Source organism: Desulfobacter vibrioformis DSM 8776 (genome assembly GCF_000745975.1).
Classification (GTDB): Bacteria; Desulfobacterota; Desulfobacteria; order Desulfobacterales; family Desulfobacteraceae; genus Desulfobacter; species Desulfobacter vibrioformis.
In genome coordinates this window covers 1-57,671 of the sequence record NZ_JQKJ01000011.1, presented here as the reverse complement: position 1 = coordinate 57,671, position 57,671 = coordinate 1, and the positions used below count along the sequence as shown (strand labels likewise).

42 protein-coding genes (1 of these 42 running past the window's edge) are annotated in these 57,671 nt (G+C 49.1%); 13 read left to right on the top strand and 29 right to left on the bottom strand.

The window, feature by feature from the left end; all coding sequences use genetic code 11:
- The 3 genes from Q366_RS08395 to gltA all read left to right on the top strand — a co-directional run.
- Positions 1-123: the end of a phosphoenolpyruvate carboxykinase (GTP) gene (locus Q366_RS08395; RefSeq protein WP_035238014.1), read on the top strand. The gene continues 1,821 nt to the left of window position 1, outside the view; only the last 123 of its 1,944 coding nucleotides appear in the window; the start codon falls outside the window, past its left edge; the stop codon is at positions 121-123.
- 212 nt (positions 124-335) lie between these two features.
- Positions 336-1,175 carry a sulfide/dihydroorotate dehydrogenase-like FAD/NAD-binding protein gene (locus Q366_RS08390; protein ID WP_035238013.1) on the top strand — a complete coding sequence of 280 codons (840 nt, stop codon included), beginning with the start codon at positions 336-338 and terminating at the stop codon, positions 1,173-1,175.
- A 35-nt stretch (positions 1,176-1,210) separates the two neighbouring features.
- Positions 1,211-2,614, top strand: coding sequence for an NADPH-dependent glutamate synthase (gene gltA / locus Q366_RS08385; RefSeq protein ID WP_035238011.1), 1,404 nt, complete (start codon positions 1,211-1,213; stop codon positions 2,612-2,614).
- A gap of 101 nt (positions 2,615-2,715) precedes the next feature.
- Here gltA and Q366_RS08380 read toward each other — a convergent pair whose 3' ends face one another.
- The 5 genes from Q366_RS08380 to Q366_RS08360 all read right to left on the bottom strand — a co-directional run bounded on the left by Q366_RS08380 (position 2,716) and on the right by Q366_RS08360 (position 5,725).
- Positions 2,716-2,907, bottom strand: coding sequence for a CooT family nickel-binding protein (locus tag Q366_RS08380; protein ID WP_035238009.1), 192 nt, complete (start codon positions 2,905-2,907; stop codon positions 2,716-2,718).
- 127 nt (positions 2,908-3,034) lie between these two features.
- Complete coding sequence (locus Q366_RS08375; RefSeq protein WP_035238007.1) at positions 3,035-3,445, bottom strand: DUF3842 family protein; 411 nt, start codon at positions 3,443-3,445, stop codon at positions 3,035-3,037.
- An 11-nt stretch (positions 3,446-3,456) separates the two neighbouring features.
- Positions 3,457-4,086, bottom strand: coding sequence for a dTMP kinase (gene tmk, locus Q366_RS08370; RefSeq protein WP_035238005.1), 630 nt, complete (start codon positions 4,084-4,086; stop codon positions 3,457-3,459).
- A gap of 93 nt (positions 4,087-4,179) precedes the next feature.
- Positions 4,180-5,022, bottom strand: a complete 843-nt coding sequence (locus tag Q366_RS08365; RefSeq protein ID WP_035238003.1) for a cytochrome c3 family protein — start codon at positions 5,020-5,022, stop codon at positions 4,180-4,182.
- 151 nt (positions 5,023-5,173) lie between these two features.
- Positions 5,174-5,725 carry a DUF309 domain-containing protein gene (locus Q366_RS08360; protein WP_051957918.1) on the bottom strand — a complete coding sequence of 184 codons (552 nt, stop codon included), beginning with the start codon at positions 5,723-5,725 and terminating at the stop codon, positions 5,174-5,176.
- 419 nt (positions 5,726-6,144) lie between these two features.
- Between Q366_RS08360 and Q366_RS08355 the strand changes: the two genes are divergently transcribed.
- Complete coding sequence (locus Q366_RS08355) at positions 6,145-7,866, top strand: FAD-dependent oxidoreductase (RefSeq protein WP_035238184.1); 1,722 nt, start codon at positions 6,145-6,147, stop codon at positions 7,864-7,866.
- 460 nt (positions 7,867-8,326) lie between these two features.
- Positions 8,327-9,874 carry a succinyl-CoA:acetate CoA-transferase ScpC gene (scpC, locus tag Q366_RS08350; protein WP_035238001.1) on the top strand — a complete coding sequence of 516 codons (1,548 nt, stop codon included), beginning with the start codon at positions 8,327-8,329 and terminating at the stop codon, positions 9,872-9,874.
- Between the two features lie 124 nt (positions 9,875-9,998).
- Here the strand turns inward: scpC and Q366_RS08345 are convergent, their stop codons facing one another.
- Complete coding sequence (locus Q366_RS08345) at positions 9,999-10,898, bottom strand: NAD-dependent epimerase/dehydratase family protein (RefSeq protein WP_035237999.1); 900 nt, start codon at positions 10,896-10,898, stop codon at positions 9,999-10,001.
- Positions 10,899-11,473: 575 nt separating this feature from the next.
- On the opposite strand from Q366_RS08345, the gene Q366_RS08340 reads away from it, so the two are divergent.
- From Q366_RS08340 to Q366_RS08315, 6 genes are all read left to right on the top strand, one after another.
- Positions 11,474-12,271: an ABC transporter ATP-binding protein gene (locus Q366_RS08340; protein WP_035237997.1), complete on the top strand. Its 798-nt coding sequence runs from the start codon at positions 11,474-11,476 to the stop codon at positions 12,269-12,271.
- A gap of 17 nt (positions 12,272-12,288) precedes the next feature.
- Positions 12,289-13,308, top strand: coding sequence for a FecCD family ABC transporter permease (locus tag Q366_RS08335; protein ID WP_051957917.1), 1,020 nt, complete (start codon positions 12,289-12,291; stop codon positions 13,306-13,308).
- Between the two features lie 16 nt (positions 13,309-13,324).
- Positions 13,325-14,428 (top strand): ABC transporter substrate-binding protein, encoded by a 1,104-nt coding sequence (locus Q366_RS08330; protein WP_035237996.1) that lies wholly within the window; start codon positions 13,325-13,327, stop codon positions 14,426-14,428.
- Between the two features lie 75 nt (positions 14,429-14,503).
- The gene (locus Q366_RS08325) at positions 14,504-16,540 is read left to right on the top strand and encodes a TonB-dependent receptor plug domain-containing protein (protein WP_169742944.1); all 2,037 of its coding nucleotides are present in this window, start codon (positions 14,504-14,506) and stop codon (positions 16,538-16,540) included.
- Positions 16,541-16,549: 9 nt separating this feature from the next.
- The gene (locus Q366_RS08320; RefSeq protein ID WP_035237993.1) at positions 16,550-18,295 is read left to right on the top strand and encodes a radical SAM protein; all 1,746 of its coding nucleotides are present in this window, start codon (positions 16,550-16,552) and stop codon (positions 18,293-18,295) included.
- Complete coding sequence (locus Q366_RS08315; protein ID WP_035237992.1) at positions 18,296-18,964, top strand: class I SAM-dependent methyltransferase; 669 nt, start codon at positions 18,296-18,298, stop codon at positions 18,962-18,964. It begins immediately after the preceding gene.
- 127 nt (positions 18,965-19,091) lie between these two features.
- On the opposite strand, the gene Q366_RS20205 is transcribed toward Q366_RS08315, so the two are convergent.
- The 22 genes from Q366_RS20205 to rsmG all read right to left on the bottom strand — a co-directional run bounded on the left by Q366_RS20205 (position 19,092) and on the right by rsmG (position 53,393).
- Complete coding sequence (locus Q366_RS20205; protein ID WP_051957916.1) at positions 19,092-21,044, bottom strand: methyl-accepting chemotaxis protein; 1,953 nt, start codon at positions 21,042-21,044, stop codon at positions 19,092-19,094.
- 31 nt (positions 21,045-21,075) lie between these two features.
- Positions 21,076-23,670, bottom strand: coding sequence for a hybrid sensor histidine kinase/response regulator (locus Q366_RS08305; protein WP_035237991.1), 2,595 nt, complete (start codon positions 23,668-23,670; stop codon positions 21,076-21,078).
- 550 nt (positions 23,671-24,220) lie between these two features.
- Positions 24,221-25,801: a hybrid sensor histidine kinase/response regulator gene (locus tag Q366_RS21935; RefSeq protein ID WP_245619911.1), complete on the bottom strand. Its 1,581-nt coding sequence runs from the start codon at positions 25,799-25,801 to the stop codon at positions 24,221-24,223.
- A 76-nt stretch (positions 25,802-25,877) separates the two neighbouring features.
- The gene (locus Q366_RS21930; protein ID WP_035237989.1) at positions 25,878-26,759 is read right to left on the bottom strand and encodes a PDC sensor domain-containing protein; all 882 of its coding nucleotides are present in this window, start codon (positions 26,757-26,759) and stop codon (positions 25,878-25,880) included.
- A 410-nt stretch (positions 26,760-27,169) separates the two neighbouring features.
- Positions 27,170-29,158 carry a methyl-accepting chemotaxis protein gene (locus Q366_RS08280; RefSeq protein ID WP_035237987.1) on the bottom strand — a complete coding sequence of 663 codons (1,989 nt, stop codon included), beginning with the start codon at positions 29,156-29,158 and terminating at the stop codon, positions 27,170-27,172.
- A gap of 25 nt (positions 29,159-29,183) precedes the next feature.
- Complete coding sequence (locus tag Q366_RS08275) at positions 29,184-30,827, bottom strand: methyl-accepting chemotaxis protein (protein ID WP_051957915.1); 1,644 nt, start codon at positions 30,825-30,827, stop codon at positions 29,184-29,186.
- Positions 30,828-30,870: 43 nt separating this feature from the next.
- Complete coding sequence (locus tag Q366_RS08270) at positions 30,871-33,663, bottom strand: cache domain-containing protein (RefSeq protein WP_035237986.1); 2,793 nt, start codon at positions 33,661-33,663, stop codon at positions 30,871-30,873.
- The gene (locus tag Q366_RS08265) at positions 33,660-34,067 is read right to left on the bottom strand and encodes a response regulator (RefSeq protein WP_156968141.1); all 408 of its coding nucleotides are present in this window, start codon (positions 34,065-34,067) and stop codon (positions 33,660-33,662) included. The genes Q366_RS08270 and Q366_RS08265 overlap by 4 nt, the downstream gene beginning before the upstream one ends.
- 380 nt (positions 34,068-34,447) lie before the next feature.
- A complete protein-coding gene (locus tag Q366_RS08260) occupies positions 34,448-35,860 on the bottom strand; it encodes a sigma-54-dependent transcriptional regulator (RefSeq protein WP_035238174.1) in 1,413 nt (470 codons plus the stop codon).
- Between the two features lie 28 nt (positions 35,861-35,888).
- Positions 35,889-38,375, bottom strand: a complete 2,487-nt coding sequence (locus Q366_RS20195; RefSeq protein WP_051957914.1) for a PAS domain-containing sensor histidine kinase — start codon at positions 38,373-38,375, stop codon at positions 35,889-35,891.
- Positions 38,376-38,634: 259 nt separating this feature from the next.
- Positions 38,635-40,065 carry a pyruvate kinase gene (gene pyk, locus Q366_RS08250; RefSeq protein WP_035237984.1) on the bottom strand — a complete coding sequence of 477 codons (1,431 nt, stop codon included), beginning with the start codon at positions 40,063-40,065 and terminating at the stop codon, positions 38,635-38,637.
- A 269-nt stretch (positions 40,066-40,334) separates the two neighbouring features.
- Entirely contained in the window at positions 40,335-40,922 is a 588-nt protein-coding gene (locus Q366_RS08245) for a Uma2 family endonuclease (RefSeq protein WP_035237983.1), read from the bottom strand.
- Between the two features lie 80 nt (positions 40,923-41,002).
- Positions 41,003-42,274, bottom strand: coding sequence for a DNA polymerase III subunit delta (holA, locus tag Q366_RS08240; RefSeq protein ID WP_035237982.1), 1,272 nt, complete (start codon positions 42,272-42,274; stop codon positions 41,003-41,005).
- A complete protein-coding gene (lgt, locus tag Q366_RS08235) occupies positions 42,261-43,031 on the bottom strand; it encodes a prolipoprotein diacylglyceryl transferase (RefSeq protein ID WP_035237981.1) in 771 nt (256 codons plus the stop codon). The genes holA and lgt overlap by 14 nt, the downstream gene beginning before the upstream one ends.
- 12 nt (positions 43,032-43,043) lie before the next feature.
- Positions 43,044-43,538, bottom strand: a complete 495-nt coding sequence (gene lspA, locus Q366_RS08230; RefSeq protein WP_051957913.1) for a signal peptidase II — start codon at positions 43,536-43,538, stop codon at positions 43,044-43,046.
- On the bottom strand, positions 43,538-46,333 hold the full coding sequence (gene ileS, locus Q366_RS08225; RefSeq protein WP_035237980.1) for an isoleucine--tRNA ligase: 2,796 nt from the start codon (positions 46,331-46,333) through the stop codon (positions 43,538-43,540). The genes lspA and ileS overlap by 1 nt, the downstream gene beginning before the upstream one ends.
- A gap of 204 nt (positions 46,334-46,537) precedes the next feature.
- Positions 46,538-47,578 (bottom strand): ABC transporter substrate-binding protein, encoded by a 1,041-nt coding sequence (locus Q366_RS08220; RefSeq protein ID WP_051957912.1) that lies wholly within the window; start codon positions 47,576-47,578, stop codon positions 46,538-46,540.
- Entirely contained in the window at positions 47,578-49,014 is a 1,437-nt protein-coding gene (locus Q366_RS08215; protein ID WP_035237979.1) for an SLC13 family permease, read from the bottom strand. Before Q366_RS08215 ends, Q366_RS08220 begins: the two co-directional genes overlap by 1 nt.
- Positions 49,011-49,550, bottom strand: coding sequence for a histidine phosphatase family protein (locus Q366_RS08210; protein WP_035237978.1), 540 nt, complete (start codon positions 49,548-49,550; stop codon positions 49,011-49,013). The genes Q366_RS08215 and Q366_RS08210 overlap by 4 nt, the downstream gene beginning before the upstream one ends.
- A 3-nt stretch (positions 49,551-49,553) precedes the next feature.
- Positions 49,554-50,303 carry a phosphosulfolactate synthase gene (locus tag Q366_RS08205; protein WP_035238167.1) on the bottom strand — a complete coding sequence of 250 codons (750 nt, stop codon included), beginning with the start codon at positions 50,301-50,303 and terminating at the stop codon, positions 49,554-49,556.
- Between the two features lie 5 nt (positions 50,304-50,308).
- Complete coding sequence (locus Q366_RS20190; RefSeq protein WP_051957911.1) at positions 50,309-52,606, bottom strand: ABC transporter substrate binding protein; 2,298 nt, start codon at positions 52,604-52,606, stop codon at positions 50,309-50,311.
- A gap of 145 nt (positions 52,607-52,751) precedes the next feature.
- Entirely contained in the window at positions 52,752-53,393 is a 642-nt protein-coding gene (gene rsmG / locus Q366_RS08195) for a 16S rRNA (guanine(527)-N(7))-methyltransferase RsmG (RefSeq protein ID WP_035238162.1), read from the bottom strand.
- A gap of 343 nt (positions 53,394-53,736) precedes the next feature.
- On the opposite strand from rsmG, the gene fusA reads away from it, so the two are divergent.
- Both fusA and Q366_RS08185 read left to right on the top strand, forming a co-directional pair.
- Positions 53,737-55,824 (top strand): elongation factor G, encoded by a 2,088-nt coding sequence (gene fusA, locus Q366_RS08190; RefSeq protein ID WP_035237977.1) that lies wholly within the window; start codon positions 53,737-53,739, stop codon positions 55,822-55,824.
- 26 nt (positions 55,825-55,850) lie between these two features.
- Positions 55,851-56,546 (top strand): hypothetical protein, encoded by a 696-nt coding sequence (locus Q366_RS08185; RefSeq protein WP_035237976.1) that lies wholly within the window; start codon positions 55,851-55,853, stop codon positions 56,544-56,546.
- A 152-nt stretch (positions 56,547-56,698) separates the two neighbouring features.
- Here Q366_RS08185 and Q366_RS08180 read toward each other — a convergent pair whose 3' ends face one another.
- Positions 56,699-57,592, bottom strand: a complete 894-nt coding sequence (locus Q366_RS08180) for an IS982 family transposase (RefSeq protein ID WP_084691755.1) — start codon at positions 57,590-57,592, stop codon at positions 56,699-56,701.
- Between the last annotated feature and the right edge of the window lie 79 nt (positions 57,593-57,671).

The window sequence follows — 57,671 nt, the reverse complement described above, 5'->3', positions numbered from 1 at the left end:
AAGGAAGAAAACCTTCCGGAAAAACTGTTTGAAATCCTGGCAGCACAAAAATCGGCACTCCTGGATCTGAAGAAAAAAATTGGGGATGTCATCACTCCGGATTATTTTGAAACCCTTATTTGATACTGGCCCGACAGTTTTTTATAAAACAATATCCATGCAATTTACAGCCGGAGCATAGAAATTAAATCAATTATGTATTATTCCATAACGGGTTTCTACTTGATTTTAGGCAAAGTGATCAATAAGATGACCTGTTATGAAATTTATTAAGGATGTTTGCCCTCAATGCCATAAAATTGAGATGATTCCAAACTCAAATACGGAGGATAATAATGGCAAGAATAGTGCATCGTGAGGAATTGGCCCAGGGAACCATTATCCTCAACGAAATAGAAGCTCCTCGTATATCCAAAAAGGCCAGACCCGGCCAGTTTGTCATTCTTCAGGCAGACGAGACCGGCGAACGCGTCCCGCTGACCATGGCGGACACGGATCCTGAAAAAGGCACCATTACCATCATTTACATGGTCGTCGGCAAATCCACGGCCCGGTTCAAAGATTTGAAGGTCGGCGAAGAATATTTTGCACTCATCGGTCCTTTGGGTGCGCCCACCCATATTGACAAGATAGGCAAGGTTGTCTGCGTGGGCGGCGGCACCGGCATTGCCGTACTGCACCCCATTGCACGGGCCCTGAAGGCTGCCGGCAATGAGGTCACAGCGATTCTGGGTTCCAGGACTTACGACCTGCTCATTCTGGAAGAAAAAATGCGGAAAGCCTCCGATCACCTGTATATCTGCACGGATGACGGCTCCAAGGGCCATCACGGATTTGTTACGGAGGTACTCAAAGAGACCATTGAAAAAGAGGACATTGCCCTGGTTGTGGCCATCGGCCCCATTCCCATGATGAAATTCTGCAGCCTGATCACCAAGGAAAAAGGCGTCAAGACCATGGTCAGCCTGAACCCCATCATGGTGGACGGCACGGGAATGTGCGGCGGATGCCGGGTATCTGTGGGCGGAAAGACAAAGTTTGCCTGCGTGGACGGCCCTGAATTTGACGGCCACCAGGTTGATTTTGATGGACTTGCCAAACGGCTTGCATCCTATACCCAAGTTGAGAAACAGTCCATGGATGCTTACAACAAATGCAAGTGTAATGCAAATTAACGCGCCCGTTTCTTGGGATATATATGGAGGAATAAATGGTTGGTAAAAAAGAACCAATTGATCGGGTAGTGATGCCGGAACAGGATCCGGATGTCAGGCGCAGAAATTTTTTGGAAGTTCCCTTGGGCCTTACCGAAGAGATGGCAATCACCGAAGCCAAACGCTGCCTGCAATGCAAAAAACCCGCCTGCATGGATGGATGCCCGGTTTCCGTATCCATTCCTGCGTTTATCAAATGCATCGCTGATGGTGATTTTTCCGCGGCAGCCAAAAAACTTTGGGAACGTAATGCCCTTCCCGCTGTCTGCGGCAGGGTCTGTCCCCAGGAAGAACAGTGTGAAGGCAAATGCCTGCTCGGCAAAAGAGAACAACCCGTTGCCATTGGTTATCTTGAACGCTTTGCTGCGGACTGGGAACGCAAACACGGTATTGGTGAAGCACCTGTTGTGGCTAAAAAAACCGGCAAAAAAGTAGCGGTTATCGGTTCCGGTCCCTCCGGCCTGACCGTTGCGGGTGACCTTTTAACCAAGGGCCATGATGTCACCATCTTTGAAGCATTTCACAAACCCGGCGGGGTTCTGGTGTACGGAATTCCTGAATTCCGTCTGCCCAAGGAAATTGTTGCATCGGAAGTGGCCACCCTTGAAAAAATGGGAGCAAAGATTGAATGCAACTGTGTCATCGGTGCCACCATCACCGTTGACGAACTGTTTGACGAAGGCTATGACGCAGTATATATCGGCGTGGGTGCAGGGCTTCCTAAATTCATGAACCTGCCCGGCGAAAACCTCATTGGTATTTATTCTGCCAATGAATACCTGACCCGGACCAATCTGATGAAAGGGTATCTGTTCCCGAAATACGACACCCCCATTGCCCGGGGTAAAAATGTCGTGATTATAGGAGCCGGTAACGTGGCCATGGACTCTGCCAGAACAGCCATGCGTTTAGGTGCAGACTCTGTCAAGGTTGTTTACAGGCGCTCCAGGGAAGAGATGCCCGCAAGAAACGAAGAGTTGCACCATGCAGAAGAGGAAAAAATCGAATTTGTCCTGCTGACCAATCCCATCCGGTTCTTAGGTGATGAAAATGGAAGGTTAACCGGTATTGAATGTCTGAAAATGGAACTGGGCGAACCTGATGCTTCCGGCCGCCGCCGGCCCATGGCTATTGAAGACAGCGAGTTTAAAATAGACTGTGATCTGGTTGTCGTGGCTTTGGGATCCAACGCAAACCCGCTGCTCACCAATACGACCCCGGATCTGGCTTTGAATAAATGGGGTAATATTATTGCAGATTCCAGCAACGGCAAAACATCCAAAAGAGGCGTCTGGGCCGGCGGCGACATCGTTACAGGCGCGGCCACGGTTATCCTTGCCATGGGTGCAGGCCGTTCTGCAGCCAACTCCATCCATGCTTATCTGACCCTTGGCTGGTAAGCTCTAAATAATATAAAAATCAAAGGCGCGCCCGGATACGCGTATCCGGCCTGCCTTTTGTGTTTCGGATCTATGGAAACCCTGCTGGGGAAACCCTGCTGCTATTCAGGGCTGATAAATACCTTATGGTCCACCAGGGACAGGGAATGAATCTTTCCTTTTATAAATTTTTGTTCACCGAAAATGGACACCAGGCGGATACCCTCTTCTTCGGGTTCCACCTTGTCCACAGCCTCCAGAAAAAGAGACTCCTGTCCACTCTTGTCCACGAGATATGCATTGGCTTCACACATAATATGCGCTCCTGATCTTTGATCTTTTTACGTCCACGGGTCTTTTCCGTTTTTTTTTAACCTGCGGAAACAACCCCAATAGATGATATACTAATTATTGGTTTTTAATTAAACCCAAAACTCTTTGCTAGGGCAGCGGGAAATGGACATCTAACAATTCATCCACCAGCAGGGGCAAAGGCGAACCCACCATCCCGACAATGGCAATATTCTCCTGGGTCAGGGGCAAAAGTACCTTTTTTGCCGGGGAACAGGACACGGCTTCGGCCATCTGGGGGGTCACCTCTCCCATCATGGCATGAGGCATGATAATTCCCACAGTACCGATAATCATATCAGCACCCTTAACCGTCTGCACAATGGCGTTGGTGCCCGAAGCACCCTTATTGGCACGGGCTTTAAGCATCTGGGCAGTGGCAATGGCGTTGGTGCCAAGGGCAATCACCTCAACGGACTCTTCAAACCGCTCCTTGATCCGCTTGATTATGGTTGATCCGATACCGCCACCCTGACCATCGATAACACACACTTTTTTCATGTTGTTTCCTGTTAAATTACGAGGCAGACTTGCTCCCAGACCGCTTTGGCTATATTTTCCACAGACTCATTTCCGTCAATTACAGCCACGCGCTCCTGATGCTTCAAACGATGAAAAGCTGCCAAATAATTTGCCCGTACCTGCTTCATGATATCTATTTTTTCATAGATTTCAAGGTGTTTTCTGGTGGTTTGAAGCCGCTTTAGGCAGATTTGGGGGTCCACATCAATAAACAGGGTGATATCCGGTTTTAAAATATCGGCATTGAGTCGATTGGCCTGGATCACCCACTCCATATCCATATACTGGCTGTGATAGGCATAGGAAGAAAAATAATACCTGTCACACACCACAATTGTACCGTTATCCACCATGTGCCGGATACCGGTTTCAGGGTTTATCAAATGCTCGGTGCGGTCCGCGGCAAAAAGGCTTGCAATGGTTCGCTGGTCCGCTGAAAGACTGCCGGACAGCATCCGGCGGATCAGCCGGCCCACAGGACCGTCGGTGGGCTCGCATGTGGCCGAAACCGGGGTACCGGCTGACGCCAGGCGCTTGTAAAGCAGTTCTGCCTGTGTGGTTTTACCTGCCCCGTCAATGCCTTCAAACACAACGAACCGGCCTTGATTCTCTTTTTCCAAACTGTCTTCCTTTGCACAACAAAATAAACCCGACAGATTCCGGTAACCGGGATCTGCCGGGCTGACTTATCTAAAATCCAGAATGGCTCAGGTTTAGGATGAGCTGTGGCAACCGTTGCAATTCACAGGGGCGGTCTTGGGAAGATCCGCTTTCTTTATCTTGCCCTGGGCCATGGCTTCCCTTTGCTTCTTGTCCGTATCCCGGTGGCAGGTTACGCAGGCATTGTGAAAGGCAGCCAGATAGTACATCTGGTTTGCTTCATCTTTGATATTTCTGGTGCCTGACGGCTCGGTTTCACTGTGGCATGACGTACATGCCTCAATTTCGCTTTCCCCGTCCCAGTCATGGTGACAGTCTTTACAGGCATATTGAAAATGAAGTCCGTGGGGAAAACCAACAGGGTTCCTTGTGGCTTCCACCCCTTCCGGTGCCTCTATGGTCAAAATTCCCAGGGGGACGGACAGGGTTTTATCACTGTTTTCAACATCTGAATGGGGATCAGGATGGCATCCGGCACAGGCAACCGGGCCTGTAACAATGCGCTTGGAACCGGCAGCCTTTTGCTGGTCAGCCTCATTTCTGTGGCAGTCCCGGCATACCTGATGGAAAGCCCCAGTCATTGATTTTATGCTAGTTTCAGATACATCCGCCTGACCAGGTTTAGGCGCCCAGAAATTTTCATGACAACCGCTTGTCCCGCAACTTTTTATGGGACCGTTTCCATCCCAATTGTGGTGGCACGCTTGACAGGAATAGGAAAAATGAAGGGAATGGGGAAAATTAACCGGGGACAGGGTGGCCTTGTATTCGGCATCCTCAGGGGCCTCCAGAGTCATGGTACCGGTGGGAATCTCGAGCGTAGCGTCTGCAGCAAGAGCAACGCCCGTTAAAACAAAAGCAAACCAGGGTACTGCAATGAGAAATAATCGTTTCATGATACCTCGCCAATAAAGCTGTTATGTCAAATTGTACCGGATATGACCGGGGGTAAATTGTCCGGCATTTAATGTCACATAAACACCATTGTTTTTTTAATGCACTAATATATAAATGTTGCCTTTTGTATATTAATTAATGTTTATAAAATCAACCTGAAATTTCGTCATCAGGGCTAAAAAAGTCCATTTCAGTTCTTAAACGGGCCATTTTGGGCTGAATATTAAACGATTCAGGGACCTGCAAAAAATGAGATTCCAGCACGGCAAGGGCTTTGGCTGCAACTGAGGCAGCGGCCTTTTTCCTGTTGTAAGCCAGAAGTTCAAATGTACCTGCTGTGCGTATCATTGCCTGCAGGATCTTTTTCTCCTGCCCCGGAACAGTCCTGTAATTCTGCTCAAGCCATTCATGGCATTCAAAAAAAAGGGCTTCATCCCAGAGCAAACCGGCTGTGGCATAAATATCGGCGCATAAAAGGGGGGATGACGATATTTTCGCCAGAACAGCGGCATACCGGTCATACCGTGCGCTGATGTAACTTTGGGCCGGACCGGACAACTTTTTCCGGCCCAGGTCTGAAACCGCCTGGGCCACGGGTGCCAGATCGTTTTTATGCAGGGCGCAAATAAATGCACTCCCCAAAAGATTTCTAACATCCCGGTCCGTGCGGTCTTCAAAAGGATTAAACACGATTTTCATCATACCTGAACTCATACCTGAAAAAGGGGAGCATTTTCAAGGGGAAATCATTTTTTTTGTTTCCTGTTTTCCTGATACAATCAAGTGATATAATCAAGTTGAAATGACGGAACAGACCCCGAAATGGAACAACCGGTTTGTTTATACTAAAGTATCAATAACTTGTTGAATTACTTTCTTGTTTTGCTGTGGACGGGACTGGATGTTCATCGGCCAAGCCAGCCCATGGCTGTTATAGAATAAAAAGTCAGCCTTGTCCGTAAAATCCTTGAGCATTACCTTCAATTAGCGTATTTTGTTTTACGGATTCAGGGGGGAGGGATCAAAAGGCCTAGGCAGGCTTTTTGGTGTATCTGGGGGGTTATTGACACGATCCGGTTTTTATGTATGTTTTAAATGCCGGACAAACAAACGAGGTTCTCATGGCAAAAAAAATCATTATTATCGGTGCGGTGGCCCTAGGCCCCAAAGTGGCCAGCCGCCTCAGACGGCTTGATCCCGATTGTGACATCACTATGATTGACAAGGACAGCTTAATTTCATACGGCGGCTGCGGCATTCCTTATTATATTGGCGGAGACATCGGAGAGATGGAAGAATTATACTCCACCACGGCCCATCACGTCAGGGATGCACAATTTTTCCGTGCAGTCAAAGGCGTTGAGGTTCTCACCCGGGTGGAAGCCATCGGCATTGACCGCAGAAAAAAACAGCTCAAAGTCCGTCATCTTGACGACGGGACCGAGTCTGAAATGCCCTATGACAAACTGGTCATTGGCACAGGCGGCACGCCATTTACCCCGCCCATCCCCGGTGCAGACCTGCCGGGCGTATATCCTGTATCCAATCTGCACCATGCCAAAGCCATCAAAGATTTGATCAGCAAAGGTGCTGTGGGAAATGCCGTGGTCATCGGTGCCGGTGCCATAGGTGTTGAAATGGCCGAGGCCCTGACCGATCTGTGGGGCGTGGAAACCACCCTTGTGGAAATGGCCCCCCATGTGCTGCCCGTTGCCATTGGTCCCAATATTGCCCTTATTGTTGAAAAAGAGCTTGAGAATAATGGGGTGGCTGTCAAAATCGGAGCCCAGGTCACCAAAATCCTTGGGGATGCCGAAAACGGCGTTACCGGGGTTGAGGTCAGCGGCGAGGTGATTGAATGCGACCTTGTGATCATGGCCGTGGGGGTTCGCCCCAACACGGGATTTGCGGCCCAAGCAGGCCTGGCTGTGGGCCGGGGCGGTTCCCTGATCGTGGATAAAAACTTAAGAACCACTGATCCTGATATTTACGCAGGCGGCGACTGTATTGAGATGCGCAATCTGGTATCCGGGGACCAGCTCCCCATGCCTTTGGGCTCCCTTGCCAACCGCCAGGGCCGGATCATTGCCACCAACATCTTTGGCAAGTCTGCCCAATTTGACGGCACTGTGGGCACCTTCTGCATCAAGGTGTTCGGCATGGGCGTGGCCACTGCAGGCCTGACCATTCACCAGGCCAAAGCCGCCGGGTTTGATCCGGTTCACTCTGTGGTGGCCCAGTTTGACCGGGCACATTTCTATCCCAACTCAAAATTCATGTTCATCCAGCTCATTGCCGACCGGGCCAGTCGCAGGGTGTTAGGCGTGGAAGCCGTGGGTGAGCAGATTGATGCAGTCAAGGCCAGGGTAGACGCTGTTGTGCCGCTGCTGCACAAAGGCATGAATGTGGATGAGGTCTGCACCCTGGAAGTGGGTTATGCACCGCCATTTGCATCTGCCATGGATGTGATCAACAATGCCGGCAATGTGCTCGATAACATTCTGGACGGCAGAAACGCCCCCATAGACCTGCCTGAATTTTTTGATCTGTTCGAAAAAGGCGAAATCACGGTGGTGGATTTAAGGGAGCTTGTGGAAGCCCAGCCGTTTATCGACAAATACGGGGCGAAGCGCTGGCTCCACCTGCCCCAGCCCGAGTTGCGCGAACGCTATCATGAACTGCCAAAAGACAAGGACCTCTGCCTTTTCTGCGGCACGGGCGCCAGGTCTTTTGAATGCCAGATCATTTTGAACCAGAACGGGTTCTCCCGCGTTAAAAATCTTCAGGGTGGATATGCCATCATACGGGTCACTGATCCGGATTTCATTCCCCAGGGAGGATAACCTGTTACCTGCCGGGGGATTTGGCAATCCCATGCCAGAATCCCCTGCTGCAGTATATGAAGACGACACCCGGTTATAAGGGACTTGAAATTCACATATGCTCCCTGAGCCGCGCCTTGAATACGAACAAAAATTCGGCGCAAAATCTGTGGCATTTATCTTTTCCGAGTCCCTAACCGGGATATTTCATGACTTTTTAAGTGATTTTGGTGACTTCGTCTCTCTGGTTAAATGGCGAAGTTGGAACCCGGCCCCAAAAAAATTTCTTGACTCTGCTTGCCGACGCATTATATAAAAGTATTCACTTAATTATAAGCGTATTTTATTAAAACCCTTTTTCGGTATGGCCCTTTAACTGGCGCGGTTCCCCGGTATTTGACAGATAGTCGATGTGTTGCGGCTACTTCAGTGGGGAATCTCTTCGATCACCCCGTAAGTAACATTCAATGAAGGAGAGCGTATGTCTGCATTAGAAGAACGCGTACGTTGTAAAGAACTGCTCAGCAAGGTAACAACCCCTGAAAATTGTATTCAGTACTTCAAAGATGGTATGAATGTCGGCATGTCCGGATTTACCCCGGTCGGCTATCCGAAAGTTGTACCCATTGCTCTGTGTGACCACGTTGAAAAAAACAATCTGCAAGGCAAGTTAAGACTCAACCTGTTTATCGGTGCGTCTGTCGGTGCCGAGGTTGAGGATCGCATGGCCTCATTAAACATGATTGATCGTCGCTGGCCCTACCAGACAGGCAAAGAACTGGGAAAAGCCATTAACAAAGGCCAGATTCGCATGGGCGACAAACACCTTTCCATGTTTGCCCAGGATTTGAAATACGGTTTTTACACCATGGATAAGGGCGGCAAACTCGACCTCGGGGTTATTGAAGCATCCGCCATTACCGAGAATGGCGATATCATTCTTTCCGGTGCCGTCGGTACTGCGCCTGAAATCATTGATGTCGCTGAAAACATTATTGTCGAAATCAATACCGGCCTGCCCTCTTTCGAAGGCATGCACGATATTCTCTTGACCGACCTGCCTCCGTATCGAAAAATTCTTCCGGTTACTGATGTGCGTCAGCGTATCGGTACGCCCTGGGTTCCGACCGACAAGAGCAAGATCATCGCCATTGTCGAATCCAAGCTGCCTGACAACGGTCGTGCGCTGCGCGGCACAGACGATGTGGCCCAGGCAATTGCGGACAACATCGTTGATTTCTTCAAGGTTGAAGTGAAGGCCGGCCGGCTGCCCAAGAACCTTTTGCCTCTGCAATCCGGTGTGGGCTCCATTGCCAATGCCGTTGTGGGTGGACTGACCGCAAGTCCCTTCGAAGATCTGGTCGTCTTCACCGAGGTTCTGCAGGACACCTTCCTGCCCTTCCTTGATTCGGGCAAATGCAAGTACATCAACTGTACCTCCTTGTCGCTGTCTAATGAGGCATTTGTCGATTGGTGGGAAAAATTCGATACCTATAAAAACATGGTTCTGATGCGTCCCCAGCAGATTTCCAACAACCCGGAACTCATCCGTCGTCTGGGCGTTATTTCCATGAACACGCCGCTTGAATTTGATTTCTATGCTCATGCCAACTCCACCCACGCAGGCGGTACCCGCATGTTGAACGGTATCGGCGGTTCCGGCGACTTTGAGCGCAACGCTTATATCTCCATGATGCACTGTCCCTCCTGCCGTGCGACCAAGGTTGATGAATTCGGCATCACCGGTGTTGTTCCCAAGGTTCCCCACGTCGACCACACCGAGCACGACATTGATGTCCTGGTTACCGAGCAGGGTTTGGCTGACCTGCGTGGTATGGCGCCAATTGACCGCGCCCGCGAAGTTATCGACAAATGCGCACATCCGGCGTACAAAGATTACCTCACCGATTACCTTGAGCGCTCCACCAAGGCAACCGGTGGTCACCATGAACCTCAGCTGCTGGACGAGTGTTACAAAATGCACATCAACTTCGCACAAAACGGCACCATGCGTTTCTGGGAAAAATAAAACAAAGCGCAAAACCGCCTTACCGGAAGCCAAAGCCCCGCCAAAACCTGGCGGGGCTTTTTATTTTACTGTCGTTTTTTTTGAATTCATTTTCTAAATTTAAAATTCAGGCGCGTTGTGACGCTCAAATTAAAAAACCTGAATGATAGTAATCCATTAAGCCCTTTTCAAATGAGTACTCGGGAACAAAACCGATTTTTTCTTTTGCCAGGGACATGTCACACTCTGTATAATTTTGATATGCGTCCTCAAAAGGGTTTTCTATATATTCCGGTTTCCTGTTCAGGCCGAGAACAAGATTGAGATGTTCAACGATCTGGTTAAAAGAGGTTGCTTTCCCCGACCCGCAATTGACAATGCAGCTTTCCTTTGCCTTTGATGCAAGTATATTGGCTTTTACAACATCCTTGACATAGATGTAGTCTCTTTTTTGATCTCCGAACTTGAAAAGCTTTGGATTTGCTTTTTGCATCTGCTGGGCAAATTGATATACCATTGTGGCCCTGGTTCCTTTATGGTTTTCCCTTGGCCCGAATATATTGCAATATCGAAGTCCGACAATGGTGAGGTCTGCATCTCCGGCTGCAAGTTCCATGGAAAAATCATCCAGTAATTTTTTTGCCCTGGCATATGGTGTTTGCGGATCAGGGGAATCACTTTCGCGGTAAGGTGCCGGGTTGTTGCCATATATTGCTGTTGATGAGGCGTAAACAATTTTTTTACATCCATGGGCCATGACATATTTGAATAATTGAATTGATGATTCAAGATTGGCTCTCATAATCTCTTTTTCATCATTGACTCTTGTACCGTTAATTGCGGCCTGGTGAAAAAGAACATCAATTTTTCCGATGGCCTCCCAATCTATGCCAAGGAGACCCGGATACAAACATTTTCCCTTGAATCCAGGTAGGACTTGCTCAGATTCATGCCCTGTAATAATGACCTCGTTTCCTTGTTCCTGAAGCGCCAAAGTCAAGTTGGAACCGACAAATCCGGTTCCTCCGGTTACTAAACATCTCATAAGTATTACCTATTTTGTGGTTTGTGTTGGATTGATCCAATTTTTTTGGGGTGATCCATTGACACCCTGATAATAGAGACATTGGAAAAAGACAAAAAAAAGCCGGAATTTTTCCATTCGCATCAATGAAAAACCTTCCTGGCTTCAAATTTAAGGTATGATACTTCCAGGATTTATCCTTGTTATCCCGGAAAAAATAAATGTTGATGTCTAATTTTCCAGCCGTTTCTACGGCGATTAATTTCCACTCCTATAAACAATGAAACAAAAAAGAAAGTCAATCAAAATTAATTGCCCCTGAAAAATAACAACCTGCCAATCCTCCTTGAATAGGTATTTAGACATAAGGAACGCAAAATAAATAACTGGAACAAAATCAGAAGTACCACGCTTTACGACTCCCCGGCTATATCATCCCCTGCCCTTATATTTGACGTTTTTAATTAGCTATTGACAAAACAAACGGACTAATAGTACTCCTGTGCTCAACAAAATGTAGTCTAAAAATTACATAATATTTTATAAAGATACATTTTTGGTATAAATTTGTTTTAACAACGAGAAAAGGGAACAGCATGGCCTTTCTTGACGTTCACCATCTTTGGTTTGATTACGGCACCGGCCCGGTTCTGCAAGATGTCTGCCTGACGGCGGAACCGGGCATGGTTTCAGGCCTGCTCGGCCCGAATGCATCGGGAAAAACAACGCTGTTCAAATGCATGAACGGCATTCTTCATCCCCGGTCAGGGTATGTGAGCCTGTCCGGCCGGCCCGTGGCCGGGATGCCCAGAAAAATTCTGGCCCGGATTATGGCAGTGGTCCCCCAGCAGACCGGGGCCATTTTTTCCTTTACCGCCAGGGATATGGTGGTCATGGCAAAGGCACCGGGGCTGGCCATGTGGCAGCGCCCGTCAAAATCAGATTTTGCCGGCGCAGAGCAGGCCCTTGCAGACTTAGGAGCCAAAGCGCTGGCCAGGCGCATGTACAATTCGTTAAGCGGCGGCGAAAAGCAGATCGTCCTCCTGGCCCGGGCCATGTTTCAGTCGCCCTCCATCCTTCTTTTGGATGAACCCACGGCCCACCTGGATTTTAAAAATCAACACCTCATGCTTGATATGGTCCGGACCGTCACCAAGGAAAAAGGTCTGACCACTATAATCACCCTTCATGATCCCAACCTGGCCTCACGGTATTGCGACGACATTGTGATGCTTAAACAAGGAAGGGTCTGTGGAAGCGGCCCGGTCCGGGATGTCTTTTGTGAAGATACCCTTGAATCGGTGTACGGTATACAGGTCATGGTAACCGGTGATACCCCCGGCGGCTGCCTGGTCATTCCCCGGAGCAATGCAACCGGGGACGTCATGTTTTAAAAAAGGGTTGAACCTCCGTGGCAAAATCTCTCCCCCTGTACTTGTTTTTTTTGATCATCCTTGGATGTACCGCCCTTCTGGCCCTGTCAACGGGAAAGTATCCCATGGATCTTTCGACCCTGGCCCGGCTATTTTTTTGTGCTGTCGGCTGGCAAGACAAGGGGGCAGATCTTTCTGGCCCGGCCCTTGTGCTCTGGTCCGTCAGGCTGCCCCGGATTGTCATGGCGCTGCTGGTGGGAGCGGGCCTGTCCGTGTCAGGGGCCGTATTCCAGGGCCTGTTTAAAAATCCGCTGGTATCTCCGGGTATTCTGGGTGTTACTTCAGGGGCCAATTTGGGTGCGGCATTGGGCTTGCTGTTTTTCTCCGGGTCTGCTTTGGTCATTCAGTTTTCCGCCTTTGCCTGGGGGCTTATTGCCGTGGGCCTCACCTGCCAGATCGGAAAACGGGGGGACCGCTCCATCACCACCCTGGTCCTTTCAGGCGTGATCATTTCTTCCCTTTTTGTGGCAGGATTATCATACATCAAATGCAAGGCAGACCCCCTGGGCCAGCTTCCCGCCATTGTGTTCTGGACCATGGGCTCCTTTAACAGCATATCATGGGCCGACGTCACCTGGGGCGGCGGACTGATTGCCGCAGGCCTTGTGGCGAATCTGTTCATGAGCTGGGGGCTCAACCCCATGTCCCTGGGCCAGGAGGAGGCCCTGGCCCTGGGCATTAATGTGGCCGGCCGGCAGACGGTATATATTATCATGGCCACGTTAATGGTATCAGCGGCCACAGCGCCCTGCGGCAGTATCGGATGGGTGGGACTTTTGATTCCCCACATGGCCAGGATGCTGGCCGGTGCCGGGCATGAGCGCCTGATCCCCTTTTCAGCACTTCTGGGCGCCATTTTCATGCTGGCGATGGATACTCTTGCCAGGACCCTGCCAGGGGGTGAAATTCCCGTGGGAATTTTAACCGCTGCCATTGGGGCGCCCTGTTTCGGATTTCTTTTAATCCGCAACAATGCCAGTGCCTGGAACAACCACTAAATAACGAGAGACCTCCATGAATCAATCTTTTAAAATTGGATTTTCCGCCCTGGTTCCCAAAGTGCTGCTCATGATCTGTGCAGTTTTCCTGTTTTGCGGATCCAAGGCATTGGCAGATGACACCGCCCTCCGGATAATTACGGACCGCACCGGCAGGCAGGTCCGGATCCCCAAGATCCCCAGACATGTTGCTTGCCTTTTCGGGCCAAGCTATGAAAAGTTACTGGCCCTGGGCGCCACGGACCGGATTTCCATGGTGGCCAATGTGGCCCTGCCCTGGAACTTTGTCATTAATCCCGGTCTGGCCGGGATACCGGTCCTGGGCCACTACGGCTCCCCGGATGTAGAGGCCCTGCTCAGCCTGAAAACAGACCTTGTGATCTACCATCCCTTTGCCAAACAGATTGAACGGATGAGTGCAGCAGGACTTCCCGTGGTCGTCGCCTATAACGGCAGCAGGCGCCTGCATACCCTGGAAGACTTTCTTGCAGACTGGTATGACCAGATGCGGTTTTACGGCCAGGTGCTGGGCGGCACGGCCAAGGAGACTGCTGAGGCCTATTGCACCTATGCAGACAAAAAAATCCGCAGCGTGACAAAGGTGACAACCCGGATTCCTGAATCCGGACGGCCCAAAGTGTTCTGGTTCTGCGGCCAGGTCAACGGCCCCATCGGCACCCAGACCCGCCATGCCACGGCGGACTGGATTGTGACCGCTGCCGGCGGCACCATGCTCACCCATGACGAACCCTCCTATTTTGTCTCCGTGTCCACGGAGGAGCTGATTCTGTGGAACCCCGATATTATCATGGTCAGTACCCTGCCCACGGTGGCACCGGTTCTGTCCGATGCCCGGCTGAAAAACGTAACCGCCGTAAAGGAAAATAAAGTTTTTATGACCCCCCAGGGACAGTTTTACTGGAGCCATTTTTCAACGGAATCCTTTCTGTGCATTCTTTATCTGGCCAAGCTGTTCCATCCCGGTAAGTTCCCGGACCTGGATCTGGTCCGGGAGCTTACCGCCTACTATGCCCGATTTTACCATTACGACCTGACCCCGGATCAGGCCCGGCAGATACTGGCACATCTGCCGCCTGGGCCATCAGGCACAACACCATAACCTGTTCCAACCATGAATGATGGGTACGAACCATCAGCAAAGGAACCCCAGTCCATAAGGAGAGAAGAAAAAAAGATGAGGCGAATGTTGAAAATTTTGAAATGTGTATGTCCTGTGGTGCTGTTGTTGCTGGTATCCACAACGGCAACGGCCGATACAACAGACGAACAGATCTTTGAACTTGGCGAAGTGGTGATTACGGCAAAAAAGGAGACCGTGGATCAGGCAACCACAGTCACCGAGGTCTCCATGGCGCAAATTGCCGCCAAAGGTGCAACCACAGCAGCCGAGGCCCTGGAATTCCTGCCCGGGGTATATGTCCAGTTTGGCGGCAAGGGCGATGCCCACGTCAACATCCGCGGCTTTGAACAACGCCAGGTAAAAATTCTCATTGACGGGGTCCCGGCCAGGGAGAACTACTTCGGCACCGTGGATTTATCCATGCTCCCGGCCGATGCCATATCCAAAATAACCATTACCAAAGGCGCAAGCTCCGTACTGTATGGTTCCAACACCATGGGCGGGGTGATTAACATTATTACCAAAAAGGGAACAAAAACGCCTAAAACATCCTTTAGCGCGTCCTTTGGCGATTATGACACAGCCCATTATTCCGCCAGCCACGGCGGGGTCCTGGGAAACGACGGCGTTGTGAACTACTGGATCGGTGCCGGCTACCAGACCTCGGACGGCTACCGCCTGTCAAGTGATTTTGACGCCGGCAACACAGACACGGGGCTGGGCACCCAGTACAATGAGGACGGCGGTGCCAGGGATTTAAGTGATTACCAGAAAAAAAACCTGGACATGAAGCTGGGATATGATCCGGGCGGAGAGTCCAGGCTCTATCTCTCCTTTGACTACGTGGACAATGACAGGGGCATCCCCACCTTCTACAACCGGTACTGGGCCTATGACCACTGGAAGCAATGGCAGATTAACCTGGCCGGGGAGCATCGATTTTCACAATTGCTCAAATTAAAATCAAGGCTGTTCTACGTCAATCATGAAGACGGCATCACAGATGTGAGCTGGGATGCCAGTCACACCACAGGCGGAAAAAAATGGTTTGAAAAAAGCTATTATGAAGACGATTCAATGGGCGGTGAAATCCAGGCGGCCCTGAGTTTAGCGTCATGGAACACGCTTCGCATCGGTGCCAATTTCATGGAAGACAACCACAAGGAGGGCAACTACTTAAGTGACGACTGCTGGTCTGTTATCAAAGGATCGTCGTCCGTGGGCTGGGAGCCGGAGGAAGAATACACGGCACAGACCTGGACCCTGGCCGTGGAAGACGAATTCACGGTTTTTAACCGCCTTTCCCTGGTGTTAGGGGTGAGCTACGACGTGTTTGAACCCACAAAGACCTCTTCCCAGCCGGCACCCGGGCAGGCCGATACCTTTAATCCCCAGATCGGTGCCATATACCGCATCAGCCCGGATACAAGCGTTCATGCATCCGTGGGCCAAAAAACGCGTTTCCCCAGCTTAAAAGAACTGTACTCGGATCTTGTGGGCGGCAATCCCGATCTTCAGCCGGAACAGACCCTGGCCTATGAAACGGGTGTCACACACATGCTGACGGAAAAAATCAAGGGTAACCTGGCCTTTTTTTATAACGATGTGGACGACTTGATCGACACCATCAATGTGGCTGGCGAAAAGGCCTATGTCAACATTAACAAAGCAGTGATCTACGGGGCTGAGGCCAGCATTTCCATACCCGTGTCCAAGGCCATGGATATCAATCTGAATTACACCTATCTTTCCACCGAAGACAAATCCAATGACGGCCGGGACCTGGAAGGCCGGCCCCGGCATCGCCTCAATGCAGGCCTTGGGTACCGGTTTGCCTTCGGACTCACCGCCGACCTGAACACCACCTATAACTGCCGCCAGTACTGGGAGAATTCCGACACCTATGAATGGGAAAAACTGCCCGACTATTTCCTGGTCAATTTGAAGCTGACCCAGAAGCTGCCCAAAATAGCCAGAATGGAACCGGAACTTTTTGTGCTGGGCACCAATCTGCTGGATAAGGATTATTACGAAACCAACGGTTCAGAGCCCGGATTTAACTTTCTGGCCGGCTTGACGCTGCAGTTCTAGGAAAAACCCATGAAATGCATGATCTGCGAACAAAAATGTGAGATTCCGCTGCAGGGAACCGGCCGGTGCGGGATGATGACGGCGGATGCCCGCGGCATCCGGGAACAGTTCCCGGACCGGTACCTGGCTGCCGTGGACACCGCCATTGAATCCATGCCCATGGTGCATTACCATCCCAAAGGGACCTTTCTTCAGGTCTGCACCGTGGGCTGCAACTTCACCTGCCCCGGATGCGTGTCCGAAATCATCACGGACCATCTGGGCGCCATCCGGGGACAATTCCAGGAGATGACCCCGGAACAGGTCATAGACCGGGCGGAACAAACCAGTGCCAGGGGCGTGATGTTCTGCTTTAACGAACCTACGGTGTCCTTTTTCACCTTTATGCGGCTGGCCCGGATGGCAAAGGAACGCGGGCTTCTTGCCGGGTGCGCCACCAACGGTTACATGACGGAATGGGCGATGTCAAAAATCACCCCCTTTCTTGACTTTGTCAACATCGGGATCAAGGGAACTTCCCCGGAGGTATGCGCGGCCTGCGGGATCAGGGACACTAATCCCATCTTCCGGAACATCCGGCTGTTTCACCAAAAAGGGATCCATGTGGAAATCTCGGCAGTGTATAAAAAGGGTCGGGAGGATGAGATTGAACAAACCGCCAGGTTCATCGCCTCTTTGTCCAGGCAGATCCCGTTCCAGGTCATGCGTTTTATGCCCTTTGGCAACAGCGATCTGGATGACGAGCCAAGGGTCATGGCAGCCGAAGCCCTGTGCCGGCGCCTGGGGCAGCACCTTGACCATGTCTTCCTTTTCAACACGCCGGGCACAGGCTTTTTGAACTCAACCTGTCCGGAATGCGGACAGGTGATTATGGCCCGGGGATTCTTCGGCCCCATGTGCGCCAACCTCTACAAGTACCAGTCCAAAGGCCGGTGTTCCTGCGGGTATCAGCTGCCGCTGAAAGGAAAAATTCATGAAAAGACCCGGTCCCGGCTCTCGGGATATTTCGGCGGGTACCGGACCGTGAACGCCATGAGCATGATCCGGGCTATCCTGGGCGTTCTCGGGGTAAAGGACAAGGCCGTGGCCGACACGGTGATGGCCGATGCCGTGCGCTCGGACCTGATCGATGGCCTCTACGCCCGGCTGAACCGGATTGACGCCTATTTCGACACCGTGGATACCTTTGCGGACGTAACAGAGACCCGGGCCCGGGCCGCCTTTTTCCGGGAGTATGTCGGAGAAAAGGTCAGGCAGATCCGGGAGCAGACCCGCGGCGTTCCCAAGCCCAGGGTCTACTACTGCCTGGGCCATCCCCTCATCGCCATGTTCGGGGAAAAAATGGAATCCTGTCTGGCCCGGACAGCCGGGGGCGATCTGACCAACCAGATGGCACGCAAAGAGAGCCGGCCGGGCATCACCATTGATCCCCGGGAATTCGGTCATATGGCCCCGCAGATTATTGTGGTGGCAGACACCCTGGCCTGGCCCCCGGCAGATGTCATTGCCTGGTGCAAAAATAACAGCCTGTCTGCCCCGGCGATCCGGGAAGAAAAAATATTCGGCCTGCATCCCTTCCGCAGTTCCACCAATCCGGACTGGATCCTGGGACTCATGGCTTTGGCCAATATCATTCATCCGTCTATTTTCAAATTTGACCTTAAAAAAGAAGCAGATACTTTTTACAACACCTTTTACGGGCATCCCTTTAACAACGGCCGGCTGCCGGCTTTTCCCTGGGAGGAAAAACAGTAAATGAGCGACAACAACTGGACAAAAACACGAAATCCCGCCTTTAACCGGGAAAACGCCCTTCACATGGACCGCATCGCCAAAACCGCATTCCGGCCCATCTATCCGGTCATTGCCCGAAACGCCATGGACGCCACCGGCGTTCGCCATGGCAGATGCCTGGATCTTGGCGCAGGACCCGGCATGCTTGCCATGGCTGTGGCCCAGGCCGTCCCTGGAATGCCCGTGACAGCCTTTGACTTTTCCGATGATTCTCTGGAAATTGCCCGGGAAAACATCCGGCAGGCCGGTCTTGAAAAACAGATCACCACGACGGCCGGGGATGTACATGGCATGCCCTTTGAAAACGCAGAATTTGATTTGATTGTCAGCCGAGGCTCCATGTTTTTCTGGGATGATCTGAAAGGGGCTTTTGCAGAAATCCTAAGAGTGCTTGCCCCTGGCGGCGGCACATATATCGGCGGCGGATTCGGAAGCCTTAAGCTGAGGCAGCACGTCATTGAAGAGATGGCGAAAATAGACCCGTCCTGGGACTGCTACGCCAAAAAGAAAACCGATGATAACGGTCTTACGCGGTTTGAAAAAATGTTTTCGGAACTGAGCTGTGACAGCCACCGGATCATTAATGACGACACCGGATTCTGGATCGTTCTGTCAAAGCGTGAAAATTAAGACCGCAGATCAAATAAAAAGAGCCGAAAAGGCGCATCAAAGGTTCAATAGCAGGCCTATTGCACCTTTGATGCAACCTATAGTAGATGAGCCAAGTAATTTCGTTCAATTGATAAAATTTGCGGTCCTAGGACAGCTTGAACCGGCGTACCATTGTATTAAGGTTCTCAGCCAGTCTGGACAATTCGCCGGCACTGGTATAAATCTGCCTGCTGCCTTTATTCATTTCATGGGTCGCATTGCTGACCTCGGCAATATCCTTTGTAACCTCAGCGGCCACAGCAGTAGTCTGGGTTACATTCTCATTGACCTCCTGGATACCCTGTGAAGCCTGGGTAACATTGTTTGCTATCTCCTGGGTTGTGGCAGCCTGCTCCTCAATGGCAGTGGCAACCGTGATAACGATTTCATTGATCTCATTGATGATTCCCACGATGGATTCAATGGCGGTAACAGATTCATTGGTTGTTGTCTGAACGCCTGCAATTTTGTCGCTTATTTCCCTGGTTGCCTCGGCTGTCTGCTGGGCAAGGGCTTTAATTTCCCCGGCCACAACGGCAAAGCCCTTGCCTGCCTCACCGGCCCTTGCCGCCTCAATGGTTGCGTTAAGGGCCAGCAGGTTGGTCTGCTCTGATATGTCGGCAATGGTTTCTGTCACTTTACTGATTTCGGATGCCGCCTTTCCAAGATCATCTACCTTTAAGGATACCTGCTTTGCTGTTTCCACAGCCCTGGCTGTTGTTTCGCTGCCTTTGGCCGTGTTGCCTGCGATTTCATTTATGGTGGATGACATCTGTTCGGCGGCAGCAACAATCATCTGGATATTGACAGAGGTCTGTTCGGTGGCGGCTGCAACAGAGTTCATATTGGCTGCCATTTCCTCGGCAGAGGCAGAAACATTATTGGACCTTTCCGCAGTCTGCTCCGAATTTGCCGTGATCTGTTCCGAAATGGCAGACAAATCTGCGGAAGAGGCCGTCAAAATATCTACGTCGTTTGCAATACCTTTGAACATATGGATCAGATTTTCAGCCATATATTTCATGTTGTTATACACACCGGTATTCTTTGCCGGGTCAAATTGGACAGCCAGGTTCCCCTTTGCAATGCTGTTGGTAATATCAACAATATCTGCAGGATCCCCTCCAAGCTGAAAAACAACACTTCGCTTGATCAAAAAGGCTGTTCCAACCCCCATGGCAACGGCCAGGAGCGCAATCCCGATAATCAGCCGTTTTGCGTTGATGATTTGCTGGTCTGTTTTCCGCTGTTGGCCGTCCAGGGACATCTTGACGGTATTCTGGACTTTGCGGGCGCATTCCACCATGGTCGCGTTAATTTTGTTTTGTGAATCTTTCAGTGCCTTAAGCTTGGAAAAAGCCTGGCGGTATGCATCTGCTGCCTCTATTATCGGTTTGGCAGTCTTTCCTTTTGCAACGATTTCATCAAGAATGTGATTGACTTTTATGAAATAGGATTCCTCTTTGCGGATCAAAAAATTTTTTTCATGACGGCGGCATTGCAGCAACTGGCGGATGATGGCCTCGGTATTTTCAGCGCGCTTCATCAAATTTGTAATCTGAATTGGATCTGCATTTTGGGCAATCAGGCGTTCACATTCAGCCCGGTCCGCTTTAAGAATGACTTTGGCGGCTGCTTCCATCTGCCGCGCCGATGTGACCATTGCCGCATCCGCTTCTTTTATGCTGTTTTCCAGGGTAATATAGGTATCAAATGCCTGTCGGTATTTGTCCGCCATCTCGACCATGTCATCCAGCTGCCCAAGGGTTTTGGGATCAGTTGAACGTGCCTTGATTGCTTTTATTTCTTCTTTGAGTAAATCCGACTGCGTGATGACAGCCTTCACATAGGACGCATCACCCCAAAGGATGAAGTTTTTTTCCTGCTGCCGCGACTCGTACATGGTCATGGTCAGATTTCCGGTGTCAATGGCATCGGTCATTTGCCTGACGACCCGTGAAAGTCCGTTAAAACCTGCGGCGGCAACCACCAGCAGCAATACCAGAACAACGCCGAATCCAACACTTATTTTCGTTCCAAGTTTAATACGGTTTGACATGGTTTTTACTCTCCTGTTTTAAAGAAACTTTCTATCCTACGCGTTTTTCTATCCTAGCGGGGCCGTTTATCGTTTTTGATATCAATCTTGACAGCTGCTTCATATCCACGGGTTTTATTAAGAATGCCTTAATGTTCGCAGCAGAATCCATCCACTCCTTTTTATCATTTTTTTCCAACCCTGTGCAGATAATCACAGGAATATCGGGATTAATCTTCTTGAGTTCCCGGGCCAGCTCGTCACCTGTGAGCCCAGGCATTGTCAGATCCGTGATCACCAGGTCGAATGTATCCGGATTGGTCTTTAATATCCCAAGGGCCTGGCCACTGTTTGTACAGGCAGTGGTATCATAACCGATGCACTGAAGAAATTCTTTTTCCATATTTACAATCTCTTCTTCATCATCTACCAGAAGAATGTGACCTGTTCCTTTTATGAAATTGTCCTGGGCAGCCGGAAGTGATGTGATTTCCGTGTATGAATCCAAAACAGGCAGATATATGTAGAAACAGGCGCCTTTATTCGGTTCACTGATTACTTTAATGTCCCCTCCTGCTTTTTTAACGATGCCTTGGGCAACCGACAGACCAAGCCCAGTACCGTTTCCTGTTTTTTTGGTTGTAAAATAGGGTTCGAATATTTTCAGCGCAACCTTTTTTTCCATGCCAACGCCTGTATCGGAAATTGACAATTGCAAGTATCTGCCAGGTTCTATCTCCAAAAAACGGGGTAACTCATTTTCACCAATGTCTATTTCACAAAGTCCCACCCTAAGTGTTCCACCCTTGTTCTCCATGGCTTGGTATGCGTTTGTACACAAATTCATGATAACCTGGTGAATCTGGGTGGGATCCGCCATTATAGGACTGCAGTTCATATCGACCTGCTGGACGATATTGATGGTTGTGGGAATGGTTTCTTTCAAAAGATTCAGCGTTTCCTTGACAATGGGCTGAACCAGGACCGGGGTTGTTTCATGCTTCTTTTGCCTGCTGAACGAAAGAATCTGATTGATCAGTTTTTTTGCCCGGTTTGATGCTTTCAGGATATTCATCAGATGCTTATGGGTATCACTGTCTTTGGCAGTATCCATCAGCAGGATTTCAACATATCCGGTAATCGGGAAAAGGATATTATTGAAATCATGGGCAATGCCGCTTGCCAGGATACCAATGGCTTCCATTCTCTGGGCCCGGATAATATGATCTTTCAGCCGTATATTTTCGTTTTCAACGGTTAATATTTCGGTAATATCGCCAATAACCACGATGAATCCTTGTGAGTGATCAGCGGCATTTAAAGGACAACTTCTCAATGAACAATGAAAAAGGGTTCCATCTTTCTTGATGCATGGGCTTGTCAACCGGAACGGTTTTAATGTGGAATAAGAATAGACTTCTTCACCTATCTTCTGATATGTGGCGTTATCCGGGTAAAATATTGAGGTACTTTTTCCCACAAAATCATCATAGTCATATCCGAACATTGTGTACAAGGTTTCGTTTGCCCAGTAAATTTTCCGCTGCTTAACCAGACAGATCCCCACTGGTGATGCCTGGGTAATTGCACTGAGTTTCTGTTCATTGAATTTCAGTGACTGCTCGTACAAACTATACCGATGATAGCTGCTTCTGAATAAAAGCATCCCTCCCGCCGAAAAAATAGTAACAATGAAAAACAGGGTATAATCGTGGTATGTCTCTGTTTTTTCAATGATTGCATCAAGGGAATTTTTCGGAGAACAAATTGCTACGGACCAGTTTGAATCCGCTATTTTTGCCGGTGAATAGGCCACAAATTTTTCAATATACCCTTTTTGATCCTGATGCCAGCCAGAGGTATAGGTATCCGTACCTTCATGGCCCTGTATCATTTTTTGCTGAATTTTTTCTATTTTCTCATATGAAAAGGCCTGGTTTTTTTCCTCCCTGGCAGAAAAACTGCTTCTGCCTACAAACTCTTTAACGGGATGTATGAGAAAACAACCTTGCGAATCCAGAACCCATGCATATTCGACAGTTTTTTCGGGTACAATGGGGGATATAATCGTCTTTAAAACAGTTATCGGATCAAAGGATCCCACCCAAACACCTTTGATCCGGCGTATGGCCGGGTCATTTTCAAAAACGGGAATGGCGATCCTGATTCTCGGTTCATTTTTTTCATTGTAAAGAAAACTGGAAATCGATAGTTTTCCAGTTGACAATGCTTTTTTATAATACTCCTCAGTATGGTATCTTTTGCCAATCAATTTTCCGCGAAACCCGTCTCTGGGATAAATAAATGTCAACAGCCCCTTTGTATCTAAAAATCGTATGGAGGTAACTTTCTGCAACCCCTTATGCCGGGTATAAAACAATTCATCAGAAGGCAGATCCCGGCCGGTATTTGTCATGAAATAAAGATCAAAAATAAACCGGTCAAAATATTTTTCAATGGCGGTTGCCACTACTTTTGTTTCCATGAGCTGCTGAATGCTATACTGCCTGGCAGCCATGTGCCGTAATTCACGCCGGCTGTTTTTGTTGATGTATACCGCAATGACAGTAACCGTAATGATGACCAGGATAATGAAGGATAAAGACAGCTTTGAAGAGGTCTTCATTACCTTTTTCGGGATTATCATAATTTTAGTCCCCGGTTTTGTATTTTAAACATTGATATCCCTTTATCTAAGTATGATTGTTAGCAACTTGTTAGTAAATTTTATTCAGCAAATTTTATGCCATATTTTTATGGCATATTATATAGAACCCAGCGCCACAGTATTTTATTTCACCATGAAGGACATAAAGAATCTATACCGGGAAATCAACCTTCATGTCCTTCATAGAATGTTAAACATGTGGCGGTACAGGGTATGACATCAAAGTGCTTTGATTGTTGTGAATAGATGTCAAGATTGTTTTCAAGGTGCAAATGTTTTTTACGGGGTGACGGCCTTTAACCACCACCATCACCTGCTGCTGCTGCATATTGCTCAGACAGAATATATCCAAGTCAGGGACAATGTCATAAAGTTAAGATGCTTCCGAATTAAAACCATGAAGAGCATGAAGGACATGAAGATTGATTTTCCGGCATATATTCTTCATGCTCTTCATGTCCTTCATGGTGAAATAAAATACTCAATGCTTAAGTTTATGACATTGAAGTCAGGGATGTCCATATCGTAATCAAATCGTTCTTGATATCAATCTTGACAGCTCCTTCATATTTACAGGTTTTATTAAGAATTCCTTGACATTATCAGAATCCATCCACGCCTTTCTATCGTTTTTTTCCAACCCCGTGCAGATAATTACAGGAATATCGGGATTAATTTTCTTGAGTTCCCGGGCCAGCTCGTCACCTGTGAGCCCAGGCATTGTCAGATCCGTTATCACCAGGTCGAATGTATTCGGATTGGTTTTCAATATCTCAAGGGCCTGGCCACTGCTTGTACAGGCAGTGGTATCATAACCGATGCGCTGAAGAAATTTTTTTTCCATATTCACAATCGGTTCTTCATCATCTACCAGCAGAATATGCCCTGTTCCTTTTATGCAGTTGTTTTCGTCAACCGGAAGAGCTGTGGTTTTCGTGTGTGAATCCAAAACAGGCAGATAGATGTAGAAACAGGTGCCTTTATCCGGCTCACTGACCACTTTAATATCCCCTCCTGCTTTTTTAACGATGCCATGGGCAACCGACAGACCAAGTCCAGTGCCTTTTCCTGCTTTTTTGGTTGTAAAATAGGGCTCGAATATTTTCAGAGCAACTTTTTTTTCCATACCAACGCCGGTATCGGAAATTAACAATTGCAAGTATCTGCCAGGTTGCAGCTCCAGGAAACGGGGTAACTCATTTTCATCAATGTCTGTTTCACAAAGTTCCACCCTGAGCGTTCCACCCCTGTTTTCCATGGCTTGGTATGCGTTTGTACACAAATTCATGATAACCTGATGAATCTGGGTGGGGTCCGCCAGTATGGGGCTGCAATTTTTATCGATCTGCTGGACGATATTGATGGTTTTGGGAATGGTTTCTTTCAAAAGGTTCAGCGTTTCCTTGACAATGGGCTGAACCAGGACCTGGGTAGTTTCATGCTTTTTTTGCCTGCTGAACGAGAGAATCTGATTGATCAGTTTTTTGGCCCGGTTTGATGCTTTAAGGATACTCATCAGATGCTTATGGGTATCACTGTCTTTGGCCGTATCCATCAGCAGGATTTCAACATATCCTGTAATCGGGAAAAGGATATTATTGAAATCATGGGCAATGCCGCTTGCCAGGATACCAATGGCCTCCATTCTCTGGGTCCGGATAATATGATCTTTCAGCCGTATATTTTCGTTTTCAACGGTTAATATTTCGGTAATATCGCCAATCACCACGATGAATCCTTGTGAGTGGTCGGCTGCATTTAAAGGACAACTTCTCAATGAACAATGAAAAAGGGTTCCATCCTTTTTGATGCATGGGCTTGTCAACCGGGACGGTTTAAATGAGGAGTGATCCGAATAGAGTTCTTTATCTATCTTCTGATATGTGGCGTTATCCGGGTAAAATATTGAGGTGTTTCTTCCCACAAGATCATCATACTCATATCCGAACATTGCGTGCAAGGTCTCGTTTGCCCAGTAAATTTTCCGCTGCTTAACCAGACAGATCCCCACCGGTGATGCCTGGGTAATTGCACTGAGTTTCTGTTCATTGAATTTCAGTGACTGTTCGTACAAACGATACCGCTGGTAGCTGTTTCTGAATAAAAGCATCCCTCCTGCCGAAAAAATAGTAACAATGAAAAACAGGGTATAATCGTGGTATGTCTCTGTTTTTTCAATGATTGTATCAAGGGCAAATTGCTACGGACCAGTTTGAATCCGCTATTTTTGCCGGTGAATAGGCCACAAATTTTTCAATATACCCTTTTTGATCTTGATGCCAGCCAGAGGTATAGGTATCCGTACCTTCATGGCCCTGTATCATTTTTTGCTGAATTTTTTCTATTTTTTCATATGAAAAGGCCTGGTTTTTTTTCGTCCTGGCACCAAAACTGTTTTTTCCTATAAACTCTTTAACGGGATGTATGAGAAAACAACCTTGCGAATCCAGAACCCATGCATATTCAACAGCCTTTTCGGGTACAATGGGGGTTATAATCGTCGTTAAAACAGTTATCGGATCAAAGGACCCCACCCAAACACCTTTGATCCGGTGTATGGCCGGGTCATTTTCAAAAACGGGAATGGCGATCCTGATTCTCGGCTCATTTTTTTCATTGTAAATAAAACTGGAAATCGCTATTTTTCCAGTTGACAATGCTTTCTTATAATACTCCTCAGTATGGTATCTTTTGCCAATCAATTTCCCGCGAAACCCGTCACTGGGATAAATAAATGTCAACAGCCCCTTTGTATCTAAAAATCGTATGGAGGTAACTTTGGGCAACACCTTGTCTCGTTTATAAAACAATTCATCAGAAGGCGGAATTGAAGACAGATCCCGGCCGGTATGTGCCATAAAATAAAGATCAAAAATAAACCGGTCAAAGTATTTTTCAATGGCCGATGCCACCAATTTTGTTTCCATGAGCTGCTGAATGCCATACTGCCTGGCAGCCATGTGCCGTAATTCACGCCGGCTGTTTTTGTTGATATATATCGCAATGACAGTAACCGTAATGATGACCAGGATGATGAAGAATAAAGACAGTTTTGAAGAGGTCTTCATTACTTTTCTCGGGATTATCATAATTTATCACGACCTTTCAGTTTGGTATGCTCCCTGATAATATCCTGCTTTTGCGCATGAACTCAATGAAAATCAATGCAAAACTCAATGTGAAACTCAATGTGAAACTAAAGCAAAATTAATGCCTGAAAAATATTTTAACCACGGAACCCACGGAAATCACAGAATTTCATCTTCAGTGTATTCCGTGATTTCCGTGGTTAAGCTTTTTCATATAAAAAACGCTGGGAGATGTCAGGATTATTTTCAAGGTGTAGGTGGTTTTTGTGTGTGCGATTCCATTTTGGCATGCGTGGGGTTCACCCTGGCCCCTTATATCATCCGTGCATATTTTAACCAGAACGGATGGTATAAGGAGGCTCTATCGTTTCAGATGTAATAACAGTTGGTTATATTTTAAACCGTGTTATCATGCGATTAAGGTCTTCAGCCAGTCTGGATAATTCCGTGGAACTGATATTAACCTGCCGGCTGCCGGTCTTCATTTCTCCGGAAGCCTGGCTGATCTGATGAACATCCCTGCTGACTTCTTCGGCCACAGCAGAGGCCTGGTTGACATTTTCGTTCACCTCCTGGACCCCGCTGCCTGCCTGGCTCACATTGTTGGTGATTTCCTGGGTCGTTGCCGTCTGTTCCTCAATGGCAACGGCAACTGAGGAGACAATCGTATTAATCTCATTGATCACCCCGACAATTTCGGTAATCGCGGTTACGGATTCACCGGTACTTTTCTGCACCTCACCAATCCGGGCACCAATCTCATCAGTGGCCTCGGCTGTTTGCTGGGCAAGGGCTTTAATCTCTGCTGCGACAACGGCAAATCCTTTTCCGGCCTCTCCGGCCCTTGCCGCTTCAATGGTGGCGTTGAGGGCCAGAAGGTTGGTCTGTTCAGAAATGTCTGCAATGGTTTCGGTTACCCTGCTGATCTGGGAAGCAGCTGTCCCCAGTTCGTTGACTTTTCCTGAAACCTCTTCCGCCTTTTTCACGGCATCCAGGGTTGTCTGGCTGCCTTGGGATATATTGGATGCGATTTCAGAAATGGTGGAGGACATTTCTTCGGCAGCGGCAACAATCATTTGAATATTGGCGGCGGTCTGTTCACTTGCCGCGGCCACTGAATTCATGTTTACGGTCATCTCTTCTGCGGCAGCAGCCACATTGTTGGACTTTTCGGACGTATCATCCGCATTGTCTGCCATTTGTTCGGAAATGGCAGACAGCTCTGTGGAGGAGGAGGTCAATGTCTGAACCCCGCCGGTGATCTCTTTGAGCATATCCGTCAGGTTTTCCGACATTTTTTTCATGCTGGCATAAACACCGGTCAGTTTTTTGCCGTCATCCTTGAATTGGATTGTCAGATCCCCGGCGGCAATACTGTCGGCAATACCGGCAATCTCCAGTGGCTCCCCGCCCAGTTGACCCATGACGTCTTTTTCAAACCAGAAAACACCCAACAAAATGACGACAAAAAAAACAGTTGCGATCATTAACGAAAGGTTTCTGATATGTTTGGCGGGTGCCAGAAACTCTTTTTCATTCTGGGTAACGCAGATACTCCAGCCCGTGGAGTTGACCGGAGCAAATCCGGCTATTTTGCGCACGCCGTCAAATTCATAATCGTGAACACCGGTTTTCCGGGCCAGCATTTGTATGGCCACTTCCTTCATTCCGTCTATCCGGGTTGTATTGGCATTAAAGATAAGATCCGGATTGGGGTGGGCAATAAAAGTCCCTTTTTTATCGATTAAAAACGGATATCCGGTTTTTCCCAGTTTAACCCGGGTAATGATCTTGCTTAACTGATTCAGTTTGATTACCGATATCAATACGCCGGCAAACGGCCCGTTTTCCTGTTTCAAGGGAACGGCAACCGTAAAGATCGGATCACCGGATGTTTTTGACAACATGGGGTCGCTTAAACTTAAATTCCCTTTTTTTGCATCAATAAAATACTCCCGTTCTGCCAGGGAAAGCCCATTTATTTTTCCCCCAAGGCTGTCGGCGATGACGGTTCCGTTTTGATCTGTAACCAATAGGTTTTCATATTTATTTTTAACCTGACCATAAACATCAGTCAAAAATTTTGCCAATGAATTCAACTCAGGTTTTACATGCTCTAGCCCTGAATTAAATACCTTTGAGACTGTCTTTTTTACCATTGGAGCTTGGGCGATGGACAAGGCAAAAATTTCTTCCTGGTTGATGAACGCGTCGCCCAGGACAGCCATATCTTTGGCCACCTGAACGGAGTTGGACTTGTTGCTTTTTATCAAGGCGTCAGAGGATTTGCTTACTGAAAAATAACTGCTGATGGCCAGGGGAAGCATGGAGGCCAAAAGCCCTCCAATTAACAACCTTGATTTCAAAGACATCTTCATTCTGCAATTTCCTTTTCTAATATTATTAAACTTTGAACTGTTTTACCATTTCATTTAGAGACTCAGCCAGTTTTGACAATTCTGCCGCACTCTCATTTACCTGGCCGCTTCCTGTCTCCATCTCATCTGCCACCTGATTGACCTGGTGGATATCTCTGGTCACGTCTTGCGCCACACTGAAAGTCTGGCTTACATTTTCGTTCACGGCCTGAACACCTTGTCCGGCCTGGCTGACATTACTGGAAATTTCCTGGGTGGTTGTTGACTGTTCTTCAATGGCTGCGGCAATTGAGGTAACCATGGAATTGATTTCATTGATTATGCCAACAATGCTTTCAATGGCAGCGATGGCTTCACGTGTTACCGCCTGGACGCCTGCTATTTTGGCACTGATTTCACCGGTCGCTTCTGATGTCTGCTGGGCAAGCGTCTTGATCTCTCCTGCAACAACGGTAAACCCTTTTCCGGCCTCCCCTGCCCTTGCCGCCTCAATGGTGGCGTTCAGCGCCAAAAGATTTGTCTGTTCGGAAATATCGGCAATGGTTTCCGTTACCTTGCTGATCTGTGATGCGGCCTGCCCAAGCCGGGTGACCTTGTTTGATACGTTTTCCGCCTCTTTAACCGCCGCGGCAGTTGTCTGGCTTGTCTTTGATGTGTTTTCTGCGATTTCAGTGACGGTACACGACATCTCCTCCGCTGCTGCAACAATCATCTGTATGTTGGCTGAAGTCTGCTCTGTGGCGGCGGCTACGCTGTTCATGCTGTTTGCCATTTCTTCAGCGGCAGCTGCCACGTTACTTGACCGTTCCGAAGTTTGGCGCGCGTTTGACAGCATCTGGGCGGATATGGCAGAAAGCTCGGCAGAAGAACCTGTAAGGGTTTGGGTGCCTGAAGAAATGTCCGCAAACATGGATCTCAAGCTTTGGGATACATGATTCAGTGCATTGGCCAAAACGCCTATTTCATCTGTCTGGTTAACATCAAGCGTCCGGGTTAAATCTCCCTGGGACAATGCTTTTGCAAATTCGACCCCTTTTTTGACCGGACGAGTAATACCCAATGTGATCAAACAGCCGATCAAGATGCCCAGAACAACTGCGGCCAGTGATATGATCAGCATGGTTCGGTTGGCAGTTAAAATCTGATGGTGCATCATTGCCTTTTGGTCGGTCCGGGCTTCGGTGATCACTTCTACAGCTTCCCGGGCCTTTGTCACCATCTGTTGGTCGAATTCGGCCTGTTCTTTCATCAATGTTTCAAAATCTGCTACTTGTTGTTTTTGTTCTTTTTTCTGGACATTAAGATCAACATAATTGTGAAAAGCTGTTTTGTACTCGTTCACTTTCGTGAAAATTAAATCCATCTGATCCTTATTTGCTGTCTTTTTAAACTTATTTTTCAGGGCCAAATTCTGGGCAATAACCGCCTCGATACCTTTATCCACCTCCTGGATATAAATATCTTCTCCCCGGATCATGTAATTTTTTTCCTGGAGTCTTATGCCAAGCATTTCCTTGACCAGGCGGTTAACATCATCCGCTTTTTCAACGCTGTCTTTGACCCCTGCCAACCCGCTGTAACCGACATAAGCAACGATGATCAAGAAAACCAAAGGTACGGAAAAACCGCCGAGTATTTTCGTTGGTAAATTTAAATCACCCAATTTCATAAAATTCTCCCGTTTAACATTCGCTGTAGCAACTCTGTCTCTATCAGATACAGGGGTTAAGTGCAGCCCGGACCGCCTCCGCCAGTTCCCGGGCAATCAGCGGTTTCATTACCACGGTAAATGCACCGCTTGTTTCGGCAGCGGACTTCATATCACTGAATCCGGTGCTTATAATAACGGGAATGTCTTTACGCAGTTCACGGATTTCACGGATCAACTGAATTCCGGTCATCCGGGGCATGGTCAAGTCAGACAGCACCAGATCAAAGGCCTGGGGATCTTTTTTAAAAATCTCAAGTGCCTCAAGACTGCTGGTCACCCCCGTTACCTCATATCCCATGGTCATCAGGATGAGCCGACCTGATGTAACAATATCTTTTTCATCATCCACCATGAGAATCCGGCCAGTCTCTTTTGTCAGCGTCAACCCCGGGAAGACCGTTGATTCCTCTTTGCCGGTAACGGCCGGCAGATATATTTTAAAAACCGTTCCCTTGCCCGGTTCGCTGTAAACCGAAATGCCACCGTCCATGTCCTTGACAATGCCATGGACAATGGAAAGTCCCATACCGGTCCCTTCACCCTTGGCTTTGGTGGTGAAAAACGGTTCGTAAATGCGTTCTATCACCGACTCCGGAATGCCGCATCCCGAATCGGTGATGGACAGCTCTATATAGTTGCCCGGATCCAGACCCTTGATCCGCACCTCTTCCCAGTTTTCAATCCGGACAGATTTAAGGCCCACTTCCAGAACTCCGTTGTTCCCTTCCATGGCATGGACCGCATTGGTACACAGGTTCATGATGATCTGGTGAATTTGGGATGCATCGGCCGTCACCATGATGTCGGGTGCATCCAGTTTCCGGATGATTTCGATATTCATAGGGATGGATGCACGAATAAAATTAAGGCATTCCTTGACCAGCGGCGTTATGGCCAAAGGCTCCCGTCGTATTTCCTGCTGCCTGCTGAATACCAGGATGTGGCGGATTAAATCCCGGGCCCTGATGCCGGCGGAAAAAATCTTGTCCAGACTTCGGATCAGCTCAGGGTCTGCTTTGCACTGCAACCGGGCCAGCTCGGCAAATCCCAGAATTGAGGAGAGGATATTATTGAAATCATGGGCAATGCCGCCTGCCAGGGTGCCGACAGCCTCCATTTTCTGGCTCTGCTGAAGCCGGCGCTCCATCCGCCGGCGCTGGGTGATGTCCCGGGTGACCCCAAGCACCCGGTTTGCCCTGCCGGTCTCATCCCTTAAAAAGCTGGCTTTTATTTCAGTCCAGACAAAAGATCCGTCTTTTCGCACCTGTTCCAACGGGGTTGACCAGGACCGTCTGGGATCAGCATCCGGGCCGCCTTCCCTTGTCATCTCTTCGCTGATCATGCTGATAAACCGGTCCAAATATTCCGGCGCAATGATATCTTTCAGCCCAAGCTTCTGGATCTGTTCCGGGGTGTATCCCAAGATGGTTTCCACTGACGGGCTTACATAAAGAAAATGCATATCCGGCAATTGAAGGGTCCAGATAATATCACTGGCATTCTCCATCAACAACCGGTACCGCTCCTCGCTTTGCCGCAAAGCCTCCTCCGAAGTCTTTCGCTGGATAATTTTCCACATGCCGTCCATGAGCAGGTTCATCTGCCGGATATCGGAATTATTATAGTTTTCAGCTTTGTTCCCCACCCCGGCCACGGCTACGATCCTGCCGCGGTCAAAGACCGGAACATTCATGTATCGGGTAATCCGGATATGTCCGGCCGGGAACTTGTTTTCTCCAGGTTCCTGCTGATAATCATTAACAATTACCGTTTCGCGTTTCCGGACAGCCTGGGTCCATAATTTACTTCTTTCCTGGTGGCAACAGCCGTTCTTTTCTGTGACCTTACAGTGCTGAATCGTATCCTTGGACCATGAATACTGCGTGATATCCTTTTCATCCTCGGTTAAAAACACCAGATACCCGACCTGGCTCTGGGTCAGTTGAATCGCCTCTGACAATGAAAATTCCGTCAAGTCCGACAGCGAGGCTTCAGCCATCTGGTTCAGTTCCCGTAGTTTTTTCAAGCGTAAACTATCCAGACGGTGGGCTTTTACCACCTGTCCCCGTTTACGTTCGCTCAAAACGGACTGGACAGTGATGTAAAGGGAAAGCACCAAAAATATGACCAAGAAACCGATGAAAATCAGGAAGATCCGGCTGGATATGTCATCGATATGGTCTTTTATATCTGCCACGTCAATACCGGTGCCGATGATCCACTGCCAGGGCCTGAACAGTCTGACATAAGAAATACCGGGAAAGGCTTTACCCGGGCTGCACGGTGACGCCTCCTGGCAGTTGACACATCCGGACCCTTGGGTATTGGCGATTCTCACACTTTCAACAATCATTTTTTTTATGTAGGAATCGGCCAGGGAAGACGGATCCTTGCCTTCCAGCCACGGCATAACCGGCTGAACAAGCACCCGCTGGTGCGAGTCGATAATCCAGAAAAACGCCTCGCCTTTCGGACCATACCTCAGATTCCGTATCCGTTCCATGGCACGGTGCTGGGCGTCTTCACGGGTCAGCTCGCCGGACAATACACGCTGGTGGTACTCTGACAGAAGGCTTGCGGTCAGGGTGCAGTTGCTGTCATTGAGTTCACGGACCATCGCCTTTTTCTGTTCAATGAGATGATGTTTCAACGAAGGAACAAAAATCAGAAAAATGCATAGGGCAAACAAAATAAATATCAGAAACAACGGAACAATAATTCGTAAGAAAGCCGCCAGGCTCGGTTGCCCAACCTTTTTCCCAGGCTCAAATTGATTTTTATCGGCTAGGTTCAATAACAATTTCCTTTCACAAAGAAGATATCAACAGCCCCGTGTAATACCCTGAGGACATCCTGGGTTGAAAAGGGTCTGTACAAGACAGCATCAAAGTCATCAAGCCCAATGGGACATGGGATTCCGGATATACCGATGATAGGAGTGACTTTCTTGAGGACGGATTGAAGGAAGGCCGCCACATGGAATCCGGAAACCGGCTCCATCCGGATACTAGTCAAAACCGCGCTGTAAGTCTTATTTTTAATTTTTTCAATGCCGTTGTCTCCGCTGCTGGCAACGTCCACTGAGAACCCCTGCCTTGACAGGCAAAACCTTAAAAAAAACAAACTTCCCGGATCATCATCAATGACCAAAATAGGCTCTTTCAGTTTTTCCATTAAGGAGCAGGTGACCGTCAACAAACGATCGCTCTCCTCTTTTTTTTCCCTCAAAATATTTTTTACCCTTTTTCTTTAGATTGCCGCCACTCAACCAGCCGCCCCTGACAACTTAGGACCGCACCTTTTTATATCTATGCTAAAAATATGCCACAATCGGATAAATACTTAATAATATACACAACGCTCTGATATTATTTTAAATGAATAAACATTGGGCCGGATTGGTTTCAAATTAAAGGGGGTGTTATATTTTGTAACACAAAATCACGATATATGGCGAATAAAGGCGTTGGGAAAGCAAAAATCCCATTTGTTACAAAATAGACCAATGGGTTGAAGCGACACAGGCATTGGACCGGATCAAAGACCCCGGATCAAAGACACTGGATCAAAGATAAAAATCAGGGGATACGCTGATTTAAATACCGCCCCAGGCGCTGCCGGGATATCCCCAGGAATCGTGCCGCCATTGACTTATTGTTGCCCGACCGTTTCATGGCTTCAAGAACCAGGGAATGGATGGCCTCTTTCAATGTCGGCAGGGGTTTGAGTTCGCAGTAGCATTTTTCCTTTGGCAAAGAACCGGATAAAAGGCCGGTGGAGGGCAGGGATTGACTGATATGAGTTTTGAACCGTTCCAGGGACAGTATCCTGGTTTTGTGGTCTGCCACAGCATCGTAAATCATGGATTTGAGTTCCCGTACGTTTCCGGGGAAAGAATAGTTGGTCAGCAGATGGAACAGCTCGGGTGGCGGGACCGGTTCTCTTTTTCCCATTTCGCGGGCCGCGTCCCTGAGAAAACAATGTATCAGCAACGGCAGATCATCAAGCCGTTCGCGCAGGGGCGGGACCTCCAGATGGTGAAAGCAGAGCCGATAGTAAAGATCTCTGCGGAATTTTCCCGTCTCCTGCAACGACGCCAGGTCTCTGTTGGTCACCACGATAACCCTGATATCTGCAATTTTTGGCAGATCCGCGCCCAGGGGAAAGTATTCGCGTTCCTGGAGGAGCCGCAGCAGCTTGACCTGGGATACTGGGCTCAAGTCGCCGATTTCGTCCAGAAACAAGGTTCCGCCGGTGGCATGTTCCACCATTCCCTGCCGCGGCTTTTCCGCACCGGTGAACGCACCGCTGATATGGCCGAACAATGTGTCTGAAAAGGTGTTGTCATCAATCCCGGCGGCATTGACCGTTACCAGCCGTCCCTTACGGGGGCTCAACTGGTGGATGGCCCTGGCGATCAACTCTTTTCCCACGCCAGTCTCTCCGGTGATCAGCACCGGCTGGGGGCTTGCGGCAATGGATTCAGCATATTGAAACAGACCGATCATGGCCCGGTTCCGGGTGTTGATTTCCTGAAATGCCCCCGGGTTCTTGAGCTGGCCGGACAGAATACGCTCCTTAAGTTCCTGATTTTCACTCTGCAGCCTTCGAATTTCAATGGCCCGTTTAACGCCTAAGATCAACCGGCTCTGTTCCACCGGCTTGACCATATAGTCAAAGGTCCCTTTTTTCATGCATCGCACTGCGAGTTTGATATCAGTATCTCCGGTGATGACAATAACCGGGAGGCCGGGATAATTGGCTGCAATCATGGTCAAAAGGTCTTCGCCCGAAATTTTGGGCATGATCAGGTCCAGAAGAACCACCTCGATACGATGCTCCCCCAACACGGGCATAACGGTTTGAGGGTCCTGGCACAGGATAAGATTGTTGATTCCGGCCTTTTCCAGAAGCATCTGAAAATCCTTGAGGATACCGGGATCGTCATCCACCAGCAGCACCGGATGTTGGGGAAAAAGGGAAGATATCATGGGACTGCCTCGGAAAATCGACCCGGGCTCATTCCCCGGGTGTCTGATCATAAAGGCAAATTTTTGGCGCCGCATCCAGGGGAAGGCTGACCGTGAACACAGATCCCTGGTCCGGTTTACTGGTTACCTCGATTTTTCCTGCGTGGGTTGTAACAATGTTCAGGCAGACCGCAAGTCCCAGACCGGTTCCGCCCTGCCCCCGCCGGGTCGTAAAAAAGGGATCCATGATCCGGGTCAGCATGTTTTCCGGTATGCCGTGGCCCTGGTCCTTGACCTGCACACAAAGACAATTTCGGTTCGGTTCCAGGAATGTGGCGATTTCCAGGCCTTGTTCCCGGTCTGAAATCGCCTGGCAGGCATTCTCGATCAGATTGATGACCACTTGTTCCAGTTTCTGCCGGTTGCCCCGGACAACCGGCAGGGAACTGCCATACGCCAGGCTGAAACGATCCGTTTTTCCATCAATCAGAATCCGGGTCAGGCGCACGGCGTTTTTAACCACATGGTTGAGATCCACGGACTGGTCCATATCCACCTCTTCCTTACGGGCGTAATCTTTCAGGTCCTTGACGATTCGATGAATCCGGGCCGATCCCTCGATGATCCCCTCAAACAGTTGGGGAATGTCTTCTCTCATCCGGCTGTAGGGCAGTCCGCCCAGGCTGAAATCGCCATTCTCCCGGGAATACCGGTCCAGTACCAGCGTACTGCTCTTCCAGGCATCAATTAGCAAGGGCGTATTGGACATAATCAACTGATTGGGATTATTGATCTCATGGGCCATACCAGAGACCAGTACCCCTAATGAAATCATTTTGTCTGCCTGAATCAGTTCTTTTTTCATCTGCCGCTCCAGGGTGATATCAGACACCCGGACAATGGCAGCCCAGGCATGATAGCCTTTTTCCCGAATCGGATAAACAGTGACCTGTTCCAGGGTGTCAGGATTCATCAGCCCGGCCCGCTCATATTGTTTTTTACAGCCGGATCCAAGAACTTGCCCCACGCAGCACCCCGCACAAGGCCGGGGCGTTAATTTAAACATCTGATGGCACTTCTGGCCCAGGTATGGGGTGCCGGACCTGCCTGAATACATTTCAGCGGCCCGGTTCATCATCAGCACCCCCATATTCCGGTCCAGAATAATCAGGGGGTCACAGATGCCGTCCAGAATCACGGTCAACAGGTGATTGCTCTCCCTGAGTTGCTCCTGGGCCCTTTTCTGGGCGCTGATATTGGTGAACATACACCGGATACCAATGAGTTTTCCGTGTTCATCGATATCTGTTTTGGCCTGGATCAATGTGTGGATAATCTCCCCGTCACGGCAAAGCAGTTCCCGTTCCGCCATGGAAAACGTATTTTCCCGGATCCGCCTTAAATTCTGCTCACGGTACATCTTCTCCCGGGAGTCCGCGGTGTAGAACTTACTTATGGAGCAACCGATCACTTCTGTAAGGGTATATCCCAGTGAATCCAGGAACAGGGCGTTGCAGTCCCGCAGCACCGCTTCTTCATGTTGATGTTCAAGCACCACATACATCACGGGAGCACTCTCGAATAAGTCCCGATATCTGGCCTCACTTTTTTTCAGCGCCTCCCGGATCTGTTTTTTTTCCGTGATATCCCGGACAAAACCAAAGAACATCCCTTTCTGGGTATCCAAATACTGAAGATTGATTTCAACATCCACCAGGCGGCCACTTTTATGCCGGTGACGGGTCTCCACATGAACAGATCCACTTTGAACCGCCGTCTCAAACAATTGCTTGATTTCCATGGCGCTTCTCCCCATGGCATCAATATCTATCATAGTATCGATATCTATCATGGTATCGACGTCCATCGTCTGCATCTGCAGTAATTCTTCCCTGGAATACCCCACCATCCGGCAATAGGCCTCATTTACCTCCAGCAGCCGGCCCTGTTGATCCAGCATGACAAATCCGTCAATGGCGGTCTGGATAATGGTTTGGTATTGTTTTCCAGTCTTAACCGGCATGACATCCCAGATCCCATTACCCATGCAAAAATTATTTTGCTGGGCTTTCCGGCAATTATCCCCAGGGTGGATGGAAGCTTCTTGGGTTTCATGAATTTGTGTCAGGTCCTGGATTAGAATCCCAACCCGGGAAACAATGCCCTGGTTCGGAATCGGAAAATAATGAATGGTCAGCAACCGCCTCCGGGAATCAGGCATCTCAACCCAGGTAGAATAGTGAATGGCCTTACCTTCCAGGGCCTGGGCAAAGCAGGGTTCGGCTACAGTTTGGAATATCCGCTCATCCAACACATCCGCTGCTTTTTTTCCGATTATATTTTCGGGTTTCAGGTGATAGGCATCAAGGTATCCCTGGCTGACTGCCGCAAAACGATGTTCCCGGCTCAAAATGGCAAAACGCGAACACGGCATATTGTCCATTCCAGATTTGAACATCTGCAAATAGGCATTTTCCGCTTCCAGCTCCCGTATCCTGAATTTCAATGCCTGGCAATCGGCACAATAATCAGCCATGAAAAATACCCATCTCCTATTGGACACAATAAAGAATGAATCGCTTTTACTGTCTATTAAAAAAATCTGCTCAACTTTTAAAATGCAAAAGGGAACAAGACATGGAGAAACTTATAGGGATGTTTTCAAGCCTGGTCAAGGGTTCAGGGATTTGACCGCATGGTTTTAAAAATAAATTGAATCTGAAGGCTTTTTCAGGTGGGTGGGTTTATTCAGAAAGATCCGAAAACCAACCCAGCCGCAGAAATAAGCGGTACGCTTATTTCTGCCTCAACGCGCACTGGTCACTGAAATTTCTTGCACTGCTGATTTCAATAAAAGATGCACCGCGTTCAGGCCCGAAACTGCCGGAAAGCACAATAATCATATCGTCATCGTTAAAATTATGATCTTCAATTAACCGGCAGATGGAACCGATAACCGATTCCCTTGGACTTTCCCCCAGAGGAATGTGATCCGGGAATACCCCAAAGGATAAAGAGAGTATGCGCATCACTTTTTTATCGTAAACCTGGGCGAAAATCGGACTGTCTCCCCGGTAGGCGGCCAGGGCCAGAATGGTTTTTCCGGAAAGTGAATCCGCCACGATCCCCCTGGTGTTCAAACGCAGGGCAGACTTCACGGCAGCCTTGGCAAGATAGTCTGTCAGTTTGTCTTGGCTTGAATAGGGAACATCAATGAAGGAGCTTCTTTTTAACTCCACCTCCTGGGCAATCCTGGCCATGGTCTGCACCGCTTGTTCAGGATATTTGCCACTGGCTGTTTCACCCGACAGCATCAGCGCGTCAACACGATCCAGGCAGGCATTGGCCACATCAGATACCTCCGCCCTTGTGGGACGAGGCGATTGAATCATGGAATGCAGCATCTGGGTGGCCACAATAACAGGCCGTCTAAGTTCAATACAGGTCTGGACAATATCTTTTTGAATCAAGGGGATTTTTTCAGTCGGGATTTCAACGGCCAGATCCCCCCGGGCCACCATCACCCCATAGGCATGTTCCAGAATTTCCCGAAGATTATCCACACCCTTGGCATTTTCAATTTTGGCGATGATCTTGATTGGGGATTTCTTCTCATCAAGAATGTTTTGAACCGCCAGGACATCTTCCTTGTTGCGAACAAAGGAGTGGGCAATAAAGTCAAGATCCTGGTCTGCGGCAAAGGCAATAAACCCCCTGTCCTTTTCGCTCAAGGCCGGCAATTTAACATGGACCGATGGGATATTGACACTTTTTCTGGGACAAATCACCCCGTCATTTTCCACGAAACAGATGAGATGGCCATCTGCCTTGTCTGTTACTTTCAGGGCAATGCATCCGTCATCAATGAGAATGGAAGATCCAACCGGCACATCATCAACAAAATGCGGATAGGATACGCAGATCACATCATCCATGGAAATCCCGCCGGCCTCTCCTTTGATGCGGAGGGTATCCCCGGAGACGACGGACAGGGGCTCTTTAGCGTCACAGGTTCTGATTTCAGGGCCTTTGGTATCCAAAAGGATACCGATCTTGTCCGATACCTTGCGGGTGTTTTCAATAACCTGCCTGGCATCATCATGAGTCATGTGCGCCGTATTCAGGCGCACCACGTTCATCCCGGCCTTGTAAAGCGTTTCAATAAATGCCACAGAACAGTTCAGATTGGATATGGTCGCCACAATTTTTGTTTTACGCCTTTTCAAAACAGTCCTCTCTTTCGGCACAATGCCATGATATTTTTTTATGTGAAAGCCACATTTGTACCCCAATTCAAATTTTTATTTAAAACCATGAAGAGCATGAAGGACATGAAGATTGATTTTCCAGTATATATTCTTCATGTCCTTCATGGTTTTAAATAAAATACTCAATGCTTAAGTTTATGACATTGAAATTAATCCTGTAACGTAGTCCAGAAAAAAGAGTAAGCTATTAGGGAAGTTTTTAGACACCCCAAGCCAAGGCTTATCTTTTATTCTGATTCAAATTTAATCCCCCAGTAGATTTCAGATAACGGCAATTCATAATTGACAGATTCTATCTTTAAGATCTGGTCAGCACCCTTATATGAACAATATTCCCACTTGCCGTTATTACGGCGTATGTATTGTTCAACATGATATTCGTCCTGGGAAACAAGGATATACTCTTGAAGCGTTGGAATTGTTCGGTAATAAGCAAACTTTTTCCCTCTATCAAAGGCTTCTGTTGAATCTGAAAGAATTTCCATGATGACAACCGGGTTTGTCAGTGTGTCAAACTTGTTATCCTCAAATTCTGCATCACCACAGCAAATAACAATATCGGGGTAAACATAGCCGGTCTCTATTTTTACCCGCATATCATTAGAAAGAACCTCACATGTTGAGTTATCACCTTTAAACTTATTTCTCAATTCTCCTGTAAGATTCGCATTGATGCGGATATGGTCTATTTTAGCCCCGACCATAGCAAAAATCTCACCGTTAAAAAATTCATGTTTAAGATCAAGAGAACTTCGTTCCCTGGCCAAATATTCAGCCGGGGTCATATTATTTTCTTCTTGGGGGTGTGCAATCATTGATTTTCTCCTGTTTTGGCTTTTAGATTACCCAGGTGATCATCTTGCTATATTATATCAACCCGTTTTTTTTGGGTATCTTAAAGATTTTCAGGCTTACGGCACAGGGCCATAATAAAATTTTCAAGCCCTGCGGCCGCGTCAGCTCCGGACGACTTAATGCGATAATCAAGGTCGGCAAGGGCATCTATCGCGCATGTCAGTTCTTCCAGGGCAAAGTTTTCTGATTTTAAAAAATTCTGGAATATGGGATATGGATTTTTGGGATTTGGGGCCAGCAAAAGGTCATTGGCCGGCACTCTGGCAGACTTCCCCTTATTTTTATCATCCCCGGCCTTGAAAAGGCTGATGTTTTCTTCATTGGCTTTCAGGGTGTTTGCATCCCAATCCGTGATTACAGGTAAAAGCATCTGCTTGAATGTGTTGAACTGCATATGTTTCAAAGGCGGCCCCCCTGCCCTTCCCGTATTCAGACCCGTTGTGAAGCACTTGATGGCTAACAGTTTTCTGATCAGATTTTCAAAGGTTTTTAAAATCTGTAACGGATGAAATCCGTCGGACAACAAACCTGAAAAAAGGGTCAGGGCTTTGGAGACATCCCGGTCCATCACTGCATTGGTCAGGGTAAATATGGGGTCCTTTTTATCTTTGTGTACCACAGCCGCAATATCGGCCACAGATATCCGGTTTCGGTTCCCGGTATATGCCAGAAGTTTTTCAATTGCATTTGCAAATAAATCCGGATTAAATCCTGTCTGTTCCACAAGTGCTGCAAAGGCATCCGGGGCCATCTGCTTTCCTGATTTTAACAGTATCTGCCGGCTGATATCCCCCAGCACAGCCTGCTGTTCTTCGATGTCCGCCTTTCTGGCGCCTGTGGCAACACTGCAGTCCACCACCAGCCCGTGCTCAAGGATGAGATTGTATATCTTTTTTCTGCGGTCCGGTGAATCCGTGGTAAACACAAGCACATGATTGTCCGGGATGCCGCTTTCAACAAGGCGGATCAGAATCTGAAGATCATTTTCACTGTAGCGGATCTCTCCGGCTGGTGTATTGGCTGAAAAAAGCGGCGCATTTTTTACGGCAATGACTTTTCTGGTTCCAAGAAAGGAAAACGTACCAGCCTGTTCGCAAATGTCTCCTACAGAGGTGGTCTTCCCGTCCAGAACATCAAAACCGAACTGTTTTGACTCGCCCTTGAGCAGTATTGGAACAAGGGTATCCAAAGCCTTGCGCACCAGAAAGGATTCTCCGCAGATCAGAACGGTTCTAAGCGTATCGTCCTTTGACAGGGCATCAAGAGCGCCTGCAAGGGCCTTGTATGGGACCAGGTTCTTACCGGTTGCCATGCCGGGATCTCAGTTTAATGACCATGAAGACCAGGGCAATGCAGGAGACCAGCAATCCGATGCCCTGGGACAGTGACAGAAAATCAAATAAGAAGTTCCCCCTGAAATCCCCCCTGAAAAACTCAATAACGGACCTGAACACAGAGTAAAGCATGATGTAACTTAAAAAAAACATGCCATTGAATCGTTTGCGCCGCTGTATAGCCAGAAGAATCAGAAAAAGAATGAAGTTGGAAGCAATCATGTAAAGCTGGGTGGGGTGCAAAGGGATATTAAGGGGGGCCAGGCTGTCCGGGTTGGTAAAGGTCATGGCAATGGGCAACGAACAGACTTTGCCGTAGCAGCATCCGGCAAAAAGACAGCCAAAGCGGCCTAGGGAGTGCCCTAAAGCAAGGCCTGGTGAAATGACATCGGCTGTTTTCCAGATATCCATTTTTTTAATACGCAAAAATATAATAGCCCCAAGGGTTCCGCCGATAAAGCCTCCGAAAAAAATCAGGCCCCCGTTCCAGATTTTAAAGATATCGAGAAAGTTGTTCCTGTAGGCATTCAGATTAATAAGCACATAAAGAATACGGGCACCGGCAAGGGCGCTGATCAGGACAGTGAAAAAAAGATCTGATACCATCTGGTCCGGAACACCATAAAATTTTGCATTCCGTTTTGTAAACCAGAGGGCGATGATAAAGCCCAGGGCCACAAAAAGACCATAGGTATAAAGCTTCAGACTGCCGGCCTGAAGAAGAATCGGATGCATGGGTCTCCCCCCTTATATTTCAGGCAGTTTATTGAATATTACGTGGTAAATTAGTATGCCCATTCCAATGGTAATGGCTGAATCGGCAACATTAAAGGCTGGCCAGTGAAGGGAACCGGCATAAAAGTCAAGGAAATCAACAACTTTACCGAACCGGAACCGGTCAATCAGATTCCCGATGGCACCGCCGAAAATCAGGGCCAGGCCATAGGATAAAAAAATGTGGGATTCGGCGGTTTTTCGGTAAAGCCAGAGTACGAACAGGGCAACTCCGGAGGATAAAAATAAAAAAATGAATTTTCTGATCCCGGGGGACTGTTCGGCAAAAAAGCCAAACGCCCCCCCGGGATTAAGTACATGGGTGATGTTAAAAAAATGATCGATCACCGTAATATTTGAGTACAGCGGCAAATGCCTTGCAATAAGCCATTTGGTGATCTGGTCCAGCAAAAGAACACAGATACTGACCAGGGCGAGCCGCCGCATGGGTGCTGAAAAACCGGCCATCAGCCCAGAATGGTTTTAAGGGCCTGGGTGCAGCGGGGACAGGCCGCGGGATGATCCGGATCAATCCCTAAGTTCTCATCAAACCGCCAGCACCGTTCACATTTTTCACCGGAAGCCTTTGCCACCTTTATGGCCAGGCCTTGGATCTCCTTGCCCTGGTAGACATCCCCGTCAAGGGTCTCCACCACCCGGGCCTGGGACACGATAAAAATATCATTGAGATCAACATCCAGGGATACCGCCTGAACCGCAAGGTCCCCCTGGGGCAGTTTGATTTCAACGCAAGCATCCAGGGGATGGCCGATGAGTTTGGCTGTTCGTGCCTCTTCAAGGGCCTTGGTCACTTCCGCCCGCAAAGCCCTTATATTTTCCCACTTGGCGGCAAGTTCCCTGTTCTCAAGGGCAGGGTCAAGACTGACCATCTCTTCCATGTGAACACTCTCTTTTTTGCTCTTTCCCAGGGGCATATGGGTGTAAATCTCTTCAGCCGTAAAGGGCAGGATCGGTGCCATGATTTTTACCAGAGCATCCAGTATCATAAACATGACGGTCTGGGCATCTTTACGGGTATCAGAATTTTCAGGGCTTGTGTAAACACGGTCCTTGATAATATCCAGATAAAAAGAGGAGAGATCCACCACGCAGAACGTGTGAAGGGTATGATAGATCACATGGAATTCATAGGCATCATAGGCTGCCCGGCACCGTTTTACCACATAATGCAGGCGGTGGAGAATAAACCGGTCCAGCTCTTCCATGTTTTCAACCGGCCTGGCCTGGGCAGGTTCAAACCCGGTGAAGTTCCCTAAAAGAAACCGGCAGGTGTTCCTGATCCTTCTGTAGGCATCCGAGAGCTGCTTGATGATATTATCGGAAATGCTGACATCCCCGCGGTAATCCGCCGAAGCCGCCCAGAGCCGTAACACGTCGGCACCGTACTGCTTGATCACCTTGTCCGGGGCCACCACATTGCCCACGGATTTGGACATTTTATGGCCCTTTTCATCCACCACAAACCCGTGGGTGAGCACAGCCTTGTACGGGGCATGGCCGGTTCTGCCCACAGCGGTCAGAAGCGAGGAGTGAAACCAGCCGCGATGCTGGTCAGAACCTTCAAGGTACATGTCTGCCGGACGTTGCAGGCCTTGTCTTTCCTCCAGTACGGCGGCATGGCTGACACCTGAGTCAAACCACACATCAAGGATATTCTGATCTTTGGTAAAGGTTGTTGATCCGCAGTCATCGCATACCGCACCATCCGGCATCAGATACTGCGCATCCTTTTCAAACCAGATATCCGAAGAAAATTGCGTAAAAAGCTCATGGATACGATCCACGGACTCCCGGGTCACATACACCTTTTTACACTTGGTGCAGTGAAATACAGGGATGGGAACCCCCCAGGAGCGCTGGCGGGACAGACACCAGTCCGGCCGGTGCTCAATCATGGCATAGATACGCTCCCTGCCCCAGGACGGAATCCAATGGACATTGTTGATTTCATCCAGGGCTTTTTGCCGCAGCCCCAGGTTGTCCATGGAGATAAACCACTGGGGTGTGGCCCGGTAAATGACGGGCTTTTTACAGCGCCAGCAGTGGGGATAGGAATGGGACAGGTTTTCCTGCTTGAGCAGCGCCCCTTTTTCTTCCAGGGTTTTATTGATTTGCGCATTGGCCTTAAAAATAAACTGGCCTTCAAACAGCTCAACCCCCTGGGAAAAGGTGCCGTTGTCCTCCACGGGCGAATAGCAGTCCAGATTATAGCGGTTGCCTGCAATATGGTCGTCGGCCCCGTGGCCCGGAGCCGTATGAACACAGCCGGTTCCGGCCTCAAGGGTGACGTGATCCCCCAGGATAATTAAGGAATCCCTGTCATAGAAGGGGTGCCGGCAGTTGCGGTTTTCAAGGTCCTTGGCAGACAGTTCGGCAACAATGGCATACTCTGATATCCCAAACTGGCCCATGACATTTTCCACAAGCTCCCTGGCCATGATCAGGATGCCTTGGTTTTTTGTTTTAACCGCAGCATAAACAAAATCCGGATGAAGACAGACAGCCAGGTTGGCCGGCAGGGTCCAGGGGGTGGTGGTCCAGATGACAATGGAGACGGTTTCCCCGTCGGCATCAAAAAAATCTTTGGCATTATCCTTTACAGGAAATTTTACATAAATGGACGGGGACGTATGATCATGGTACTCAATTTCAGCTTCCGCCAGAGCGGTCTGGCAGTTGCAGCACCAGTAAATGGGTTTTTTGCCCAGGAACATATCCCCTGACAAGCCGAATTCACCGCACTCTTTGGCAATGCGTGCTTCATAGGGATAGTTCATGGTCAGGTAGGGTTCATCCCACTCCCCTGCAATCCCGAAGCGTTTAAACTCTTCTCGCTGGATATCCACAAATGATGCTGCATAAGCCCGGCACTCCCGGCGCACCTGCACCGGGGTCATATCCTTTTTCCTGCTGCCCAGCTTTTTGTCCACATTGTGTTCAATGGGAAGGCCGTGACAATCCCAGCCCGGAACATACGGTGCGTTAAAGCCGCACATCTGCCGGGAGCGGATGATAATATCCTTTAATACTTTGTTGATGGCATGGCCCATGTGAAGATGGCCGTTGGCATAGGGAGGACCGTCATGGAGAATAAAAAGGGGCTTATCCTTGGATTGTTCCCGCAATTTTTTATAAATATTTTTCTGTTCCCAGTCTTTGATCATCTCAGGTTCTCGCTGGGGCAGGTTGGCCTTCATTGCAAATTGGGTAGAAGGCAGGTTCAGTGTTTTTTTATAATCCATTATTCTTAAAATTCCTTTTGCCTTTCGGATGTTGATGGATCAGGTCAGCCCACGGCTGTTATTATCGAACTTTTCTTTGTAATGGCCGCAAAGGGAAAAGTCAAGAATTTAGCGGAATTTACAGCGATTCTAAATTTGGCAGGGGGCCGGCGTTGTCCTGATCATCCTGGCATATGTGTCACCGACCTGGGTGACGACGGACGATCATTTTTCAATATAGTTTTCCGTGGCCCGGCCAAAGGCCTCGTAAATAGCCGGCAGGGCCAGGGACCGGAGCTTGAGGGAGGATTCTCTTATGGCCACAATGTACTGGCTGTTCTGTTTCATGGGGATCTGCCCGGCCCTGATGTTCCGGGTCAGGATCTCCTGGGCCATGGCTGCTGCGGTTTCCCCCTGCTCAAAGGGAGAGACCCCGATGGAGATCATGGCCCCGTCCTCCACATTAAAGGAGTTAATGCCGATGACAGGCGCCTTTGAGTGCTTTTCAGTCCATGCCATGGCCTCCCTGGGATCGGCGTACGGGCTGTCAGGCCCTGCCGTGTGCAGCTTGCGGTAATTGGCCACAATGAGATAATCCACCTGGCTGCCCAGTTTCTGCACAATGGCCTGCCAGTCAGGATAATCCCTGGCAATGACAGAGCCTTTGTAGGCCACAGGATGCCAGGGATACGTGTCAATATTATCCCTTCCCTTGGTCAGGGAGGGGGAGGGATCCAGGACATAGGCCAGGGAGGGCGTGGGGTTGGGCACGTCTTTTTTGCTTTCCAGGGCCATGATGGCCTCCTTGACCGCCCGGAGCAGTTTATGCTCGAAAATGCCGGTGACGTTTTTGGCCCGGTTGTAGCCGTAGGGTTCGGCACTGCCGTTGATCCCGGCAAATACAATATCCATGGTGGGGTGGTCCACAAAGTATTTGGCAGCCAGGCCCTGGGCCAGGTCATCCACGGCAATGAGGACCCTGGGATTGGTCTGTTCAATGACCCGCCGGGCAATGATGCCGGCCCGCTTGAGCCACTTCGGGTCAGAGAGTTTCTTGGTGTCCATGTAGTGCCAGGTCACAGAGTACCCGGTCCACTTGTCAATGACCCTTCGCAGCCCCGTGTCCACATCCCGGGTCCAGGCATAATCCGGGTCATAGCTCTGGAGGATCATGACCCGGGGTTTTAAGGTATTGTACACCACGGCCGTGACAAGGACCGTGCCCAGGAAAATAAGACAGAGAAGCATGGAAAGTTTCTGTTTCATTATAGCACCCCGATGCTGCGCCAGAAGGGGATGGAAGCGTAAATGGCCCCTAATTTTACCAGAACCAGTATCCCGTGAAACAGCTGAACCCGGGGTTCTGAATAGGGGACATGCCCTGCCACCTGGCTGCGGAAAAAGAGGATATAGGGAGACTGAAACCCGAAAAAGGCGGTTTCAGACATGATCAGAATAATAAATCCCACTGCCCAGGGGCTGATGCCGGCACCGGATGCCAGGGGCAGGAAGGCGGCTGCCAGAATGAGGATGGCGGAGTTCAGCGGGATAAAGAGCCGGACCAGGAGAGTAATGCTGCTGAGCACCAGGACAAATTTTTCAAAGTCCATCCGCATAAAGGTCTTGAAGGTGTCGAACCGGGCCACCAGCGCCTTGTCCAGGCCCATGTGGTTCATGCTGGCCATGACGCCGATCATGGCAGCCAGGAGAAAGAGAAAAGGCCAGTCTATTTTTTCGATAAAGGCCTTGCGGTCCAGGGCTCCGAACACCAGAAGAAAGCAGATAATGGAAAAGGCGATCAAAGGGATGGGGATCTTGTGCCAGGGGGCGGTGACAATGCCCAGGGTGAGCAGGATGATACTGGCCAGGGCAGCCCATTCAGCCCCGCTCATGGCCGGCATCTCCTGCCACTGGGCTTTGATGTCTGCCTGATCCATCTCTATCCTGTGCCACCCTTTGAAAAAAAGGGCAGAGACCAGGAAATAGGCCCCCAGGATAATGGCACCGGCAATGGAGGCGGCAAAACACCAATAGGTAAATTGAAAGGTAAACTGCTCCTGGACCGGGAAGAGGCCGAACACCATGAGGTTGGCAGGGGCGGCGGTAAGAAAGACCGGTGAGAGCAGGTTAATTCCGTCCAGCCCTGCCAGGTACATTTGGGTAGCGGTCCTGTTCCGTGTCTTTTCATCCATGTGGTCTGACATCCGGTTCATGATGGGGCAGACCATGACAGCCCTGGCCGTGATGGTGGGCACCACCGGATTGAGCAGGAATCCAGTGAAAAAGACGGCCATCTGGTAGGCCAGGGAGTTCTGGGGAAGGATCTGGATCAGCCAGAGGGTGTAACGCCGGGCCAGGCCCGACGTCGAGATCACAGCGCCCAGGCCCATGACGGAAAATGCAATGAGAAATCCGTTGGAGGAAAACCCGGAAAGGGCCACGCGGTTGGGAACCAGGCCAAAGAGCAGCAGCAGGAGCAGGGCAAAGAGGCCGGGGATAAAGTCTGCGGTCAGGGAAAACATCCACGATAGCAGGGTGAGGCTGACAATGGCAATGAAGATGGCGGTATCCCTGGCCACGCCCAGGTGGAAGAGGTAGAAAAACAGGGCAAAGGGCAGGACAATGGCCAGGGCCCAGACCAGGGGCTTGGCCGTCACATAGGATGCAGGTCCTGGCCGGGCCGGGGAATTTGGACCGGTCACATCTTTCTCCTTTCGCTGGAAATGGTGACAATGGTGTTGTTGGGAATGGTGATGCGGTTCATGCATGTCAGATTCCCGGTCTCCCAGAGAGATGTCAGCGCCCGGATCCATGCACCGTGGCCAAAGGCCAGAACGGTTTTTGCACCGGCATATCTGTCCATAAAGGCCAGCACCCGGTGTTTCAGGGCGGACAGGGGCTCCCCAAGAACCAAGGCTGCGGGGTTGGTTTCCCAGTCCGGACAGGCCCGGATCAGCTCTGCCCTGGGACGGCCTTCAAAGGGGCCGAAGTCCAGTTCATCCAGCAGGGGCTCCACGGAGAACCGGTCCGTGTAAAAGGCGGCAGTCTCATGGGTCCGTTTCAGGCCGGAGACCAGGATATGATCAAAACGGGTGAAGGGGGCAAGCTTTAGTTTGTTGTCCCGTATCAATTTTTCCTCCCTGGGGCCCGGGGGCAGGATGGAGATATCCCTGCGGCCCTGGAGTATCCCGGCCTTGTTATCAGGGGTCTGCATATGCCGGAGCAGGAAAAGGTCCATGGATCAGGAGACGAAAAAGGTCTCTTCCCGGAGACCGGCCCGCTGGGTTTCCAGCAGCAGTAAATCCCGGGCAAAGATGTTGCCCAGGTTGACATTGGCCCCCAAAAGGTTGATCAACTTGGCCTGGCTCCGGGCCGTGGCTGCCTCAAAAATCAAGTGGTCCGGTTCAACGGTTTGGATAAGGGTGTTTATCAGATCCTCATCCAGGTTCCCGTGGCTGTCGTAGATCCCGGCATCTGCCGTGTTCCGGCCTTCAAGAATGACAAAGTCGCATCCGGCATCCATGGCGGCGGAGGCTTCCTTAATCCACCGTTCCTTTGTGAAGCTTGGGTCCTGCGCTTTTTTTCCCACTTCCACCAGGACTGTGAATTCATTTTTAAACTGGTGGATCATCTCCACAATACGCTGGGATTCAAGGCTGATGGTGCCGCAGGAAATTTCAATATGGCAGATCCCGTAATGGCGTAACAGATCCAGATACGCCGTTATCCGGCCCTGGATATAATGTTTTTCAAACAGGGTGCCTCCGAAATATACCGGAATGCCGAACCTGTTGTAGCAGGCGATTTTTTCAGCCAGGAAGGGCTCCAGAAATGCCGTGCCAAGGCCCAGCTTGGCAATGTCCACAAAGGAGTGGTAGCTTTCAAGGATCAGAGGCAGTTCCCCTGCAGGGATACCCACATCGGTGATGGCGGTAATGCCTTTTGTCCTGGGTTTTGCAGCGCGTTCAGGTACATCAATGGATTTTCTCATGGGAATCATACTCTTACAAATAACATGGTAATATCATCGGATTGGGAGGCACCGTCCACAAAGGCATTCAGGTCATCAAGCACATGGGCGTTAAGGGCTTGCGCACTGCTGTCCGGCATCCGGGCCAGGGCGGCTTCCAGGCGCGCTTCGCCGTACTGCTCCTGGTTCCGGTTCATGGCTTCGGTGATCCCGTCTGAATAGACAAACAATCCGTCCCCGGGTTCAAGGGTGAGGGTTTCACTGGTATACGGCATCCCTTCAAACCCGCCAAGAACAAGGCCCGGTGTGGGCTTGACCTGGGTGACCGTGCCGGTTGGGGAGACGATATAGGGCGGGTTATGGCCGGCACTGGTATAGGCCAGCTCCCGGGTGGACCGTTTAAAAATTCCCAGGAATACCGTGACAAACATGCTCTGTTCATTATCCCGGCTCAGGCCGTTGTTGGCCTTGGCAATGATCTGATCGGGGTGGGTGTTGTTTTCAGCGGCTGACCGGATCAGGCTCTTGGCCATGGCCATGAACAGGGCTGCGGGCACACCCTTGTCAGAGACATCCCCCACCACAAAGCAAAGATGGTCCTCGTCCACGTTGAAAAAATCGTAGAGATCCCCCCCCACCTCCTTGGCAGCCGCCAGAAAGGCATGGAGATCCACCTGGTTTTTCTCGGAAAAAGATGAAAAATGTTTGGGCAGCATGCTCATCTGGATCTGCCGGGCCGTTTCCAGGGATTTTTCAATTTTATGCTTTTCAATATTGTCAATGGACATGGCCAGGTTGGAGGCAAAGATCTCCAGAAGATCCCTGTCCAGGTCGTCCATCCCCCGTTTTCCCTTGAGCAGGATAAGGTTCCCGGGCAGATGGCGGCTCTTGAAAAAAGCCACCCCGCTTTTGCGCTGGATGGTGCATTTTTCCTGTTTCAAGGCATCCAGGATGATCTGGGCTGCGGTTTCCGGCATCTCTTTAAACAGGGATTCATCGACATTGGAGGCGGGCGAGGGAAACCGGATGTCCACCTGGTCGTCCTCCGGTTCTCCATGGTTGAACAGCAGCATGTCCCGGCTCACCGGCAAAAGCTGGGTGAGCTGGGTGGCCAGTTCCTGCCGGAAATTTTCCAGGGAGTTGTAATCCACAATGGAGGAGGTGGCGTTGATGATGGTCTGCAGCCCTTTCTGGGCCCGGATCCGTTTTTTGATATTGAACAGCAGGATGACGATGAACCCTATCAGCCCGAGGACCACAGCGGTGATGGTCCAGATCAGTCGCTTGTACTTGTAATAAAAGGTTTCCGGTTCATTGATGATGATACTGCCCTGGGGCAGGTCCCTGGGCGAGATGCCCCGGACCACAAGCTGGGTATAGTCGAACATATACTGGTTGGGGCTTTTGAGCACCACCGGGATATCGGACACGGGCGTGCCTGCCAGAACCTCAAGGGCAAGCTTGCCCGCGATCTCCCCCTGGTAATAGCTGCTCTTGAGCATGCCCCCCACAATACCCAGGCCCAGCATATAATCCACAGTCCCGTAAATGGGGACCGGGGATGCTTTGGCCAGCAAGGGGATCACCTCCATGGGGGTGAAGCTTGCGCCGGTGTTGTCCTTGAAAAAGGAGAGATAAAAGACCAGGCTGTCCTGGGGCAGGCGGGAGACCTTTTGCACCAGGCCTGCCATGTCAATATTGTCGATCATGGGAAAGTCAATGAATTCCTGGTAAACTCCGGCTGCTTCCATGAATTCCTTTTTCAGGAGCCCGGCCGTTGTCATCTGGTCATTGATCACATACACAGTCCTGGTTTTGGGATGAAGCTTGAACATCAGGGCAAGGGTGGTAGCAAAATCCGCCTGTTCGTTTACCCCGGTGAAATTGGAAAAGCCCTTCACCTTGGCCGGGGTGAAGTTGTTTGCCCCGCAGAAGACCACCGGCACTCCGGGAAAGAGGGTGTCCCTGTACTGCATGAGAAATTTTAGGGCATCATCGTCACTGGAAATGATGACATCCAGATTCTTGCCGCTGTACTTGACGGCAAACAGCATCTTGAGCAACCGGTAATAAAACTCGGTGTTGTTGACCTTGGTGTCCATGTAATCGACTTTTAATACAACATCCTGACGGGTGCCCAGGGTATCTTCGACGCCCCTGACCACGTTGTCGGTCCAGGCGTAGCCTTTGGCATAGGAGTTCAGCAGCAGCACATGGTGTTTCTTTGCCCCGAGGCGCTGCGCTGTATTGCCTGTGACCGGCATGGCCAGGCAGAATATCAAAAGGATGGGTAAAAAAAGACCAGCGTATCTTGATGGGTTCATGTGTGTACTCTGCAATTAAAAAAATGGCTGCCAGCCCCTTCGGGTATTTTCTCCGCCACTACTGCCAAACGGCCGAACACGAGCGAATAGTAGGCTGGGGCTTCTGTTTTTGTCAACCGAAATCCCCTGGGTGCAAAGGATACGTTTAACGGGTTTCAAGGATAACCACAACCCTTTGGGCATCCACAAAAGGCAGGCAGTAAGGTTTATGTATAATGTGAAACTGCGCCTCAAGTTCAGGCGTGATCTCCTCCAGGGCATGCGCCCCTTTCAGGGCATAAATCCTGCCGTGGGGCCGGAGCATGGGACAGGCAAGCTTTGCAAGTTTTCCAAGATCTGCAAAGCCCCTGGCTGTCACTGCATCATACATCTGAAAATGTTCGGGAGATCTGGCAAGGTCTTCAACCCTGGCATGTAGCGCGCTGATATTGTCAAGCTTTAAGGTGCGTACCACATGGTTTAAAAAGCTGACCTTTTTTCTCACCGCGTCCACCATGGTGACATCAAGGTCCGGACAGATCACTTTCATGGGAACAGCAGGGAAACCTGCACCGGAACCAATGTCCATTATCCGTGCAGGCCGATCCAGAAATCCGGCCGCAGCCAGCGCATCCACAAAATGTTTATACGCCATAAGCCGGATATCGGTTATGGCGGTCAGATTCATTTTGGCATTCCAGTGCAGCAATTCCCGGGCATGGGCAGCCAGTAAACCGGTCTGGCCGGGAGACACGTTTAACCCAAGGGCATCAGTACCCTTTTCAAGGCAATGGCAAAATTCCTTCATTATATATGCACCCTGTTTATGTTTTGAAAATACACTTTGTTTGCCCCCCCCTCCCCCATACTTTTCACAGAATAAAAATTTGGGGCCAATCCTATAATCGGCCTTCCTGAAATTCAACAAAATTTCTTCATAGTGTATTGCGTGAATAATAAAATTAAAATTGATTTTATTAGAAAAATAGTGTATTTGAGTCTTTTTTCTACTTTGTTTGGCATTTTATATTCTGGAATAATTTAATAAAATCATAATAAAACTATAGTATGGAACATAACGGCTGCGCCTTTGGCAATGGTCGCGCTTAGTATTGCTTCAAAGGAATTTTTATTTTTAAGGACAAAACAAAATGATCAGAGATCTTAAACGGGTAAGAAATATCGGAATCAGTGCCCATATTGATTCCGGTAAAACCACGCTTACTGAACGGGTTCTTTTTTATACCAACCGAATCCATAAAATCAACGAAGTCAGGGGTAAAGACGGCACCGGTGCGGTCATGGATTCCATGGAACTGGAAAAGGAAAGGGGCATTACCATTGCTTCCGCCGCCACCCATTGTCAATGGGACAACCATGCTGTTAATATTATTGACACGCCGGGCCATGTGGATTTTACCGTGGAGGTGGAACGGTCCTTGCGGGTTCTGGACGGAGTTGTTCTTATCCTTTGTTCAGTATCCGGGGTACAGTCCCAGTCCATTACCGTTGACCAGCAGATGAAACGCTACCAAGTCCCCTGCATTGCATTTGTCAATAAATGTGACCGGTCGGGTGCCAACCCGCTTAAGGTATGCAAGCAGCTCAGGGACAAACTCGGCCATAATTCCGTGATGATGCAGCTTCCCATAGGCCTTGAAGACAAGCATCAGGGTGTTATCGACCTTGTAAAAATGAAAGCCTTTTATTTTGAAGGTGACAATGGGGAACGAATGGTTGAAGCTGACATCCCTGCCGAACTTAAAGATGACGCCGCAACCGCCAGGGAGGCGATGATCGATGCCGTGTCCCTGTTCTCCGAAGCGCTGACGGACGCTATTCTTGAGGAATCGCAAATTACCGAAGAGATGATCATGTCTGCAGTAAGGACCGGCACCATTGCCCGGGAGATGACCCCGGTTTTCCTGGGTTCTGCATATAAAAACAAAGGGGTGCAGCCCCTGCTGAACGCTGTGATTAAATACCTGCCCTGCCCTCTGGATATTAAAAATGAGGCCATTGATCTGAACAATAACGAAGAAACTGTCATCCTGGAGAGTGATTTTGACAAACCCACCGTGGCACTGGCTTTTAAACTGGAAGACGGCCAGTATGGTCAGCTGACCTACATCCGTGTTTATCAGGGGTGTGTGAATAAAGGAGACACCCTGATCAACGCCAGGGACCATAAAAAGGTTAAAATCGGCCGTCTCATCCGTATGCACTCCAACCAGACGGAAGATGTGGACGCTGTCCCGGCCGGTCATATCGGTGCCATGTTCGGCATTGACTGTGCATCGGGCGACACCTTTGTTTCACCGGATATCAACTACTCCATGCTGTCCATGCACGTCATGGAACCGGTTATCTCTTTATCCATTACGCCCAAGGACAACAAAGCCCAAATCAACATGTCCAAGGCCCTGAACCGGTTTACCAAGGAAGATCCCACATTCAAGACCTACGTGGATCATGAAACCGGAGACACGATTATTCAGGGCATGGGCGAGCTTCATCTCGAAGTATATGTGGAGCGCATGAAGCGCGAATACAATGCCGAGGTTATCACCGGCCAGCCCAGGGTAGCTTACAGGGAAACCATTACCCGGAAAGCGCCTTTCAACTACACCCATAAAAAACAGACCGGTGGTGCAGGTCAGTTCGGACGCGTGTCAGGGTTTATGGAACCCACTGAAGAAGAATTTGAATTTGTGAACAAAGTCACCGGCGGGCGCATCCCCACCCAGTATATTCCGGCCTGCCAAAAAGGCTTTGAGGCCTGCCTTGCAAAAGGCCCCAGCCTCGAGTTTCCGGTAACCGGCATCAAGGTAACCCTGGAAGACGGCGCCTACCATGCTGTTGATTCATCCGAAATGGCCTTCCAGTCCGCAGCCCGCGGTGGTTTCCTTGAGGCTTACAACAAAGCAAAACCGGTAATCATGGAACCGATTATGAAGGTGGTGATTGAAACCCCCAATGAATTCCAGGGGGCCTGCATGGGCCTGATCAACCAGCGGCGCGGCATTATCCAGGGCTCCCAGGAGGAAGGAACCATGTCCGTCATCGAATCCCAGGTTCCGCTGTCCGACATGTTCGGCTTTTCAACAATTTTAAGATCCGCCACCCAGGGCAAGGCCCAGTTCACAATGGAATTTTCTTCGTATAAACAGGCCCCCCTGTCTGTGGCAGAGGAAATTGCCAAGAAAAAAGCCGAAGAAAGAGCAGCCAAAAATAAATAAGACTTTTTTGATATAAGAGAGGAAATATGCTTAAAAATGACCTCATTTTAAGAAGCCCGGCAGAAAAAATCATTGGCGCCGAAAACATCACAGATGGTCAGTTCGGTGCCGTACTTTCCCGGGCCGGCGTAGGCAAAACCGGATTTCTGGTTCAAATTGCCCTGACACGTCTGCTTTGCGACGAAAAAGTGCTTCATATCAGCTTATGTGACACCATTGAGAAAATCAACATAAGATATAATGAAGGATACACCAGTCTTATCGACAGTATCGGTTATGTTGACGCCCAGATTGCCGAACATCTGTGGGATGACATACAACATCACAAAACAGGTATTGCATACAACGAGTCCACATTCAATGTAAGCAAAATCAGAGATTATCTGAACAGTTTCGAAGGGGCTGACCTTACCCTGCCCACCCTGATGATTATTGACGGCCTTGATTTTGATACCGACCGTTCAGATATGCTTTCTGATTTAAAACAGCTTCACCAGGATTTCGGCACCTGCATCTGGTTTTCCATGCAAACCCACAGGGAAGAACCGTTGAACCGGAACGGCTATCCGGTGCAGCTGGAAAATTACGACCTGCTGTTTAACAAGGCAGTATTCCTTGTTACGGCGGAAGATAAAATCCAGGCGATTGTGCTTAAGGACGGAGATAAAACAGATCAGACATGTTTACTGGATCCGGCCACATTGATGCCGGCGGAAGAATAAACAGATTGCATTAATCATACTGTTTTAACAGATCAAAACGGTTAAAGGCCGCAACACCCGTCAATATGGGTTGCGGCCTTTTTGTATCCTAAGGTCCGCACATGACATCAGCAGATAAAATAAATTGATTTGATCTAACGTGATGTGCAACTTTATGTATCTACAAGGCCGTCAAATTGTAAATTTTTCCGACCGTAAAGACAATTGATAAAGACTGCAACAGTATGAGACAGTATTTTTCGAACCGTCCTGCTTGTCAGATGCCACAAATCTCTTGCACGCACTTTCTCAATATTAAAGCGTTCGCAAAGTTGTCCGATTACTGTTTCGACTTCTCTGCGAACCGATGTCATAATTCGGACGGATTCTGGAGGACGGTCATCTTTCATATTCGAACGAAAAGGTGTCTGCAGATCAATGCCGTACAAAAGCAATTCGTTATGTAGAAAGTCGCTTATATAACCTTTATCCCCAATGACGAGCCCCCGGATGCCGCAAAGCATTTCCCACAAGGCATCCCGTTCCTCGGCGTTGGCAGCAGTCAGGGTGAAGGACGAAATTACACCAGAAAGGCTGATCAGCACATGGCCTTTGAATCCGTAATATTTTTCATCTTTGGCGGCACAATATCCGTATGTGGCATCACCTTTGAAAATTCGGGAAAAATAAGCCCGTTTGAAATGACATACAGGTAATGGAAAACCGTCAACAAGATGAATATTGTCATCAAAGGCTCCACATTCTTTTGCAAACCTGCGCTGAAGTTTTAATTTCCAATACCAGAGATTTGCGGCTTGGCGCGCAAAGGTTGTCCGGCAACCAAGATCGGGAAAAAAGTGTAGCCAATGACGCCGAAAGTATTCCCATATCCCCTTATCGGTGTCAATTCCGATGTATTCACCCACAATTTCCATGGTAATGACCTCGCTATCGGATAGCGAAGGAGGAAAACCCCGGCTGCGTAATTTTATACCCCGGGAAATTTCTTTCAAAGAATCATCTGTCCGACAATATATTTCAATTATAAAATCTTCTATTGACAACATAACTCTATCCTCCCTGTCTGATATTATCAGTGCCTATCGGGAATATAATCATGTTGTCAAAAAAAGTTGCACATCACGT

Coding starts and splice junctions, on each gene's coding strand:
- Q366_RS08325 (WP_169742944.1), top strand. CDS start 14,504: ATGAGGCGAATGTTGAAAATTTTGAAATGTGTATGTCCTGTGGTGCTG.
- Q366_RS08360 (WP_051957918.1), bottom strand. CDS start 5,725: ATGATGAAAATCGTGTTTAATCCTTTTGAAGACCGCACGGACCGGGAT.
- ileS (WP_035237980.1), bottom strand. CDS start 46,333: ATGGATTATAAAAAAACACTGAACCTGCCTTCTACCCAATTTGCAATG.
- Q366_RS08245 (WP_035237983.1), bottom strand. CDS start 40,922: ATGATTGCACACCCCCAAGAAGAAAATAATATGACCCCGGCTGAATAT.
- Q366_RS08180 (WP_084691755.1), bottom strand. CDS start 57,592: ATGTTGTCAATAGAAGATTTTATAATTGAAATATATTGTCGGACAGAT.
- Q366_RS08375 (WP_035238007.1), bottom strand. CDS start 3,445: ATGAAAAAAGTGTGTGTTATCGATGGTCAGGGTGGCGGTATCGGATCA.
- Q366_RS20195 (WP_051957914.1), bottom strand. CDS start 38,375: ATGGCTGATTATTGTGCCGATTGCCAGGCATTGAAATTCAGGATACGG.
- Q366_RS08210 (WP_035237978.1), bottom strand. CDS start 49,550: ATGGACCTTTTCCTGCTCCGGCATATGCAGACCCCTGATAACAAGGCC.
- Q366_RS20190 (WP_051957911.1), bottom strand. CDS start 52,606: ATGAACCCATCAAGATACGCTGGTCTTTTTTTACCCATCCTTTTGATA.
- Q366_RS08305 (WP_035237991.1), bottom strand. CDS start 23,670: ATGATAATCCCGAAAAAGGTAATGAAGACCTCTTCAAAGCTGTCTTTA.
- fusA (WP_035237977.1), top strand. CDS start 53,737: ATGATCAGAGATCTTAAACGGGTAAGAAATATCGGAATCAGTGCCCAT.
- Q366_RS08330 (WP_035237996.1), top strand. CDS start 13,325: ATGAATCAATCTTTTAAAATTGGATTTTCCGCCCTGGTTCCCAAAGTG.
- Q366_RS08345 (WP_035237999.1), bottom strand. CDS start 10,898: ATGAGATGTTTAGTAACCGGAGGAACCGGATTTGTCGGTTCCAACTTG.
- Q366_RS08320 (WP_035237993.1), top strand. CDS start 16,550: ATGAAATGCATGATCTGCGAACAAAAATGTGAGATTCCGCTGCAGGGA.
- Q366_RS08220 (WP_051957912.1), bottom strand. CDS start 47,578: ATGAAACAGAAACTTTCCATGCTTCTCTGTCTTATTTTCCTGGGCACG.
- Q366_RS08355 (WP_035238184.1), top strand. CDS start 6,145: ATGGCAAAAAAAATCATTATTATCGGTGCGGTGGCCCTAGGCCCCAAA.
- lgt (WP_035237981.1), bottom strand. CDS start 43,031: ATGCATCCGATTCTTCTTCAGGCCGGCAGTCTGAAGCTTTATACCTAT.
- Q366_RS08340 (WP_035237997.1), top strand. CDS start 11,474: ATGGCCTTTCTTGACGTTCACCATCTTTGGTTTGATTACGGCACCGGC.
- Q366_RS08380 (WP_035238009.1), bottom strand. CDS start 2,907: ATGTGTGAAGCCAATGCATATCTCGTGGACAAGAGTGGACAGGAGTCT.
- gltA (WP_035238011.1), top strand. CDS start 1,211: ATGGTTGGTAAAAAAGAACCAATTGATCGGGTAGTGATGCCGGAACAG.
- Q366_RS08205 (WP_035238167.1), bottom strand. CDS start 50,303: ATGAGAAAATCCATTGATGTACCTGAACGCGCTGCAAAACCCAGGACA.
- Q366_RS08275 (WP_051957915.1), bottom strand. CDS start 30,827: ATGAAATTGGGTGATTTAAATTTACCAACGAAAATACTCGGCGGTTTT.
- Q366_RS08185 (WP_035237976.1), top strand. CDS start 55,851: ATGCTTAAAAATGACCTCATTTTAAGAAGCCCGGCAGAAAAAATCATT.
- Q366_RS08280 (WP_035237987.1), bottom strand. CDS start 29,158: ATGAAGATGTCTTTGAAATCAAGGTTGTTAATTGGAGGGCTTTTGGCC.
- rsmG (WP_035238162.1), bottom strand. CDS start 53,393: ATGAAGGAATTTTGCCATTGCCTTGAAAAGGGTACTGATGCCCTTGGG.
- Q366_RS08315 (WP_035237992.1), top strand. CDS start 18,296: ATGAGCGACAACAACTGGACAAAAACACGAAATCCCGCCTTTAACCGG.
- scpC (WP_035238001.1), top strand. CDS start 8,327: ATGTCTGCATTAGAAGAACGCGTACGTTGTAAAGAACTGCTCAGCAAG.
- lspA (WP_051957913.1), bottom strand. CDS start 43,538: ATGGCCGGTTTTTCAGCACCCATGCGGCGGCTCGCCCTGGTCAGTATC.
- Q366_RS20205 (WP_051957916.1), bottom strand. CDS start 21,044: ATGTCAAACCGTATTAAACTTGGAACGAAAATAAGTGTTGGATTCGGC.
- holA (WP_035237982.1), bottom strand. CDS start 42,274: ATGGCAACCGGTAAGAACCTGGTCCCATACAAGGCCCTTGCAGGCGCT.
- Q366_RS08260 (WP_035238174.1), bottom strand. CDS start 35,860: ATGATATCTTCCCTTTTTCCCCAACATCCGGTGCTGCTGGTGGATGAC.
- Q366_RS21930 (WP_035237989.1), bottom strand. CDS start 26,759: ATGAAGACCTCTTCAAAACTGTCTTTATTCTTCATCATCCTGGTCATC.
- Q366_RS08365 (WP_035238003.1), bottom strand. CDS start 5,022: ATGAAACGATTATTTCTCATTGCAGTACCCTGGTTTGCTTTTGTTTTA.
- Q366_RS21935 (WP_245619911.1), bottom strand. CDS start 25,801: ATGCTTTTATTCAGAAACAGCTACCAGCGGTATCGTTTGTACGAACAG.
- Q366_RS08390 (WP_035238013.1), top strand. CDS start 336: ATGGCAAGAATAGTGCATCGTGAGGAATTGGCCCAGGGAACCATTATC.